At 43.3% G+C, this 42,111-nt stretch carries 34 protein-coding genes and 2 tRNA genes; 21 read left to right on the plus strand and 15 right to left on the minus strand.

Annotated elements, in window-relative coordinates; all coding sequences use genetic code 11:
* Nucleotides 1-21 precede the first annotated feature (21 nt).
* Both DFP75_RS04710 and DFP75_RS04715 read right to left on the minus strand, forming a co-directional pair.
* Nucleotides 22-96, minus strand: a tRNA-Gly gene (locus DFP75_RS04710).
* A gap of 59 nt (nt 97-155) precedes the next feature.
* Nucleotides 156-231, minus strand: a tRNA-Glu gene (locus tag DFP75_RS04715).
* A gap of 131 nt (nt 232-362) precedes the next feature.
* On the opposite strand from DFP75_RS04715, the gene DFP75_RS04720 reads away from it, so the two are divergent.
* The 3 genes from DFP75_RS04720 (at nt 363) to htpX (ending at nt 3,268) form a co-directional block, all read left to right on the plus strand.
* Nucleotides 363-932, plus strand: coding sequence for a YajG family lipoprotein (locus tag DFP75_RS04720; RefSeq protein WP_110572687.1), 570 nt, complete (start codon nt 363-365; stop codon nt 930-932).
* A 172-nt stretch (nt 933-1,104) separates the two neighbouring features.
* The gene (locus tag DFP75_RS04725; RefSeq protein WP_110572690.1) at nt 1,105-2,322 is read left to right on the plus strand and encodes a pyridoxal phosphate-dependent aminotransferase; all 1,218 of its coding nucleotides are present in this window, start codon (nt 1,105-1,107) and stop codon (nt 2,320-2,322) included.
* Nucleotides 2,323-2,386: 64 nt separating this feature from the next.
* Nucleotides 2,387-3,268 carry a protease HtpX gene (gene htpX, locus DFP75_RS04730; RefSeq protein WP_110572692.1) on the plus strand — a complete coding sequence of 294 codons (882 nt, stop codon included), beginning with the start codon at nt 2,387-2,389 and terminating at the stop codon, nt 3,266-3,268.
* A 57-nt stretch (nt 3,269-3,325) separates the two neighbouring features.
* On the opposite strand, the gene DFP75_RS04735 is transcribed toward htpX, so the two are convergent.
* The 4 genes from DFP75_RS04735 to gcvT form a co-directional block, all read right to left on the minus strand.
* Nucleotides 3,326-4,048, minus strand: coding sequence for a flagellar brake protein (locus DFP75_RS04735; RefSeq protein WP_110572694.1), 723 nt, complete (start codon nt 4,046-4,048; stop codon nt 3,326-3,328).
* A gap of 22 nt (nt 4,049-4,070) precedes the next feature.
* A complete protein-coding gene (locus DFP75_RS04740; protein WP_110572696.1) occupies nt 4,071-5,207 on the minus strand; it encodes a 4-phosphoerythronate dehydrogenase in 1,137 nt (378 codons plus the stop codon).
* Nucleotides 5,188-5,727 carry an elongation factor P hydroxylase gene (locus DFP75_RS04745; protein ID WP_110572697.1) on the minus strand — a complete coding sequence of 180 codons (540 nt, stop codon included), beginning with the start codon at nt 5,725-5,727 and terminating at the stop codon, nt 5,188-5,190. Before DFP75_RS04745 ends, DFP75_RS04740 begins: the two co-directional genes overlap by 20 nt.
* A gap of 131 nt (nt 5,728-5,858) precedes the next feature.
* Nucleotides 5,859-6,959 carry a glycine cleavage system aminomethyltransferase GcvT gene (gene gcvT / locus DFP75_RS04750; protein ID WP_110572699.1) on the minus strand — a complete coding sequence of 367 codons (1,101 nt, stop codon included), beginning with the start codon at nt 6,957-6,959 and terminating at the stop codon, nt 5,859-5,861.
* Between the two features lie 371 nt (nt 6,960-7,330).
* Here gcvT and glyA point away from each other — a divergent pair, with 371 nt between their 5' ends.
* The 3 genes from glyA to gcvP all read left to right on the plus strand — a co-directional run bounded on the left by glyA (nt 7,331) and on the right by gcvP (nt 11,989).
* Nucleotides 7,331-8,608: a serine hydroxymethyltransferase gene (gene glyA / locus DFP75_RS04755; RefSeq protein ID WP_110572701.1), complete on the plus strand. Its 1,278-nt coding sequence runs from the start codon at nt 7,331-7,333 to the stop codon at nt 8,606-8,608.
* 57 nt (nt 8,609-8,665) lie between these two features.
* On the plus strand, nt 8,666-9,049 hold the full coding sequence (gcvH, locus tag DFP75_RS04760; protein WP_110572703.1) for a glycine cleavage system protein GcvH: 384 nt from the start codon (nt 8,666-8,668) through the stop codon (nt 9,047-9,049).
* Between the two features lie 75 nt (nt 9,050-9,124).
* Nucleotides 9,125-11,989, plus strand: a complete 2,865-nt coding sequence (gene gcvP, locus DFP75_RS04765; protein ID WP_110572705.1) for an aminomethyl-transferring glycine dehydrogenase — start codon at nt 9,125-9,127, stop codon at nt 11,987-11,989.
* A gap of 141 nt (nt 11,990-12,130) precedes the next feature.
* Here the strand turns inward: gcvP and DFP75_RS04770 are convergent, their stop codons facing one another.
* Nucleotides 12,131-12,886 carry a CLCA_X family protein gene (locus tag DFP75_RS04770; RefSeq protein ID WP_110572707.1) on the minus strand — a complete coding sequence of 252 codons (756 nt, stop codon included), beginning with the start codon at nt 12,884-12,886 and terminating at the stop codon, nt 12,131-12,133.
* Between the two features lie 46 nt (nt 12,887-12,932).
* On the minus strand, nt 12,933-13,400 hold the full coding sequence (locus DFP75_RS04775) for a hypothetical protein (protein WP_110572709.1): 468 nt from the start codon (nt 13,398-13,400) through the stop codon (nt 12,933-12,935).
* A gap of 330 nt (nt 13,401-13,730) precedes the next feature.
* Between DFP75_RS04775 and DFP75_RS04780 the strand changes: the two genes are divergently transcribed.
* A complete protein-coding gene (locus tag DFP75_RS04780; protein ID WP_110572711.1) occupies nt 13,731-15,629 on the plus strand; it encodes a HAMP domain-containing methyl-accepting chemotaxis protein in 1,899 nt (632 codons plus the stop codon).
* A 190-nt stretch (nt 15,630-15,819) separates the two neighbouring features.
* On the opposite strand, the gene rluC is transcribed toward DFP75_RS04780, so the two are convergent.
* Nucleotides 15,820-16,791, minus strand: coding sequence for a 23S rRNA pseudouridine(955/2504/2580) synthase RluC (rluC, locus tag DFP75_RS04785; RefSeq protein WP_110572713.1), 972 nt, complete (start codon nt 16,789-16,791; stop codon nt 15,820-15,822).
* A 471-nt stretch (nt 16,792-17,262) separates the two neighbouring features.
* On the opposite strand from rluC, the gene rne reads away from it, so the two are divergent.
* Both rne and DFP75_RS04795 read left to right on the plus strand, forming a co-directional pair.
* Nucleotides 17,263-20,541, plus strand: a complete 3,279-nt coding sequence (gene rne / locus DFP75_RS04790; protein ID WP_110572715.1) for a ribonuclease E — start codon at nt 17,263-17,265, stop codon at nt 20,539-20,541.
* Between the two features lie 124 nt (nt 20,542-20,665).
* The gene (locus tag DFP75_RS04795; RefSeq protein ID WP_110572717.1) at nt 20,666-22,318 is read left to right on the plus strand and encodes a SulP family inorganic anion transporter; all 1,653 of its coding nucleotides are present in this window, start codon (nt 20,666-20,668) and stop codon (nt 22,316-22,318) included.
* Nucleotides 22,319-22,400: 82 nt separating this feature from the next.
* Here DFP75_RS04795 and aceF read toward each other — a convergent pair whose 3' ends face one another.
* Both aceF and aceE read right to left on the minus strand, forming a co-directional pair.
* Complete coding sequence (gene aceF / locus DFP75_RS04800) at nt 22,401-24,332, minus strand: dihydrolipoyllysine-residue acetyltransferase (RefSeq protein WP_110572719.1); 1,932 nt, start codon at nt 24,330-24,332, stop codon at nt 22,401-22,403.
* A 91-nt stretch (nt 24,333-24,423) separates the two neighbouring features.
* Complete coding sequence (gene aceE / locus DFP75_RS04805) at nt 24,424-27,090, minus strand: pyruvate dehydrogenase (acetyl-transferring), homodimeric type (RefSeq protein ID WP_110572721.1); 2,667 nt, start codon at nt 27,088-27,090, stop codon at nt 24,424-24,426.
* Between the two features lie 927 nt (nt 27,091-28,017).
* Between aceE and nadC the strand changes: the two genes are divergently transcribed.
* The 12 genes from nadC to DFP75_RS04865 all read left to right on the plus strand — a co-directional run bounded on the left by nadC (nt 28,018) and on the right by DFP75_RS04865 (nt 38,767).
* A complete protein-coding gene (gene nadC, locus DFP75_RS04810) occupies nt 28,018-28,872 on the plus strand; it encodes a carboxylating nicotinate-nucleotide diphosphorylase (RefSeq protein WP_110572723.1) in 855 nt (284 codons plus the stop codon).
* Nucleotides 28,869-30,059 carry an acetate/propionate family kinase gene (locus DFP75_RS04815; RefSeq protein WP_110572725.1) on the plus strand — a complete coding sequence of 397 codons (1,191 nt, stop codon included), beginning with the start codon at nt 28,869-28,871 and terminating at the stop codon, nt 30,057-30,059. The genes nadC and DFP75_RS04815 overlap by 4 nt, the downstream gene beginning before the upstream one ends.
* Before the next feature lie 46 nt (nt 30,060-30,105).
* On the plus strand, nt 30,106-32,205 hold the full coding sequence (gene pta / locus DFP75_RS04820; protein WP_110572728.1) for a phosphate acetyltransferase: 2,100 nt from the start codon (nt 30,106-30,108) through the stop codon (nt 32,203-32,205).
* A gap of 125 nt (nt 32,206-32,330) precedes the next feature.
* Nucleotides 32,331-32,696: a hypothetical protein gene (locus DFP75_RS04825; protein WP_110572730.1), complete on the plus strand. Its 366-nt coding sequence runs from the start codon at nt 32,331-32,333 to the stop codon at nt 32,694-32,696.
* Nucleotides 32,697-32,762: 66 nt separating this feature from the next.
* Complete coding sequence (locus tag DFP75_RS04830) at nt 32,763-33,215, plus strand: pilin (protein ID WP_110572732.1); 453 nt, start codon at nt 32,763-32,765, stop codon at nt 33,213-33,215.
* Nucleotides 33,212-34,162: a GspE/PulE family protein gene (locus DFP75_RS04835; RefSeq protein ID WP_110572734.1), complete on the plus strand. Its 951-nt coding sequence runs from the start codon at nt 33,212-33,214 to the stop codon at nt 34,160-34,162. The genes DFP75_RS04830 and DFP75_RS04835 overlap by 4 nt, the downstream gene beginning before the upstream one ends.
* Nucleotides 34,149-35,210 (plus strand): type II secretion system F family protein, encoded by a 1,062-nt coding sequence (locus DFP75_RS04840; protein ID WP_110572736.1) that lies wholly within the window; start codon nt 34,149-34,151, stop codon nt 35,208-35,210. The genes DFP75_RS04835 and DFP75_RS04840 overlap by 14 nt, the downstream gene beginning before the upstream one ends.
* 3 nt (nt 35,211-35,213) lie before the next feature.
* Nucleotides 35,214-36,005 carry a prepilin peptidase gene (locus tag DFP75_RS04845; RefSeq protein WP_110572738.1) on the plus strand — a complete coding sequence of 264 codons (792 nt, stop codon included), beginning with the start codon at nt 35,214-35,216 and terminating at the stop codon, nt 36,003-36,005.
* Complete coding sequence (gene coaE / locus DFP75_RS04850) at nt 36,002-36,607, plus strand: dephospho-CoA kinase (RefSeq protein ID WP_110572740.1); 606 nt, start codon at nt 36,002-36,004, stop codon at nt 36,605-36,607. The genes DFP75_RS04845 and coaE overlap by 4 nt, the downstream gene beginning before the upstream one ends.
* Before the next feature lie 16 nt (nt 36,608-36,623).
* On the plus strand, nt 36,624-36,848 hold the full coding sequence (locus DFP75_RS04855; RefSeq protein ID WP_110572742.1) for a DNA gyrase inhibitor YacG: 225 nt from the start codon (nt 36,624-36,626) through the stop codon (nt 36,846-36,848).
* 26 nt (nt 36,849-36,874) lie between these two features.
* Nucleotides 36,875-38,086: a response regulator gene (locus DFP75_RS04860; protein ID WP_110572744.1), complete on the plus strand. Its 1,212-nt coding sequence runs from the start codon at nt 36,875-36,877 to the stop codon at nt 38,084-38,086.
* A 3-nt stretch (nt 38,087-38,089) separates the two neighbouring features.
* On the plus strand, nt 38,090-38,767 hold the full coding sequence (locus DFP75_RS04865; protein WP_110572746.1) for a sensor histidine kinase: 678 nt from the start codon (nt 38,090-38,092) through the stop codon (nt 38,765-38,767).
* 13 nt (nt 38,768-38,780) lie between these two features.
* Here the strand turns inward: DFP75_RS04865 and DFP75_RS04870 are convergent, their stop codons facing one another.
* From DFP75_RS04870 to DFP75_RS18665, 4 genes are all read right to left on the minus strand, one after another.
* Complete coding sequence (locus tag DFP75_RS04870) at nt 38,781-39,401, minus strand: GntR family transcriptional regulator (RefSeq protein WP_110572748.1); 621 nt, start codon at nt 39,399-39,401, stop codon at nt 38,781-38,783.
* Between the two features lie 9 nt (nt 39,402-39,410).
* Nucleotides 39,411-40,586: a benzoate/H(+) symporter BenE family transporter gene (locus DFP75_RS04875; RefSeq protein ID WP_110572857.1), complete on the minus strand. Its 1,176-nt coding sequence runs from the start codon at nt 40,584-40,586 to the stop codon at nt 39,411-39,413.
* 71 nt (nt 40,587-40,657) lie between these two features.
* A complete protein-coding gene (locus tag DFP75_RS04880) occupies nt 40,658-41,371 on the minus strand; it encodes a ZIP family metal transporter (protein ID WP_110572750.1) in 714 nt (237 codons plus the stop codon).
* Between the two features lie 193 nt (nt 41,372-41,564).
* A complete protein-coding gene (locus DFP75_RS18665; RefSeq protein ID WP_281270045.1) occupies nt 41,565-41,699 on the minus strand; it encodes a hypothetical protein in 135 nt (44 codons plus the stop codon).
* Nucleotides 41,700-42,111 lie beyond the last annotated feature (412 nt).

The following is a 42,111-nucleotide window of genomic DNA, read 5'->3' on the forward strand; positions in this document are numbered from 1 at the left end:
ATTTTCTTCCCTAAAGAAGAATGGAGCGGGAAACGAGGCTCGAACTCGCGACCCCAACCTTGGCAAGGTTGTGCTCTACCACTGAGCTATTCCCGCAAAAAACTCTCGCACAAACCCATTTTCGGGTAGACTATCCGCACATCCTTATGAAAAGATGGCGTCCCATAGGGGGTTCGAACCCCTGTTACCGCCGTGAAAGGGCGGTGTCCTAGGCCTCTAGACGAATGGGACAACGTTATAATCTTGCTGTGTGAGCGGGTGCGTATATTACTGTTACTAAACTTAAAATCAACAGTTTTTTTCATTAATTTAAGCCACTTAGGAAAAAAGTCGCTTTAGAAATCAATCTGATCGGAGTCATTATGCAACATAAACAACTTTTTCTAGCCTTGTCACTTTCCACTCTTCTATTAGCTGGCTGCTCCACAACCCACTATATAAGCGTCACTCCGCAAGCCGAGGTGCAAGCTGCCAACCTAACAAACGAGCGAGTGATCAATGTTTCAACCAGTACTCAACTTAACAGCGCCATCGGCTCTATTAAAACCGGCATTAATGAACGTGCAGATATATTTACAACCAATGACATTAAGTTGAGTGTAAAAGAAAGCGTCCTGAAAGGATTACGAGAACTTGGCTTTACACCTGATCAAGGACTCATGCCTGCAGCTGACCTACAAATTGACATTAGCAAAATGAGTTACACCACTAAAGTCGAAACTTTAAAAACTGTTGCAACTCTAGAGTTTGAACTAAAAGTGACTCTCGCTGCAAAAGGACAGACATATAAAGCTAACTATGGTTCTCAAAAAGTGCGTGAATACGGCACCATGCCATATCAACAAGCAATACAAGACGACATGAACGCTCTGGCTAGCCAAACAGTTAATCGACTATTAAGTGATCCAAACATCCTAACTCTACTTAAATAGCCCCCAAAACCACCAGCCACCCTCTCTTTATATATAGGTGGCTGGTTTTTTCTCACCAATCTCCCCTCACTTCTCTTCTTTTATAAGACTTTTTTCTTGGCATATCTTGATCACTTATAAGTAAGGTGTACAGTTGACGTATCTCCCACACAGATTTAGTAAGGATAATGTGGTGCAAATTCGCAAATCAAACAAACTCGCTAACATATGCTATGAAATTCGCGGCCCAATTCTAAAAGAAGCCGTTCGAATGGAAGAAGAAGGACAGAGAATTCTAAAGCTCAACATCGGCAACCCTGCTCCTTTCGGTTTTGAAGCTCCTGATGAAATTCTAGTCGACGTTATTCGCAACCTACCTACATCGCAAGGCTACTGCGACTCTAAAGGGCTTTTTTCCGCTCGAAAAGCCGTCATGCAAAAATACCAAGCAATGGGCATTAAATCTGCTGACGTTAATCACGTATGGATGGGCAATGGCGTTAGCGAGTTAATTGTTCTCGCGATGCAAGGCCTACTTAATGATGGCGATGAAATTCTTATCCCCGCTCCAGACTATCCACTCTGGACAGCGGCAGCAACGCTATCTGGTGGCTACGTAAAACATTACCTATGTGATGAAGGCTCAGGATGGCAGCCAGACATTAATGACATTCGCTCTAAAATCTCAAACAAAACAAAAGCGATCGTTATTATCAATCCAAACAACCCTACTGGGGCCGTCTACGAAAAAGATGTGCTCGAATCGATTGTTAACATTGCAGAAGAACACAACTTGCTCATCTTTTCCGACGAGATTTATGACAAAATTCTATATGACGAAGCCAAGCACATCCCTACAGCAACCCTGACCGAAGGGCGAGCGCCTTGCATCACCTTTGGCGGACTTTCCAAAGTATACCGCACGGCAGGCTTTCGATCTGGCTGGATGGCTATTACTGGAGACAGGAGTGGCATACAAGATTATATAGAAGGGCTAGACATACTAAGCTCAATGCGCCTGTGTGCCAATGTACCCGCTCAGCACGCTGTTCAGACAGCCCTTGGCGGTTACCAAAGCATCAATGAGTTGATCATTCCCGGAGGGCGCCTGTATGAACAACGTAAAGTAGCGTGGGAAGCACTCGATTCGATACCGGGCGTACACTGTCACAAACCTGAGGGGGCATTATATCTATTCCCTCGTTTAGACCCGAAAGTCTACGACATTAAAAATGACATAGACCTAGTTTTGCAATTTTTACGCGAAGAAAAAGTCCTGATCGTTCAAGGCACAGGATTCAACTGGCCAACCCCCGACCATGTTCGGTTCGTATTTCTTCCACATGTTGAAGAGCTAACCCCCGCCATGGAAAGGTTTGCTGCTTTTTTAGGACGATTAAGAAAGCGTTAATTACGCTCTTGAAATAATCCCATAAAGCCCTACTATGCTCCTTAACAGTTACTTAAGGAGCATAGTGATGCGCATTATCCTGTTTTTATTAACGAACTTAGCAGTCATGGTGGTTGCAGGTATCGTTCTTAGTCTTTTGGGTGTTAATGGTTATATGTCAAGCAATGGCTTGGATTTCACCTCCTTGCTTATTTTCTGTGGTGTATTTGGCTTTGCTGGCAGTCTTGTTTCACTTCTTCTCTCCAAATTCATGGCAAAACGTGGATCTGGAGCTGTCGTTATTACACAGCCAAAAAACCATAAAGAAGTATGGCTACTTGACACAGTAAAAGACCTATCCCAACAAGCGGGAATAAAAATGCCAGAGGTCGCCATATTCCCTGCCCATGAAGCCAACGCATTCGCAACTGGCTGGAACAAGAACGACGCTTTAGTCGCTGTATCAAGCGGTATGCTGGATAGGTTTTCACCTGACGAAATCAAAGCGGTACTTGGGCACGAGATTGGCCACGTAGCAAATGGCGACATGATCACACTGTCTCTTATTCAGGGCGTAGTGAACACTTTCGTGATGTTTTTTGCTCGAATTGCCGCTTACGCTGTCGACCAATTCTTACGCCGAAATGACGACGAAGGCTCTGTAGGCTGGGGTTATTATATCGCCACTTTTGTTTTTGAAATTATCTTCGGTATCTTAGCTTCTATGATTGTCATGTGGTTCTCTCGCTATCGAGAATTCAGAGCAGACGAGGCAGGCGCTCGCTTAGCAGGCAAAGGCGCGATGATTGCCGCACTTGCACGATTACAGCAAGAACACGAAGAAAGCCGCATGCCAGATTCAATGCTTGCTTTCGGGATCAGACGCGGCAGAACGCCTACAATGGGAGAGTTATTTTCTAGCCACCCTCCTATTGAAGACCGAATTAAAGCACTTCAAGCACTTTAATCTCACACAAAAAAACGCCAGCATTTTGCTGGCGTTTTTTTTATGAAAACAGGGTGCTTACCTTGTTTTATTGTGCTGTGTTTCAAAAATAAACGCCATGAGCGGAATACCTACATCCTTTGCAAGATCAACAAATCGCACCCCATAAACGTAAAAATATTCAACACCCATTCTTGCTAGAAAATCATTATCCACCAAACTGGCTTGGACCTGTTCTAACATTTGAATTTCTTGCGACCGAATCTCACAGTCTAGCTTTAAAAGATGATTATACGGGCCAACTTTGACATTACAGTTTAACTTCATTGTCTGATTAACTGAGCCGAAGTCTTCTTTTGAAATTAGCTTAGCGCCACCAAAACTCAAATCGATAATAACCGACGAAGAAGGGGATGAGATAGACAACGGGGAACCATTTGGCTCAACATTGGCAATCAAACGGGTTTCGACACGAACCGCCTGACGCACTTCTGATGTTTCAACATATTCTGGGTAGGCAATATGAAGGTGCGCCGCCGGCTCTAGATAGCTTTTTGCCACCTTGCTTGAAAACGCACAAACATGAGTGCTCAGCATTAGGCGAATATTCACCACCTGCCCATCTCTCACTAAAATATTTTTACCGTTTATTTTCGGTGCAGAAAGTATCAAAGACCTTCCTGGTATATTCCCAAGAACTTTCACCATATAACGACCCGGAGGAGAAATAAATTCCACCTGAACATTTGTACCTATAGGTACATCAAGAGTCCCCAAGTCAACCTGCATAACTCCAGCCATTCTGTTACCTAAGCCTTATTATTTATTTTTTCGAGAAACCAACAGCACACACTAGACTGGATACGTCATTATTAATCGCACCCACTGCACAAGTATTAAATTCATCTCTTTCCACATAATGCTTTCTCAACCAATCAAAAACATTATTTTCTTTATTTTCTCGATATTTAAACCGCAATCTAACATCATCTCGAGCGACATCATAAATTGCTTGCACACTTCGAGCCAGCATTTCTTCTTGGTCACCACTTGCAACAACATCGATAGACGAAAGCCAGCCGGAACTAATAGCATCACTTTTATTAACAGATTGAGAGCTTATCGCTAAATGGCGGCACAAAGCCTGATACACCATCCAAGTCCCCTTTTCGCGCCCTTGTTTACTGTATCCCGCAATATGTGGTGTAGCAATATCAACAATAGAGACCAAATCCTGATTAATCTCTGGCTCCGTATCCCAAACATCAATAACCAAATGAATATCACCATTCAACTGACTATGTCGTTCAAGCAGAGCCTCTTCATCAATTACGCCACCCCGCCCCGCTGAAATGACTGCGGTGCCAGCTGACAGTTGAGCAAGCTCTTTGCTACCAATCATCCCTTTACTTGGAAAAGATCCCGTAGTAGTTAAAGGTGCATGCAGGGAAATTACATCACAAGAAAGGATTTCATCTAATGCAACAAAGTTTGCTGCACCAGCCTCATTATCTTTAAAGGGATCATAGACACACACTTGGCAACCCAAATTAGTAAAACGGTCATAAACCGTTTTTCCAACATTACCATAACCCACCACACCGATTTTCTTATTTAGCCAACTCAGCTTCTTTGTCATATACAAATGACTCAAGCCGCTAAAAACATAATCCGCAACCGCCTCTGCATTGCAACCTGGCGCACTGCTAAATTCAATTCCAGCTTCAGTCAAATAATCCAAATCAATATGATCAACACCTATGGTGGCACTTCCGACAAAACGAACAGAACTACCCTCAAGCAACTCTCGTGTCACCTTAGTAACGGAACGAACCAACAGCACATCGGCGTTTTTTATTTGACTGTTCGTTATTGTTCGGCCGTTTACTAATTCCACATCACCCAAATGCGAAAAAAGAGCTTTCGCATTAGGCATATTCTCATCTGCAATAATCTTCATACTGTTGCTTTAAAAACTCACTAAAAATTAAATCAGGTTGGCGTTGTGCCAATAAATAGGCAGAAAAAATCTCAGCCCTTTTCGGTAAGCCAGAAACAACAAAGCTTCCAACCTGCTTCATTACTGTTCGCTCAAAATGCTTGGCGTCATAATCAGGCATAGACAAATTATCAACACTTACACGAAAAGGTAATCCAGCCGCCCAATGTAAAATACACTCAACCGCCTGGGGTTTAATTTCAACCCGCTCAAATTCTTGTTGTGTTTGTAAGTCTCGCGTATCGGATTCATACCAGTAGCCATAATCTTCCAATAAGCGCCTCTCAGCACCTGCGATACACCAATGACTCACCTCATGCAGAGCACTTGAAGGATAATCTAAACGAAAATATATAGTCGCTGGGGCCTCAGCTGATGCAGGCAAATACAAGGGTTCATCTGCTCCACCAACAAGACGGGTATTAAAACTCGAAAAAAAACAAGCACGGAAGGCTTCAACAAGCTGCGTTACACTTGCCAACGTATAGACTCCAAAAGCTAAGAATTATCACACAGGAAACAAAAATGCGCCACGCAAAGAAGTCGACTTCACGTGACGCATTTGATGCAAGCCCGATTCACACAAGAACGGGCCAGTTAAATAGTCTAGAGCTAACCTCGGTAATATCGAGAAGGCACAAACGGCATAGACGTCTGAGTCAGCGGAATACTCTTTCCTCTGACATTGGCAAACAGCGCCTCACTGGAATCAAGTGATTGGGCAGCCACATAAGCCATCACAATAGGCTTAGCAAGCGTTGGAGAAAAACCACCACTCGTTACCACACCCTTAACCTCTCCGGAAGCATTCACGATCTCAACACCTTCACGAACTGGCGCACGACCATCGACTAGAAAGCCAACACGTTTTCTAGCTGGTTTATCAGCGAATTGCGCCAAAATAATATCAGCGCCAGGAAAACCACCAGCACGATCACCTTCTAGACGACGTACTTTTTGAATCGCCCAATTAAGCGAAGCTTCTACTGGTGTCGTTGTCGTATCGATATCGTGGCCATACAAGCATAAACCAGCTTCAAGACGTAAAGAATCGCGAGCACCAAGACCGATCCACTCTACCTCTTCAAAAGCCAACAAAGCATTTACGAAGTCTTCAGCGTGCTCATTTGGCACAGAAACCTCATAACCGTCTTCACCAGTGTAGCCAGAGCAGCTTACCCATAGCTCAACACCCTGCCATGACATTTTTTCGCTTTGCATAAAAGTCACCGTCGCTGCATCAGGCACCATACGAGCAAACACTTCACGAGCTTTTGGACCCTGAATCGCCAACAAGGATCGATCGTTAACAATCTCAACTTCACAACCGACTAATGTCGACTGCAAATAAGCAAAGTCTTGCTCTTTACAGCCAGCATTAACCACCATAAAAATCTCATCACCCCAATTAGCGAACATCAAGTCATCTGTGATGCCACCCTTATCAGTAGTAAACATACCGTAACGCTGCGTACCTTCAGCCAGCCCAAGTACATCAACCGGCAAAATAGCTTCCAGCGCTGCCTTTACGTTTTCACCACGGAGTATCACCTGACCCATATGCGACACATCAAACAATCCCGCATTTTCGCGAGTCCACAAATGTTCTTTCATCACACCCAGTGGGTATTGAACTGGCATTTCATATCCAGCAAATTCAACCATCCTAGCACCAGAAGCAACGTGTAGATCACATAGAGCAGTACGTTTCATAACGAAAACCTTTAATAAAGTAGTAACAATGTCTGTTTCCAATTGGAAACAGAGTATCTAAATTCAGCCAGACTTGACAAGCCCCAAGCCGCATTTATTCATACAACAATTGACATAATCCCAATATTTTCTAAGCAAAATACTAAACAAACGGTCAAATATATTAATAAACAAACTTAAAAAATCCATGTTGATTGGTGTTTCCAATTGGAAACTTTTTCATTATCATAAGCAAAAATGACGTAAACCGAACAATGACTGACGCTCCTAGAAAGATGATCTTTTTTCATCATCATAGACTGCCTTAGTGTTATTATATGCACCACTCATTGTCTTTTTGGCATACATGTTTATTTAAGAGGAATTTCCCCATGGCGAATACCGAAGCTTTTTTCAGCCAAACTTTAGCTCAGCGAGATCCAGAACTTTTTGCGTCAATCGTTGAAGAACAAGAACGCCAAGAAACTGGCATTGAATTGATCGCTTCTGAAAACATCACTTCAAAAGCTGTTCTAGAAGCTCAAGGCTCAGTTCTTACTAACAAATACGCAGAAGGTTATCCGCATCGTCGTTACTACGGTGGTTGTGAAGCGGTTGACGTAACTGAACAACTAGCTATTGACCGTGCCAAAAAACTTTTCAACTGTGAGTTTGCCAACGTTCAGCCTCATTCCGGCGCTCAAGCAAATGGTGCTGTAATGCTAGCATTGCTTCAGCCTGGCGATACCATCATGGGCATGTCATTGTCTTCTGGCGGTCACTTAACTCACGGTGCTGCACCAGCTCAATCTGGCAAATGGTTTAACGCTGTACAATATGAAGTTAGCCCAGAAACATTATTGATCGATTACGATGCTATCGAAGCGCAAGCCCTAGAGTGCAAGCCAAAAATGATTATCGCGGGTGGTTCTGCTATTCCTCGTCAAATCGACTTCAAACGCTTCCGTGAAATTGCAGATAAAGTTGGCGCCTACCTGTTTGTTGACATGGCTCACATTGCTGGCCTTGTTGCAACTGGTGTACACCCATCTCCACTTCCACATGCGCACATTGTTACAACAACAACGCATAAAACGCTTCGCGGCCCACGTGGCGGTATGATTCTTTCCAATGACCTAGATCTTGGCAAGAAAATCAACTCTGCGGTTTTCCCAGGCTACCAAGGTGGTCCATTGATGCACGTTATTGCTGGTAAAGCTGTTGCTTTCGGTGAGGCGTTGAAACCAGAATTTACAGATTACATCAAACAAGTTGTTGCGAATGCGAAAGCACTGGCAGAAGTAATGGTTGAGCGCGGTTGTGACATCGTTACTGGCGGCACCGATACCCACCTAATGCTGGTTGATCTTCGCCCTAAAGGTTTGAAAGGTAATGCGGCAGACGCAGCTCTTGAGCGCGCCGGCATTACTTGTAACAAAAACGGTATCCCATTTGACACAGAGAAACCAATGGTAACGTCTGGCATCCGTCTAGGCACACCAGCGGCAACCTCTCGTGGATTTGGTATTGAAGAATTCCAAAAAGTGGGTCATCTTATCAGTGATGTACTTGATGGCTTGGTTGCAATGCCAGAAGGAAATCCAGAAGTGGAAGCTCGTGTACTTGCAGAAGTAAAAGAACTTTGTAAACGCTTCCCACTTTACCGCTAAAATCACGTACCCAAGAGCCCTCGCTCTTGGGTACTTTTTTAAAGAGGCATAAATACTATGAGCACTATCCCAGAAAACCTTAAATACGCTGACTCTCACGAGTGGGTCCTAGACAATGGCGATGGCACTGTAACAGTGGGCATTACCGACCATGCACAAGACCTACTAGGCGACGTAGTTTACATTGAATTGCCTGATGTTGGCACTGAAGTAACAGCCACCGAACAATTCTCTTTAGTTGAGTCTGTAAAAGCCGCTTCTGACATTTATGCCCCTGTTAATGGCGAAGTAATTGAAGTTAATGACGCTCTAAACGATTCACCAGAGCTAATCAATGAAGCACCTTTTAAAGATGCGTGGATTGCTAAGATCAAGCTCAGTGACCCAGCTGACCTTGACAAACTACTTGATGCTGCAGGCTATTCAGCCACAATCGAATAGCTTCGACTCCAGGCTCTCGCTTCATCCGTATTGAGAGCCTAACTCCCAGATCTAATCTTAATAGGTAATTAAACCATGACCTCGTGCATTCGCGATTTGTTAAACAGTGATGAATTTATTGCTCGCCACATTGGCCCAGACACATCAGAGCAGGCCAAAATGCTATCTACAATTGGCATCAACAGCCTTCCGGAGCTAATCGAAAAGACAGTACCGGAAGCCATTCGTCAAGCAAATCTAGATCTTTCAGCCAACCCTGTTAGTGAAAACGAAGCACTAGTGCAATTAAAGGCCATCGCCAACCAAAACAAAGTGGCACGCTCTTTTATCGGCATGGGCTACCACGACACACATGTACCATCCCCTATTCTACGTAACCTACTAGAAAACCCAGGCTGGTATACTGCTTACACACCTTACCAACCAGAAATCTCCCAAGGCCGCTTGGAAGCACTATTAAACTTCCAACAAGTAATCATAGATCTAACAGGAATGGAGATTTCCAACGCATCTTTGCTAGACGAAGCGACAGCAGCCGCTGAAGCAATGACACTAATGAAGCGCTCTAACCGCAAGAAGAGTGACACATTATTCGTTGCAAGCCACTGCTTGCCACAGACAATAGATGTCATAAAAACACGTGCCGAACTACTTGAAATTGAAGTCGTTGTTGATGATATCGCGAATTTCGCACAGCACGATGTATTCGGCGCCATTTTTCAATACCCTGGCATTGACGGTACAGTGACGGATTTATCAGCTGTTATTGCACAAGCGCACGAACAAGGCGCACTTGTTAGTATCGCTGTCGACCTACTGTCTCTTGTGCTATTGAAATCACCAGGGGAAATGGGGGCAGACATCGTTTTCGGTTCAGCTCAACGCTTTGGCGTGCCAATGGGCTTTGGTGGCCCACACGCTGCTTTCCTAGCAACCAAAGATGCATTTAAGCGCTCAATGCCAGGCCGTGTTATTGGCGTATCTAAAGACAGCCATGGCAAACCAGCACTCCGCATGGCAATGCAAACACGTGAACAACATATTCGTCGTGAAAAAGCGACATCAAACATTTGTACCGCGCAAGCGCTACTGGCAATGATGGCTGGCTTCTACGCTGTTTATCACGGCCCTGTTGGCCTTAAAAAAATAGCGAATCGTGTTGCAGCGCTTACTAGCTGTTTTGCGAGCGCCGTCCAGGCAAAAGGCTTCACGACAAACTCCAGCTACTTTGACACCGTTATCGTTAACACTGGCGAACAAACTGACAGCATCATGGCAAAAGGTGCAGAGAAGTTAATGAACTTCCACAAGATGTCCGAAAGCCAACTGTCTATCTCTTTAAACGAGACAATTACGCCAAACGATGTGGTCGACTTAGCCGAGTGCTTCGGTGCCGAACTGACACTAGAAGGCATTACAAATACGGAAAGCGCTTATGGCTTTAATGCTTCCCTATTGCGTCAAGACGACATTCTTACCCACCCAGTCTTTAACAGCCATCACAGCGAAACCGAATTGATGCGTTATATGCACCAATTGGAAGTCAAAGACATTGCACTCAATCAAAGCATGATCCCACTTGGTTCTTGTACAATGAAGCTAAACGCTGCTTCTGAAATGATTCCAGTTACTTGGGCTGAATTTGGTCGCATCCATCCATTTGCACCAAGCAATCAAGTGTCTGGCTATCATGCATTATTGCAAGAGCTTATCGACATGCTTTCTAAGGCGACGGGGTATGATACCGTTTCTTTGCAACCAAACTCTGGTGCGCAAGGCGAATACGCAGGCCTGATTGCCATCGACAAATATCACAAATCTCGTGGCGACCATGAACGTGATGTTTGCTTGATCCCAAGCTCAGCACACGGAACAAACCCTGCATCAGCGGCATTGGCAGGTATGAAAGTTGTCATTGTAAAATGTGATGAAGACGGCAATATTGACTTAGTTGATCTTGCTGAAAAAGCAGAAAAGCATGCCGCGCAACTTAGCTGCATCATGGCAACATACCCTTCTACTCATGGTGTATTTGAAGAACACATTCGTGAGGTTTGCGACATCGTTCACAAATTTGGCGGACAAGTTTACATTGACGGCGCCAACCTAAATGCTCTTGTGGGTGTTGCGCCTCCAGGCTCATTCGGCGGCGACGTGTCCCACCTTAACCTTCACAAAACATTCTGTATTCCACATGGTGGCGGTGGTCCTGGCATGGGTCCAATTGGGGTTAAATCTCACCTTGCACCGTTCCTGCCTGGCCACGCTGTTGCGCCAGTGATGGGCATGCTTGAGCAACACGGAGCCGTGTCAGCAGCACCATATGGTAGCGCAAGCATTCTTGTGATCACTTGGATGTACATCAAAATGATGGGCGACAAAGGTTTGCGTGATGCAACCTTCAACGCCATTTTGAATGCTAACTACATCGCTAAACGCTTAGGCGAGCATTACCCTGTTCTTTACACTGGCAAAAACGGCACTGTGGCACACGAATGCATTATCGACATTCGCCCACTAAAAGCAGAATCAGGCATCAGTGAAGAAGACATCGCTAAGCGCTTGATGGACTTTGGTTTCCATGCTCCAACCATGTCCTTCCCTGTTGCAGGCACATTGATGATCGAACCAACAGAGTCTGAAAACCTAGAAGAGCTAGATCGATTCTGCGATTCAATGATTCAGATTCGCAAAGAGATCAGCAAGGTACAAGCCGGTGAATGGCCTCTTGAAGATAACCCACTAGTCAATGCACCACACACCGCTGACAGCCTTTTGGATGTAGAATGGAATCACGCCTATTCACGTAAAGAAGCGGCTTACCCACTTAATTGGATTAAAGCGCGTAAATACTGGCCGCCAGTCGGCCGCATTGACAACGTTTATGGTGACCGTAATCTATTCTGCGAATGCCCACCAATAAACAGCTACGAAGACTAATCTTCTAAGCAAGTAAAAAGCACTAAAAAAAAGGCGAATCAGCAATGATTCGCCTTTTTTGTTTCATTGGGCATGATGAACCACATCAAGTCCATAAAATAATTAAGATATAAATGGTATTTTATTTATTAAATATGCGCATTACACTTTACTTAATGCTCGACCAAGTAAGCTGAAATAATCATGAAAGGCTTGATTAATACGAAGTCGCTGCTCACCTTGAGGATAAAGACCCAATTTGACCTCTTCAGAATGACGACTACCTCTGACTAAAAACGTGCTGGTGGGTTTGGTGTCTTCTACGAAGGCTTCGAATGCTCTCGCTGCCATCTCTTCTGGTTTGGCGTAATAGATGACTTTTAACTTATGATCGGCTGAGCGAGAGGCTTTAAACAGATTACTTGGCTCATCTCCCTGCTCGCTCAACATAATTGCCTTGAAACATTCTGCTAGCAACAAGTTTAAAGGATGAGGCTTTTTGTTGCGGGACAATTGCAGTTGAGCGCTATTCAACCAGCTCGCAGAAGCAAAATGAGAAGACGATACATGCTGGAACATTTTATCGCCCATGTAATGGTCGAAAGCATGAAACCACTCGTGAGCAAGACTGCCTGCGCCCGCGTTTTTCGCTAGAGATAATTGCCGCGTTGCCGGCACATAATGAGCAGCCACACCAGGTCTTCCGCCTTTTCCATATTGAAGACCCAATGTACCTCGCAAAGATATCAGCACTTCAGGCCCTTGCAAGACAGACATAAGATCCTCAAGCGCCCGATGAAAATTCAACGCCGCGCGATCTCTTTCTTCCGGCGTCACCCAGCGCCCCATTTCAATGCCACGAAAATCAAATTGCCGACGAATCATGACGAAATTAAGAGGGCCTTGACTAATGGACATATAAACTCACTGACTGATTACACCAGATTCAAAATCACTCTAGTGTTTAAACTGCACTAAATTGTCGATCGAACTCTGCGATTTTAGCTCGACGCATCGCCTTTAGATCTTGCAACTGGTCTTCTATTCTATTTTTCGTCTTCTCAATTCGCTCATGATCTAAACTGGCAGCAGCATCTTCTATTTCACGCTCATACTGATCCAACAATGCATCATAGTCATCTTGATACGCCTCTTCTACCATAGCCAAAGCTACTTGATGCTGATAGCTAAGCGACTTGTCAGAGTGCTTTTGAACGTAGGCCAACGAATTTTCAAAATACAACTGATTTAATGTATCAGGCTGAGCTTGTGAACTTTTAAGTGAACTTCTTCTATCATCAGCCAACACCCTAGCCTGTAATGGCTCTGCTTCATAGCCAATGCCGCTCGCCTGCACCAAACTAACTGTGGCCGTATTCAACACAAGAATCGCGGTAAGAGACTGCAGTTTTCTCAACAAAACTTTCTTCATGCGTACCTTCTTGCCCAATGCGAATGCAATAAATTGAAAGCTTGATTCTATTGAGATGAAACCCTAAGAACAACAGCCTAATAACGGATGCACATTTTAACCTTATCTTTAGCCTTTTTAATGCAAAAGGCGACACTCAACAACAAAAGCATTGCGTGAAAATCACGACCAACCGCTTAAAACATCTCATTTTATGCACATTTTTACTATTTCTAGAGTTCTACTATAACCGCTATGATAGCCTCCTATAATGCGGCTATATAGACAACAAAGATAAGACTAGAACCCAGCCCTCCCACACTCTTTCAGAATCGCTAAGGAAGCAATCCCATGAAAATTTTTCTCGAAAACAGGCTAATAGGCACTAAACTTGGTTTAGGCTTTGGATCTGTATTATTACTTGCTCTTGTTGTTGGAATGGTCGGTATTTATGGTGTTAACACCCTGCTTAATAGAGCAGATAAAGTCCGACTATCTAATGACTTAAGTAATTCTGTGGCGAATATGCAAATTGCCCGAGCGCGCTTTGCTGATTCAGGATCTACAGAAGATAAAAATCAACTTATTAGTCGAATTGAAACCCTCACCAGCCTCTTAAAAACGAGTGATACTCTGTATGACGGCGCAGACGTTAAAGACCTAATAAATCAAACAAAGCAAAACGTCCTTGAATATCAAAAAGCCCTTACAAACCTTACTAATGCCCTTAAGAAATGGGAAGACATTGATAACGATGCCAACACATTGCTAAGCAATCTATTCAATCAATACGCTCAAACCATTCAAGCGCTTCGTCAGCAAAATGACGTTCAAAACATGAATACAGCTTTGGATGCATCAAATAGCTGGTATGCCCTGACATCAGAGATCAACAGCCACGTTGCCAAAAAAGAAAACATCCCTGTTGAACTGGTAACAACAAGATTTCAAGCTGTTGTCAACAAGACAAAAAATCTACAGCTATCAAGTGACTTGCAAAACAGACAGCAGACCATCTTATCTCTTTTAAGCCAATACGAAGAACTTGGGAAAAAAAATCCCGCTGTTAATAGCGAGCTTGTAAGAGCGCAAGAAAAACTAATGAGTCTGTCGTCTAGCATGAGCGATAAAATCGATTCGATTACCGCTCTGCAAGAGCAAAAAAGCAAAAAAGATGGGGAACGCGTTTCAACCCTATTAATCACAGTCACTGTGATCGCTATTTTGATGGGGATATTTTTTGCCTTACTAATCCGTCACTTGATCGTAAACCCAATGAATGAAGTGAAAGCCGCCGTTGAGAAGATAGCTAATGGCGACTTAACCCAAACTCTAAAAACCGATCGTAAAGACGAATTAGGGCAGCTGTACAACGATATTGGCGCAATGAGCCGCACTTTAAACAAGCTCATTTCGGAAGTGGTTACTGGCGTTCTAAATTTAAGCTCAACAAGTGCGCAATTAGAAACCATTTCAAAACAAGGTCAAGCAATGATGCAGTCTCAAAAGGATGAGACAGATCAAGTAGCAACGGCAATCAATGAAATGTCGTCTACCGTTGCAGAGGTCGCCCGCAATGCGGAAACAGCAGCAGAAGCAACCACTAAAACTGATCACATAGTGAATCAAGGTAATTTAAAAGTATCTGACACAGCAAGATCAATTGAGTCTTTAGCGAGCGACTTAAACATCACCAGTACTGCAATGGAGCAATTAAAAACACGTACCGACAACGTCGGCAATGTATTGGAGGTTATTAAAGCCGTTGCAGAACAAACCAATTTACTAGCACTAAATGCCGCAATAGAAGCAGCTCGAGCAGGAGAAGCTGGACGAGGCTTTGCAGTAGTGGCAGACGAAGTACGCGGACTAGCCAGCAGAACACAAAGCTCCGCTAAAGAGATTGAGGATCTAATCGTAGAACTACAAAATGGCGCCCAAGAATCTCTGGATAAAATGCTAATAAGCCGTGATTTATCTACGAAAAACGCCGAACAAGCTAAAGAAGTATTGGAGCTCTTCGCAAACATTAGTGAACAAGTTGGCTACGTCCAAGATATGAACAATCAAATAGCTACAGCAGCCGAGGAACAATCTCAAGTGTCTGATGAGATCAATCGCAGCGTTGAAAATGTTCGCCAGTTAGCTGACCAAACCGCTGAAGGCTCTATTGAATCAGTCTCCGCTGTTAGCAACTTGAGAGCATTAAGTCATCAACTTAAATCACTGACAGATCGATTCAAAATCTAATCACAGATCTATGCCCCCTGATAAAAACGATCAACAACAGCCATCTCATTCAACATGAATAGATGGCTGTTTTAATTTACAGCTAAATTAGCAAGTACCAACCAATACACACTCAGGCATAGACAAAAAAGACCTGCCGCAGCAAGTCTTTTTATAAACTTAAACATTTAAATCAGTAATGACAAAAAAGTTAAGAAAAAATCCCCGTTAACTTTTCATTCATTAAGGTTTGCCACTCTTTATCCAAAGGAGCTTCGAACAACATACGCTCTCCGTTTAGCATGATATCAAGACGTGTCGCATGCAGACACAGACGTTTGAATCCTAGTGCTTTGGTCTCTTTCAATGACTCAGCCGGTGAATATTTATCATCACCTACTATCGGATAGCCAGCATGCAAAGTATGCACGCGAATCTGATGAGTACGCCCTGTTACTGGCTCGCACTCTACTAAACTGTAACCCTCAAACTGACGAACCAATTTAAAGCGAGTTAAACTCTCTTTACCGTCAGTGTGGACTCTCACGATACGTTCGCCAGATTGCAGCTCATTTTTCAGCAAAGGGGCATTAACTTGCAATTTTCGCTTCGGCCAACTGCCATATACCAGAGCAAGGTAAGTTTTTTGTACACCTTCTTTTTCACGTAATGCAGTATGCAACTCTTTTAGAACCGCACGCTTTTTAGCGATCATAATAAGACCAGACGTATCACGATCAAGACGATGAACAAGCTCAATGAATTTCTCTTGCGGTCGCATTTGACGAATAACTTCGACCAAGCCAAAGCTCAAACCACTACCACCATGGACGGCTAATCCAGAAGGTTTATTGACGACGATCAAGCCTTTGTCTTCATAGACAATGCGTGATTCTATCTCGCTCTTGAGTCGATCAGACAATACAGGCTTATCAGATTCTGGCGCAATAACAATCGGGGCAATACGCACGATGTCGTCATTTTGAAGACGGTAGTCCGGCTTGGTACGTTTCTTATTGACGCGGATCTCTCCCTTCCTCAATAAGTTGTATATCTTTCCTTTCGGAACACCTTTTAAAAAGGTAACCAAAAAATTATCGATTCGTTGACCTGTATTATTGTCGTCAATTGTGACGTAACGAACCGCGGGACGCTCTGCTGAATTAAGTTCTGAGTCCGACATAAGCTAAGATTGGTTTCCTTTATAATTGAAGCACTTAGTTTTTACTGTTATATTCACATTCGCAAAGGGTAAGAGGCAACAAAACACCTCGAAGATAAGATGCAAGAATTGAATGACAATTGCCGAAGCGACACTTTGGCCCCTATCTTACCTCTGTAACAGTTAATCTTAAATAATAAACCGCATGATTCGGAAAATTCCGCTTCAGTGGAAGGAACACTCATTAAATTGCTAGACCGCGCGTTCGCGTTGTTTCGTAAAAGCAAGGAAACGAGACCGGTTAAAGAGACTATTTGGTAATAATAACGGCAGCGACCACATGAAAGCGTTTAAGAAACAATAAACGAATCGCGTATTCCTCTAGCCAGAAAAAAACTGAATGACTTACTCTAATTCTGAGTCAGATTTATTAATGGTTACCCTATCACTGTAGTGACTCTTTCGTTTCAGCCCACAGAGTTCACACATATAATGATTAGAATGCTTATTAATGCAACTCAACAAGAAGAGTTGCGAGTCGCCCTAGTAGACGGACAGCGTCTATATGATCTAGATATCGAATCCGGTTCACGCGAACAAAAGAAATCCAACATATATAAAGGCCGTATCACTCGTATCGAACCGAGTCTAGAAGCTGCCTTTGTTGATTTTGGCGCTGATCGCCACGGTTTCCTTCCCCTAAAAGAAATTTCCAAAACCTATTTCTCCAAAAAGTCCAATCACGAAGGCCGTATCAACATCAAAGATGTGTTGAGCGAAGGTCAAGAAGTGATAGTGCAAGTAGACAAAGAAGAGCGCGGCAATAAAGGTGCTGCATTAACTACTTTTGTTAGCTTAGCTGGACGTTATTTGGTTTTGATGCCAAATAATCCACGTGCTGGTGGCATTTCTCGTCGTATCGATGGTGATGACAGATCTCACCTAAAAGAGGCAATGTCAGGGCTAAATACGCCAGAAAATGGCGGGCTTATTGTCCGTACAGCAGGTGTTGGCCGCTCAACAGAAGAACTTCAGTGGGATTTGGATTACCTTGATACTCTATGGTCTTCCATTACTAAAGCGGCATCTGAAAAGCCAGCTCCGTTCTTAATTTATCAAGAAAGTAACATCGTCATTCGCGCTATTCGCGACTACCTACGTGAAGACATTGGCGAAGTTTTAATTGATGAGAAAAGCGCCTACCAAGACGCAATCAATTTCGTTATGCAAGTAATGCCGCACTTTAAGTCGCGCATTAAGATGTACACAGATTCTACTCCTCTGTTTAACCGCTTCCAGATCGAAACTCAGATCGAAACGGCTTTCCAACGCGAAGTTCGCCTACCTTCTGGCGGCTCGATCGTTATCGACCCGACAGAAGCGCTAGTGTCTATTGATATCAACTCTGCCCGTGCTACGAAAGGCGGAGACATCGAAGAAACAGCACTACAAACGAATTTAGAAGCCGCAGACGAAATTGCTCGTCAATTGCGCCTTCGTGACATTGGTGGCTTGGTTGTTATCGATTTCATCGATATGACACCAGTTCGCAACCAAAAAGAAGTTGAAAACCGCATGAAGAACGCCCTAGAAGCGGATCGTGCTCGCGTTCAACTTGGTCGTATCTCTCGTTTTGGCCTGCTAGAAATGTCTCGCCAGCGCTTGCGCCCTTCTCTTGGCGAAACCAGCGGTATCGTTTGTCCTCGCTGTAATGGCCAAGGCTTTATCCGTGACGTTGAATCTCTAGCTCTTTCTGTACTTCGCCTTATCGAAGAAGAATGTTCTAAAGAACGTACCGCTCAAATACGTGCCGTTTTACCTGTATCGGTTGCAACCTTCTTGCTTAACGAGAAGCGTACAAACATCGCTAAAATCGAAAAACGTAACAACGTTCATATCATCCTTGTGCCAAATCCTCATATGGAAACACCGCACTTCGAAGTTGAACGCATTCGTGATGACAGCACTGTTGTAACGCAGAACGAAAACAGCTACTCACTAGTAGAAACACCAGAGCAGCCTCCTTATGAGCCTCGCAAAGCAAATGAGAACGTTCGACCACAGGCCGCTGTAACAAGCATTGCACCAAAATCGCCAGCACCTGAGCATTCAACACCAGCAAGTACTCCTAAAGCTGCTCAAAAGACATCAAGCAAACCAAGCTTGTTTAAACGTATTATGACTGCGCTATTTGGCGAAACACAAACAAACGAAAAACCAAAGAGCACAAGTAAAGCGCCAGCAAACACCAGCGCTCAGGGAGAAAGAAGCAAGTCCAGCAAAAATACGAGCAATCGCCCTAATAGAAACAACAAGCGCAACGTTAAACACCAGAACTCAGACAAAGATGACAGCAATGCAGAAAAAGCACGCTCCACTCGTCAATCTCGTCGTGAGCAAGCTGAAGCTGGTAGCAAAAATAATAGCCGTCGCAATAACCGCAATAACAAGCAAGAAACTCAAGATACTCGAGTTGAAAAGCAAGAAGCAGCGGTAAAAGCACCACGCCAACAACCAAAGGAAAAAGACATTCCTGAAGTGAAAGAGCGTAAACGCGACCGTAACGACAATCGTCGTCGTAATGGAAAACTGAAGGATGAAGCATTAGAAGCAACCAAACTACAAGAGCAAGAAGATGCGGCTTTAGTAGAGGCGGCTCAAAACGCAGTAACTGAGAAAAATGAGAACGGTGATGAACCACAACGTCGCTCTCGCCGCTCTCGTCGTTCTCGTCGCCCTCAGAAAGAAGAAAACAACGAGCAACAAGAAAACAATGAATCTGCCAGCACTGATAACACCCAAACGGCTGACACAGTAGCAAACGCAGAAACAACAAAATCTACAGCTCAGAAAGACAATAAGGTCGCCGAAGCAACAGAAGACAAAGCGGAAAAAGTTGCATCCAAAGACACGTCTGAAGACGCTCCTAAGGAAGAAACGCAAGCCGTCATCTCTAAAGAGTCTACTGATGAAGCGCCTAAGGGAACTGCAGAAGTAGAAAAAACCAGCGATGAAAAAACAGCTGAAGAAACACCAAAGGAAACTTCAGAAGTTGTTGCTAGCGAAGACCCCCTAAAAGAAACAGCAGAGGCAGCCTCTTCAAAAGATGCGCCTGAAGAAGCTGCTCTTACTAAAGAAAAAACAGAAGCAGTCGTTACTGAAAGCGCGTCCGAAGAAAACCAAAAGGAATCAACTGAAGCAGCACCTGCAAAAAATGATACTGAAGAAGCTGCTCCTAAAGAAACAACCGAAGTTGTAGCCTCTGAAAGCTTGACGGAAAAAACGCCCAAAGCAACAACTGAAACTGAAACAAAACCAGTGAAGCCAAAGATGTCAGTGAAAGCTCAAATGAGAAAAATTGAGCAAGAAAACGCTGATAACGCTATAGTTACCACAGAACAATCAGACAGCACAGAAGCTAAAGCAGAAAGTGTTACTGAATCAACTTCTGCAGAAGTTGAGACCGTAAAGGCAACCACTGAAGAAGAGACAAAAGAAGGGAACCCAGAAAACACTGGCCGCCCAACTCGCACTCCTCGACGTGGGCGTGGCAAGCCTGTAGCAAAAGCAGCGAGCACTGAAGCTAAAGCTCCAGTAGAGCTTCCGGCTGCCATTTTAGCTCAGCAGGAAAAACTTCGCTTGGAACAAGAAGAAAAACGTAACGCAGCAACATCGCGCCGCCGAGCATCTTCTGGTCGCGTAAAAAATGACCCGCGAATTTCACGAGAAGAAACAAGTCCTGAGCCAGCCTCTGAGACTAATGCAGAGTAAAACCTGCATGCATTTTTCATGAAATGACAAAGAGCCCGCCTTATGCGGGCTCTTTTGCAAACAGCATAAAACGGAATACTTCAACGGACTGATTAGCGAACAATAACGGACAGGTAAGAAAACAATGATCATTGACTTTTCCCGCTTTAAAGACTGGGCTCTTGTAGGCGATTTATTTGGCGGCGCCACCACCGCTATCGTATCTCTGCCACTCGCACTCGCTTTCGGCGTCGCTTCAGGCGCTGGTGCTGAAGCTGGACTTTGGGGGGCCATTTTGGTTGGCCTCTTCGCTGCATTATTCGGCGGTTCAACCAGCCTAATTTCCGAGCCAACAGGGCCAATGACGGTTATCATGACCGCCGTTTTAACCAGCATGCTTGCTAGTAGCCCTGAAGGTGGTGTCGCCATGGCATTTACCGTCGTCATGATCGCAGGCCTATTCCAAATTACTTTAGGCTACTTAAAGCTCGGGAAATACATCACTCTTATGCCATACAGCGTAATATCTGGCTTTATGTCTGGCATCGGCATTATCTTAATTATTTTACAAATAGCTCCTTTTTTGGGGCATTCATCGCCATCAGGTGGCGTGATGGGAACACTAAGCGCCCTACCCGAACTTATTGTTAACCTTAAATTTTCTGAATTATTTTTAGGCCTACTCACCTTAGGTGTACTGTTTTATCTTCCTAAACACTGGCGCCGATATGTTCCTCCACAACTCGTCGCTTTAGTCGTCATTACTCTGGTTTCGGTTGTACTCTTTAGCGACACTGGCGTTCGTCGTATCGGCACAATCCCATCTGGCCTACCCTCAATTCATTGGCCTAGTTTCGAACGCTCTGTTTTTATAGAAATGGTGATAAATGGTTTAGTACTTGGCACCTTAGGCTGCATAGACACACTCCTAACCGCCGTCATTGCCGACAGCCTAACACGCAAAGAGCACGATTCTAATCGGGAACTTATAGGACAAGGTACAGCCAACTTCTTTTCCGGGCTATTAGGCGGCTTACCAGGTGCAGGCGCGACCATGGGAACCGTAGTGAACATCCAGTCCGGTGGCAAATCACCACTGGCCGGCATAACAAGAGCCCTCATCCTATTACTGGTTGTGCTTGGCGCTTCTGACCTTATTAGCCCAATTCCAATGGCCGTATTAGCAGGCATCGCATTGTACGTCGGTATAAATATACTTGACTGGAGCTTTTTAAAACGCGCTCATAAAGTCGCCCTATCCCCTACAATCATCATGTATGGCGTGATGGCATTGACTGTCTTTGTCGACTTAATGGTGGCTGTAGGTATTGGTGTTTTCATTGCCAATATCATGACAATAGAAAAGCTTAGCCGCCTCCAATCTGGTAACGTCAAAGCAATAAGCGATGCCGATGATGACATCCCACTATCCGATGAAGAAAAAGCACTATTAGATCAAGCTGACGGGAAAGTTCTGCTTTTCTATTTATCAGGACCTATGATTTTTGGTGCCAGTAAGGCCATAGCAAAGCATCATAACCGCATACATAACTACAAGGCCGTGGTGCTCGATTTAAGCGCCGTTCCTATGATGGACCTCACCATAGGGCTTGCACTTGAAAACGCCATTAAAGACGCAATAGAAGCCGACTGCGCCGTTTATATATACAGTCCAAACGGTCAGACAACTGAGCGGCTTGAAAAACTTGGTGTCTTAAGCCGACTACCTAACAATGCCTTCTGTGATTCTCGCAAATCCGCCTTAGTACAAGCAGTTAATAACCTAACAACTGCATAACCAAATACATATCCCACAAAACGCTAGACAAAAAAAAGCCGCTTATGAAGCGGCTTTTTTATCAGCTTAACTCTCTTCTTAATTAAAGAGACAAGCGACGAACATCACTTAGCAATGAATTCAAGTAGGTCATAAAGCGACCTGCATCACCACCATTGACTGCTCTGTGGTCATAAGACAAGCACAATGGCAACATTGTACGAGGCTCAAACTCTTTACCATTCCAGCGCGGTTCGATGTCTGCTTTAGAAACACCAAGAATACCCACTTCAGGACAGTTAACGATAGGAGTAAACCCTGTACCGCCAATTGCACCCAAACTAGAAATAGTAAAACAGCCACCCTGCATATCTGCAGGTTTCAACTGCTTATCAAGCGCTTTCTTGATCAGTTCGCCAGCTTCTTTTGCAATCTGAACAACTGACTTTTTATCAGCATCACGCAAAACAGGCACAACCAATCCTGCAGGAGAGTCTACCGCAATACCAATGTGCACATAATGCTTCTGAACATAGCTTTGACCATCAGACATTAGAGACACGTTGAAGCTTGGGTTAGCAACCATAGCTTGCGCAACCGCTTTGATCAGGAATGGAAGAGGCGTCAATTTAACCCCTTGTTTTTCCATCTCGCCTTTCAATCCTTTACGGAAAACTTCAAGATCAGAGATATCCGCTTTGTCAAACTGAGTAACCTGAGGCACAACAAGGGCGTTGCGAACCATATTTTCAGCAGTTAGACGTTGGATTTTGCTCATTTTAACAACTTCGACTTCGCCGAACTTACTAAAATCTTGATCTGGCACAGTTGGCAAACCAGAACCCGTTGCTGCAGCCGCAGGAGCAGATTCTGCTTTTTGAACCGCCGCTTTAACATAAGCGTGCAAGTCTTCTTTCGTAATACGACCACGTGGGCCTGTAGGACGAACAAGAGCAAGATCAACGCCTAGCTCGCGAGCAAGCATGCGCACAGCAGGACCTGCATGAACTTTCTTAGAAGGCTCAGACAACACAGCAGATTGATCTGCCTGTGCTGGTGCTGCTTTCGCCGCACTCGCTTTAGGTGCCTCAGCAGCAGGCGCTGGTGACGCTTTTTCAGCAGCAGGAGCCGCTTCAGCTTTAGGTGCAGAACCACCTTCCACTTCAAGCTCAAGCACGAAATCACCTTCAGAAACCTTGTCACCTACTTTTATAGAAACAGATTTTACCGTTCCTGATTTTGGTGCAGGAATTTCCATAGAAGCTTTATCAGTTTCAAGGACGATGATGGAATCGCCTTCACTGACCTTATCGCCAGCCGCCACTGCCACTTCGATAACTTCTACGCCTTCAGCGCCACCAATGTCAGGAACATTGACTTTTTCAACGCCACCTGAAGCCGATTCAGCAGCTGGAGCTGGAGACTCTGATTTAGGTTCTGCCGCTTTCTCTTCTGCAACTGGAGCAGAAGAAGACTCTGTCAACAATAAAAGAACCTTATCGCCCTCAGAAACCGTGTCACCTTCTTTGATATAAAGCTTCGAAACTTTACCGCTGAAAGGCGCAGGAATATCCATGGACGCTTTATCAGTCTCAAGAACGATGATTGAATCGCCCTCTTGAACCTCATCACCTTCAGCAACACAGACTTCTATAACGTCAACACCTGTCGCTCCACCAATATCAGGTACAGAGACAGTTTGTTCAGAAGACGCTGCAGGCTTTTCTTCGGCAGCAGGCGCTGCTTTTGCAGGTGCTTCTTCTTGCGCTTTTGGTTCTTCAGCAGCAGCTTCGCCACCTTCAACTTCTAGCTCAAGAATCTTATGACCTTCTGAAACAGTATCACCTTCTTTAACACTAATAGCGGTCACTTTACCCGCTAGTGGAGAAGGTACGTCCATAGACGCTTTGTCTGTTTCTAATACAATAATCGCTTGGTCAACTTCGATTATGTCGCCAACTTGAACGCTAACTTCGATTACTTCGACGTTATCTGCACCACCAATATCTGGCACTTGAATGATTTCAGTACTCACAGAAATCTCCTTTGTCTTATAGACGCATCAAACTTAAAATCACATCCAGCTTGAAATAGACCTCAAGCTGGATGCCTAGATTGTCAGGCAATTAGCAAGTTACTGGATTCGGCTTTTCAGGGTCCAAGCCAAATTTAGCAATCGCTTCACTAACTACAGATGCATCAATCACACCGTCTTTTGCAAGGGCATTCAAAGCTGAAACAACAACCCAATAGCGGTTCACTTCAAAGAAATGACGCAATTGAGCACGAGTATCACTGCGACCAAAGCCATCTGTACCTAATACGTTATAAGTCGTATTGATAAAAGGACGGATTTGATCTGCGAACAACTTAACATGGTCAGTAGAAGCGATTACTGGACCATTTCCGCTCAAGCAGGACTCGACATAAGACACGCGAGGCTCTTGTTCAGGGTGAAGCATGTTCCAACGGTTTACATCAAGACCTTCACGACGCAACTCATTGAAAGACGTTACACTCCATACATCAGAGTTAATACCGTAATCGTTAAATAGAATCTCAGCAGCCGCTTCTACTTCACGAAGAATCACACCAGAACCAAGTAATTGAACTTGTTTCTTGTTGGCTTTCTTAGCGTGAGATTTAAGTTTATACATCCCTTTGATAATGCCTTCTTCAACACCTTCAGGCATATCTTCATGGGTATAGTTTTCGTTCATTACTGTTAGGTAATAGAAAACACTTTCTTTCTCTTTATACATACGGCGCAAGCCATCTTGCATAATAACCGCAACTTCGTATGAATAAGTTGGATCATAAGACACACAATTTGGGATAGTGCCAGCAAGAATGTGGGAATGACCATCTTCGTGCTGCAAACCTTCACCGTTAAGTGTTGTACGACCCGCTGTTGCACCAATCAAGAAACCACGAGCCTGAGAATCACCTGCCGCCCAAGCCAAGTCACCAACACGTTGGAAACCAAACATTGAGTAATAAATGTACACAGGAATCATTGGCAGATTGCTGTTGCTGTAAGAAGTTGCTAATGCCAACCACGCAGAGAATGCACCTGGTTCATTAATACCTTCTTGCAAAATTTGCCCATCAGCAGATTCTTTGTAATACATAATCTGAGTATGGTCATGCGGTGTATAACGCTGACCTTCAGATGTGTAGATACCTAGCTGACGGAACATACCTTCCATACCAAAGGTACGAGCTTCATCCGCAACAATTGGCACAACACGCTTACCAATTTCTTTGTCTTTAACCATAACATTCAATGCACGCACGAATGCCATCGTTGTAGAGATTTCACGACCGTTTGTACCAGCGATCTGAGACTTGAAGGCTTCCAAAGATGGAACCTCTAGTGCTTCACAATCACGACGACGCACAGGGAAATCACCATGCAATGCTTTACGACGTGAGCGCAAGTATTGCATTTCTGGGCTATCTTCTGCTGGGCGGTAGTAAGGAAGATCTTTCAGTTCTTCATCACTGATAGGAATACCAAACTTGTCACGGAACTGAGCCAAAGACTCCTCATCCAGTTTCTTAGTTTGGTGCGCCGTATTTTGCGCTTCAGCCGCTTTGAACATGCCGTAACCTTTAACGGTTTGCGCCAAGATAACGGTCGGCTGACCCTTGTGAGAAGTTGCCTCAGCGTAAGCTGCGTATACTTTATATGGATCATGTCCACCACGGTTAAGATTCATGATCTCATCATCAGTCATGTCTTTAACCATCTCTAGCAATTCTGGGTATTTGCCAAAGAAGTGTTCACGAGTATATGCGCCACCATTTGCTTTGTAGTTCTGAAGTTCGCCATCGCATACTTCATTCATACGCTTAATTAGCAGGCCTTTGTCATCTTTCTCGAACAAAGGATCCCAATGACGGCCCCAAAGACACTTGATAACGTTCCAGCCAGCGCCACGGAATACACCTTCAAGCTCCTGAACAATTTTGCTGTTACCACGCACAGGTCCGTCTAGACGCTGTAGGTTACAGTTGATCACGAAAATAAGGTTGTCCAGTTTTTCACGGCCAGCAAGCGCAATTGCACCTAAAGACTCTGGCTCATCACACTCACCATCGCCAAGGAAAGCCCATACTTTACGGTCACCTTGATCAATCAAACCACGGCTATGCTGATATTTCATAACGTGTGCTTGATAAATGGCTTGCAAAGGCCCTAGACCCATAGAAACCGTAGGGAACTGCCAGTAGTCAGGCATCAACCAAGGGTGTGGGTAAGAAGAGATACCTTTGCCATCTACTTCACGACGGAAGTTATCAAGCTGCTCATCTGTCAGACGCCCTTCAATGTATGAACGTGCATAAATACCAGGAGAAATATGGCCTTGGAAAAAAACCATATCAGCTTCTTGCTTACCGTCACTACCACGGAAAAAGTGGTTAAAACCGATATCATAAAGCGTTGCGGCTGAAGAAAAACTCGTAATGTGGCCACCAAGTGTTGAGTCAACACGGTTAGCTTTCATTACCATAGCCAATGCATTCCAACGAATTATGGAACGTATACGACGCTCCATAAATACGTCACCGGGCAACGGCTTCTGATTTTCAGGAGCTATCGTATTTCGGTATGGCGTCGTGATAGACGACGGCATTGACGTACCTGCTTTTGAAGCTTCATTCGTCAAATGATTTAAAATGTATTGTGCGCGTTCAGGACCTTCTTCGCGAAGGACAGACTCAAGCGCATCGACCCACTCTTTCGTTTCAATTGGATCGATGTCTTCGAGAATATGCTGCTCAGTCATCGTGTTAATAACTCCCGCTATTAGAACAGATACTTAACCTACCAAGGACATTATGTGTGTTTAAGCCTTGGAGGCTACTTAAACGAACCATCGGAACTCATATGAATAGCCATAAATAAGTTCCAGCCGACTTCGGATAAAACGACACCCTACTTTATTGGTACTTAAAGCGTCGTTTTTATCCGTTTCAATGGCAACTTTTGTTGTTTTATTTTTATTTCCATTGTATCGACCACTAGTTTACCTAGTCGGATCGCTTCCAATTCGGATTTGGTTCATCAAATCCAACATTAAGTTTCTACATGCAACTAGCCTTACTAAATGCATATAAAAATTCAAAACTGTTTACTTAGATAAGTAAGAGAACATGATTTAAGTGCTTTGCACTTAAGATCTTTTACCAAAGTTTTACCTTTCGGAACACTTTCTTCTATCTTAGAAGAGTCTAATTCGGGCGTAAGATTAACACCTAATCAAGAGATCGCCTAGCCACTGACACCAAGATTGAAATATTCAGAGCAATTTTCACCATCTGAACTTTGCAAAAAATCGACAAAAGACAGACAAAAAACACGTTAATCCAAGGAAAACTAGGTCTCTCCACCAAAAATTCAGAGAGAATATGAGGCGTATAACTTGTGTGAATCTTGCCCATTTTTCACATTAGGCTTGTACCGATTTCACAAAAAAGCAAGATTTTACATCTATATAATAGCTATAATGCCATAAAATCCCGTCCCCAACCACGCCCCAGTATAGGATTCAATTGAATCACCCGAGCTAGCCATAAAAATACTGACTCCCACGACGCCCCCTTTTTATAGAAATACTACTCAAATCAATTAATTTCGTCGGATCAGCACTGACGATCTATCAATATAAGGCTACAATAGCGTTTTAACTTCACGCGACGAACTAGGATTGCACATGACTCTTTTGAGCCCCCTTTTAACCAAACACATCCAATCGCAAGTTACTTTTGCATTAGAGGAAGACATCGGCTTAGGAGACATAACCGCTCAACTCATTCCTGACAATCAACAAATCACCGCAACAATAATCAGTCGTGAGCCCGCCATACTATGTGGCCAGGCGTGGGTTAACGAAGTATTTTCCCAATTAGGCAATAATGTCACCCTTACTTGGCATAACAAAGACGGTGATTTATTAACACCTAATACACCATTTATAACGATTCAAGGACATGCAAGAACAATTCTAACTGGTGAACGTACGGCGCTAAACTTTCTACAAACCTTGTCATACACGGCTACGGTTACACACCAATACAGCGAGATTGTCTCTAATACGGCACTGACCATACTGGACACTCGAAAAACATTGCCCGGCATGCGTCAAGCACAAAAGTACGCCGTAACCATTGGTGGTGGAAAAAATCATCGCATTGGTCTGTACGATGCGTTTTTAATAAAAGAAAACCACATAATGGCGGCAGGCTCTATAGCAAATGCCGTTAGCATGGCGAAACAAATTGCACCAGGCAAAACCATTGAAGTGGAAACTGAAAACCTTAACGAAGTAGCAATGGCCGTTGCAGCGGGTGCTGACATTATCATGTTAGATAACTTTTCATATGAAGATATGAGCAAAGCGGTGAGCGACTTTAAAGGGCAAGTTAAATTTGAAGCGTCTGGCAATATGGATAAAGATCAACTTTTAAAAGTGGCTGCCACCGGTGTTGACTTTGTGTCAATTGGCGCTTTAACAAAACATGTTCAAGCAATCGATCTGTCATTGCGCGTATCTCAGGAAACACTATGAAAGATAGTATTTTAGTTATCAATTGCGGAAGTTCATCTCTAAAGTTTGCCATTCTAGCCAATGCCGGACAAGAAACCTTGGTTGAAGGCATTGCGGATAGATTAGGGACAGATGAAAGCAGCATCACGTTTAAATTTAAAGGCCAAAAGAGCGAAGTTAGTTTAGAAGATGGCAGCCATAAAAATGCCGTAAATCAAATCAAAATCTGGCTCAGTAGTCACCCAATTATTGAGCGCTCATTAGCGGGTATTGGCCACAGAGTGGTTCATGGTGGTGAAACCTTCAGTAAATCTGTGCTTATTGATCAAGATGTTATTGCTGGCATCAAACAGTGCTCTCAGTTTGCACCATTACATAACCCCGCCCATGTTAAAGGCATAGAGGTCGCTTTTGAACTCTTCCCAGGCCTTCCCCAGGTCGCCGTATTTGATACAGCTTTTCATCAGACACTTGCGCCCGAGCAGTATTTATACCCGATTCCAATGCACTTCTATCGAGAGCATCATTTTCGCAAATATGGCTTCCACGGCACAAGTTATCGATATATAAGTCAGCGATTAGCGCATATTGCCAAAGGCAGTGATCAACAAGGCGTGCTTGTGGCTCACCTTGGTAACGGTGCAAGCACTTGTGCGATTAATCAAGGCAAATCTTCCGATACTAGTATGGGCATCACGCCATTAGAAGGCCTAATGATGGGAACGCGCTCTGGTAGCCTAGATCCGAGCCTACTGTCATTTATTAGCCAAGCTGAAAACATTTCCTTTGAATCCGCACTTGATATCTTAAATAAACAGAGCGGCCTACTTGGTGTGTCAGAGATTTCCAATGACTGTCGGACCTTAGAAGAAGCTATGGAGTCTGGAGACCAAAGAGCTAAGTTGGCTTTAGACATGTTTGCCGCTAGGACAGCGAAACATTTAGCCAGTGTGGCCACGACTTTAATAAGTATTGATCATTTGGTATTTACAGGTGGCATAGGCGAAAATTCAAGCTATTTACGTCAAGCTATCTGTAATCATTTGAAAGCACTAAATATCCGTATAGACTCAGAAGTAAATGACAATGCCCCTCGTGGCGAAACGTTGAATATTAGCGCGAAAGATAGTCATACCAATGTTTGGATTATTCCAACGAATGAAGAGCTAATGATTGCGCTCGATACAATAAGCTTGATTCAACATTAAACAGCATAACGCACACCAAAATGGACTAATTTAGGATTCATCAGATATGTCAATAAATGTACTTATGACCGTACCCACAGGCCCTGGTGTAGGACTAACATCAGTTTCTGTTGGTCTTGTCCGTGCGCTTGAACAGCAGGGCTTAAAGGCCAGCTTTTTCAAGCCAATCGCCCAGCCACAGCCTGGTGACAAAGGACCTGACAAATCAACAGCCATGGTTGCCCAAGGTTCAACACTGACGCCAGCTGAACCTATTCCGCTTCATGAAGCAGAGCGTTATTTGTATAACGACAATATTGACGAACTGATGGAAGAAATTGTTGGCCGCTTCCAAGCTAGCGTAGAGCCAGACTCAACGGTTATCGTAGAAGGTCTTGCTCAAATTGCAGGTCACCCTTACGCCACACGACTAAACAAAGCGATTGCTCGTACTCTTGATGCGGGTTTGGTATTGGTAACAGCACCAAACAATATGCGAGTAAATGAACTAGAACACCATGTTGAGATTGCGGCAGGTTCTTATGGTGGCATTAAGGCCAACGATGTCATTGGCTGTATTTTGAATAAAACTAGCCCTGGTTCATTAGGTGTTAAATCCTATGGGGATTTATTTGCTCAGCGGGGCATATTTAAACGCAACTTTAGTCTGCTCGGTCAAATACCAAAGGCAGACGAACTCACCTACCCACGAGTAAAAGATGTTGCCGACTTCCTTGGTGCTCGCATCATTAATGCGGGTGAAATCGAATCTCGTCGAGTGCAATCTTATACCCTTTGCGCCCGTGGCGTAGAAAACATGCTTGAAGCACTTCGTCCAGGCGTACTGGTTTTCACTCCAGGGGATCGTACCGACATCATAATGGCGACGGCTATCGCAGCACTTAATGACATCAAGATTGCAGCCTTAGTTGTGACCGGTGGATACCAACCAAGTGAAGCCTTAATGACGCTATGCGGCAAAGCAATGGCCAAAGGCTTACCAGTTCTATCTGTTGAGTCTAACAGCTGGGAAACGGTTATTAACATGCAGTCGTTTAACCAAGAAATTCCGCTTGATGATAAAGAGCGCGTCTTAATGGTAAAAGAGCACATTGCTCGTTGTATAGATCACGATTGGATCAACTCTTTCGCTTTAAACCAAGAAGAAAGAAAGCTATCTCCACCAGCGTTCCGATTCCGCTTGATCGAACTTGCTCGCTCACTCAACAAGCGCATTATCCTACCTGAAGGTGAAGAAATTCGCACAATTCAAGCCGCTTCTATTTGTGCCGAACGTGGCATTGCGCGCTGTACCTTACTCGGTAACGAAACAGAAATACTTAGAATCGCACAGAACAATGGCATTGAATTGAGTCATGGCGTAGAAATACTCGACCCTAGCAGCATTCGCGAACGCTATGTTGCGCCAATGGTCGAGTTAAGAAAAAGTCGTGGACTGACTGATATCGTGGCACGTGAGCAATTGGAAGACAATGTTGTATTAGGCACCATGATGTTACAAGTTGGCGATGTGGATGGACTAGTGTCTGGCGCAGTACATACGACGGCCAACACCATTCGCCCTGCTCTACAGTTAATCAAAACATCCGCTAACGCGAGCCTGGTGTCATCGGTTTTCTTCATGTGCTTACCTGATCAAGTCTTGGTTTATGGCGATTGCGCGATTAACCCAGACCCAACAGCACAACAACTTGCAGAAATCGCCATTCAAAGCGCGGACTCTGCCAGTGCATTTGGCATTACACCGAAAGTCGCCATGATCAGCTACAGCACTGGCGGTTCAGGCACAGGCAACGATGTAGATAAAGTACGAGAAGCGACTGCGATTGCACAAAAACTGAGACCAGACCTATTGATTGACGGACCATTGCAGTACGACGCAGCTATCATGGAGAAAGTTGCTAAGCAAAAAGCGCCAAATAGTAAAGTCGCCGGTAAAGCCACTGTCTTTATCTTCCCTGATCTAAATACAGGTAACACCACTTATAAAGCCGTGCAAAGAAGTGCGGATGTAGTAAGTATTGGCCCAATGCTGCAAGGTATTCGCAAACCTGTTAACGATTTGTCTCGCGGCGCTTTAGTCGATGATATTGTCTATACTATCGCCATAACAGCCATTCAAGCTGGTGATAAAAAAGACGTCTAAACGCGTACCACTTTCTAGGCAGCTCGCAATCATGCAAGCGGCTTTTATAGAGCTACTGTCTAGAAAGTGGACATACTTAAGATTGCCTATTAATATTAATCAATATTTTTCAGCTGGTGGTCGTTATGTCTGGTAGCCTTCCTCACTCAATCGCTCTATCCGCCCAAGTGCCAAATAATACAGTTACGCCTGGTTACACCACTTTTGATGTGCGGTCTGACGAAGACAAGAACCTAGCAGCATTACATGCCCGTAACGCCAAAGCCTCCAGCGACCTAGTTGTAACTATTTCTGAAGAAGGTCAGGCGTTGTCCCAGCACAATAAAAAAACAGCGGATGAAATTGATGCGAAAAAGCAAAATGATATGCTACAGGAGTTAGAAGAAGAATTTGCTGAAGACACAGATCTTGCAACTTCAACTCAATTAGAACCAACAAAAGACTATCAAGAAAACAAAACGACTGGAGACATCTTAGATCAGATTGTTTAATGTGACATCATTAACATAAAATACCATTAGCAGGATGCTAAAATCATAATCTTCAAGGAGTGAAGAATGTTACTTTCTCGTCAATTAGTACGCGGCTTTACGTTATTGGAACTTATGGTCGTGATCGCCATTATTTCCATCTTAGCAAGCCTTTCTGTACCCACTTTTACACGTCAAATAGCAAAAGCGAAATTAATCGAAGCGCAAAACCTTGCCACACAACACCAATCCGTCATCGAAGAATTTATTCTTTTACATGGTTCCTTTCCCAATGAAACAGAATTCAACCTAATAAAAACCTCACTCACGGATAAATCCATCGCGAAGTCCATTACCGTTGACAGTGCCAATAAAACAACAGGCAGCCTAATTCTCACTCTTAATAGCAATACAGGCATCGATGAAAACCAATATCTCAGATTTTCTCGTGATAGCAATAGAAATTGGACATGCCTTTCAGACCTAGACGCTAATCTACTGCCCCTACAATGTGAAAGTACAATAGAAGGTGCGCTATGACATTAGAAGAAATCATCTCTAACGCTATCGGTCGGCACGCTACAGATGTCCATTTAGAGCACACGAAGATAAGCCTACACGTCTATCAACGCGAATATGGCACCCTAAACAAAGTGGTTGATTTGCCCCCTGAAACAAACCTAATCAATCGTATAAAAATGCGCGCAAATCTAGATCTTTCAGAAACAAGAAGAACGCAAGAGGGTCAGTTTTTGTTTGAAGAAAGACACCGCAGTACATTTGTCAGAGTGAGCATCGTATCAACCGTTAAAGGAGAAAAAGTTGCGCTTCGCTTATTACCTGACAAAAACCGCTTGTCTTTGAATGAAATAGGCATACAGGCTAACCTCCATTCCGCTTTGTCTTCCGCTTTGGAACAACCCAGTGGGTTAATTCTAGTATGCGGTGCCACTGGTGCCGGAAAAAGCACCACTCTATATTCATGTCTAGATGTTTTAAATACAGGTGAGAAAACCATTTTCACCATTGAAGACCCTGTGGAATATGAAATCTCAGGGTTATTTCAATGTGAACCCAATCCCGCTATAGGACTGGACTCAGCAGCATTATTGAAATCATTTCTTAGACAAGACCCAGATGTCATCATGGTAGGCGAAGTACGCGATGCCATCACCGCGAATTTAGCCGTTAATGCAGCTCTTACTGGTCACCTTGTTCTGGCTACATTACATACTAACTCGGCACTAGATGCGATACATCGATGCCACGGCTGGCAAGTTGATTTTTTTTCTTTAGCAAGCTCACTAAAGCTCATCATCCATCAATCAATGCTCTATAAAAGCAGCTCACAACATCCTATATTTCATGGAATATCCCCCTTATGGGAGGCATCTTTGCCAAGGAATTACGATGAATTAATTTCCTCTCCCTCTTTATGGAAACCCTACCCTCATTTGCATAGTGAGGCCCAAAATGCCATGGTTTAAAATCAAATATGTCAGTGGAAAAGTAGATTATAGATATGGACACTCAGAAAAAGAGGTGCTTTTTGACTCTGTTAGTAAAGGCCACTGGCAAATCATAGTATCCCAATGGACACCAAAGAAATTCGACTACAAATCACTTCAAACTTTTTATGAAGAAATTCAAAGTGCCTTACAATCGGGATTACAACTTAACCAAGCTATTGCGCACTTCGCCTTATCTTCGTCAAACTCAGGATTGGCTAATATAAGCAAAGCCATATTAGGTGAACTAGAGCGAGGCACAACCTTTAATGAGGCATTAAGCAAGCTAACCAAAAACTCAGCAGCACCCTACACGCAGCTTCTAAATTCTCAGGGTACAAGGGAAGATTGTGAGAAAAGTTTAAGCGTATCAATACATCAACTCAAATCTCTGCTTGAATGGTCTCAGCGATTACTAAAAACCCTTATCTATCCATTCAGCGTCATTCAGATAGCTTTGATCATCCTCATTATCAATCGCTCGTTAGAAGATCAGTCAACCGATGATTATCTGGCACACTTGATACTTAATCTTTCAATTTATGTAATTTGTAGCCTAGTCCAAATTAGCGTTATACGTAGCCTTCACCAAGGTCATGCTTGTTATTGGCTAGAGAAATACAGTCGTAATTTTCGTTTGACGAAATTGTTTTCTTTATTAAGCACCATCAGAAAAACAGGCCTAACATTGCAACAGGCATTAAAAAATATGCCTGACTATTTCCAACACATTCCCACAAAACATGAAATTTACAGTGTCTATTACACCCTTCGTTTAGGCAAGAACTACGAAGAAACCTTTCCGTCACACTGGTTCCCAAACGAATCATCAATTGCCTTACACTCTGCTGGACAGGATGGCGATATCGAAAGAGCACTCGTCTTAGCAGCTAAAGAGCACGAGAAGCGATGGCAAAGAAACATCGCCATTTTAGAGAAACTCATCCCCGCTATCTGCCTCATGATTGCAGGCAGTGTCGTTGCCACAGCACTGGTTACTCTGTATGCACCTTTGATTGAGATTTAATAAATGGATTTAACCGTATTAATGTGGACTTTGTACTGTGTAATGGTACTTTGCATCGGCAGTTTTTCTGCTGCCTACACAACCCGATGGCCAATTAAACAAGATTATTTGTGGACTAAAGAGGCACACCATCTATTATCTATTCCTTTCACCACGTCTTCACCATTAATGTTTAATAGAAGGCGCTCTCACTGCATTCACTGTGAACAACCTCTGACATACAAAGATCTCATCCCAATCTTTAGTTTTATCGCTCTTAAAGGCAAATGCCGCTATTGTAAACAGAGAATATCCTCTCGTTATCTCGTTATTGAAATCACACACTTACTTTGCTGCCTGCCTCTTTTGTGGCTATTTGATGATGTCTACTCGCTGACTCTTATAACCTTGTTAATGAGCGCTTTGATTACCGCAACCGTCATAGACATGGAACACAAGCTTATACCTGATGAATGTAATACTGTGGCGCTAGGTTGCGGATTGCTACTTAACATATCTGCAAATAACCTGCATAACAGCGTGCTGGGTATGATGGCTGGGTTCGTTTTGTTGTACACCCTACGTTGGCTCTATACCTTGTGTAGGGACAAAGAAGGCATTGGACTAGGTGACGCTAAACTACTGGCAGCATTGGGAAGTTGGCTTGGGCTCTCACATCTTCCTACATTGTTATTTTGTGCAAGCATATGTGGAATACTATACACTGTGTTCTCAAAAACAAGCAGCCAAGACTATATAGCTTTCGGCCCCTTTTTAACGATTTCAGCCTTATTAGTATTCTATTTAACTCTATGACAGATCACATAACTCCCATCATAGGTCTTGCTGGCGGTATAGGTTCAGGCAAAAGCACAATAGCAAAATGCTTTAATCAACTCGGCATTCAAAGTGTTGATGCCGACGATGTTGCAAGATTAGTTGTCTTACCGGGTTCATATTGCCTCGATAAAATTGAGCAGCGCTATGGCAGTAAAATATTACTGAACGATGGCACATTAAATCGACGTGCTTTACGCGAAATTATTTTTGACACTCCCAGTGAGCGTTCATGGCTTGAATCATTAACACATCCAGCAATAAGAGAAGAACTTCTATCTCAGCTCCAAGGTGCGACATCACAGTACGTGCTTCTTGTTCACCCGTTATTATTTGAAACAAAGCAAAATTCTATATGCAAATATACTATCGCCATCGACGTCCCAGTAGATGTTCAATTACAAAGAGTCGTGAATCGCGACCAAGTAGATAGAGAAAGTGCACAAAAAATAATCTCTGCGCAATTAAGCAATAGTGAACGCCTCATGAAGGCCGACTTCATCTTGGAAAACGCTGGCAATCTTAATGATATGAATGCTAAAGTCTTAAAATTACACCAAAAAATTCTAGAGTCATTATAAATTTAGAGTCACATTCATGTCAGACAGTATTAAAGCTTCGCTAGTTGCATGTCCAACTTGCCAAAAAAAATCACCGTGGTCGAAAGAGAACCCAGATCGCCCTTTCTGTAGCCCTAGATGTAAGTTAATTGATTTGGGTGCGTGGGCAAGTGAATCCTACTCTATTCCTCAGCAAACATCGGAAGAAGACGAAATTTTTTCAGAGGATCTTGTTATTGATCCAAATAAGTCCTTTTTATAATTGCTAGATATGGAATGTAACTTTTTATGGCCCAACAAGACTTTTCAAAGAAAAAAGCTCTGCTCATAGAAGATATGGCAGAAGCTCGAATCATGCAGCGAAAAATGCTGACAGACTTCGGCTTTACTTCCATAGAAATCGCTATGAAAGCAGAAACAGCCATAGAACTTTTAAAGAATAAAAATTTCGATGTCATTTTATCCGATTATAACCTTGGCAATGGTAAAGACGGACAACAACTGCTTGAAGAAGTTAGACACTCAAAACTGATACCGAACACAGCCACTTACTTAATGGTTACTGCTGAAACATCAATTGAAATGGTCATGGGTGCGATTGAGTACCAACCCGATGGTTACATCACAAAACCATTCTCTCAAGCTGGGTTGCAACGACGCCTTAGTAAATTATTAGAAACAAAAGATAGGCTGTATGACGTCAATGTAGCGTTAGATAAAGGCGAATATGAAAGTGCCATTGCAGCAGCAAAAGTTGTGATGGAGAAATATCCTTCTCTAAGCGGAAAATGTGAACGCATCATCGGCGAAAGCTTTATAGAACTCCAGCAATACGATAAAGCGCTCTCCTTGTTTAGCAAGATACTTAAAAGTCGTAAAATGCCGTGGGCACTATTTGGCAAAGGAAAGTCTTATTTTCTAATGGGTGAGCTTGAGAAAGCAGAACAGAGCTTTCGCCAACTGATGCTTGATAACCGCTTTTTCGTCAGCGCTTATGATTGGCTGGCTAAAATACAGTTTTCTGAAGGCAAACTAGAAGACGCTCAAGCCACTTTGATCGAAGCTATCGCACGATCACCTAAGAATATCTTACGTCAAATGGAACTAGGCAAAATCAGCTTATTACTTAATGACAGTGTAACGGCAGAAATGTCCTTTAGAAGGGCTGTGTTCTTAGCGAAGTACTCTTGCTACAACACAGCAGAAGTATACCTAAATCATCTAGAATCTCTTGCTCGTATTTCTGATGATGGCCCTCTACTCCCTAGGCAGAGGGATAACTTTAACAGTACTCTCAAGAAAATTCATGAGTCTTTCTTTGAGGATCCTGACCACAAAGCAAAAGCGTATAGCTGCGAAATAGATGTATTCTTAGCAGATAAGGATATCTTGACCGCTAAGCAAATTTTCGAAGCTTGGCTAAGTGAAGTAAAAGGCGGAGCGGCGACAGCTCCAACCAAGAAACAAAGTTCAGCCTACGCAGAATCTTTTGGAAGTTAAAAGATGAAAAAAATCGATATCAGCACAATTTTGGCAAGCGCAATCCACGAAAGCAAAAATCAGGTGGGAACCTTGCTCTACCAACTACAAAGCCTGAAAGAGTCGATGGTAAGCAAAGATGCAAACCAAAAAAAAATAGTATCAATTGAAGAGTCTCTAAAGAAACTCAATGATGAGTGGGTTGAATACCTATATTTATATAAGCTAGCTTCTGACGGTTATGATTTGCATGCTGATACCTTTCTACTTGATGAATTCTTGGATGATCAAGTTTTTGCCCTACAACCATCAGCCAATGCAAGAAATTTGGAATTAGGCTATGCTTGCAATGAAAGTTTAACCGGTGTTTTTGACGAAAGACTAATGACAGCGGTTGTGAGCACCGCTGTGTACAATGCATTTCGTTTTGCCAAATCCAAAATCATCATCAATGCCAAACAAGAAAATAACTTCCTCGTCATTTCAGTTGAAGACGATGGACCAGGCTTTAAACAAACAGATGATGAACCAGATGATTTCCTCGAAGGTAATACAGGATTAGGTTTGTATTTTGCCGAATTATCAGCTTCTGCACATCTAGCTGGTAATGCGCGTGGCTATATTAAAAAAGACTCTTCTGCTAGCTTAGGCGGTGCCAGTCTTATCGTGTATTTACCACAACCCGTTCGTGAAGATTGCTAATCATCCTTAAACACTAGCCAGAATTTTTAAGGAATTCCGTTAACAAGCTCCCTGCCTTTTCAATATGCTGCCTTAATAAGATAAGTGCAGCATTTTTATTATTCGATTCAATCAATGAAATCAACTCTTCATGCTGATCTTGGCTTTTTTCATGATACCCCAGTGGCCCAAATTGAAAACCAAGATAGCGCACAGCTTGCATATTCAAACCTTCAACAACACGTTGTAATGTTGGCCTATTGGCAGGCTGATACAAAGCCTCATGAAATTGCCAGTTCAATTCACCACGACTCACCAAGCTAATATTCTCATGATCTAACGCTGACAAATAAGAGCGTGCTTTAGCGACGTCTTTATCATGGATTTGCGCAAATGCCATTTCGAACAAAATACACTCTAATTCAGCTCTCATCAAATACAGATCCTCAGCCTCCTGCCAACGTAAGTCGGGAATCATTACCCCCGCCTTACCATGCGGAACAAGCCAGCCCTCAGCTTTTAACGACAACAAAGCATCGCGAATAGGTATCCGGCTTACCCCATAGAGATCGGAAAGAACTGCCTGCCTCAAAGGTGTGCCTCTTGGAAGCTTATTTTTAAGAATATCTTCTTTGATTCTCTGACTTACATCCATAGCCACTTCTTATTGCTTACGCTTAATATTGGATATCATTAGACAAATAACACCAAATAATATCCCCCAAAAAGCCGATGCAATACCACCAAATGAAACACCTGAGACAGTGACTAAAAAAGTAATCAATGCCGCTTCTCTGTTTGAATCATCCGCCACGGCATTTTTTAAATTCATTCCTATGGTTCCCAATAAGGCAATACCAGCTAATGCAGCAATCATAGTGGAAGGAAAGACAGAAAATAAAGCAACAACTGATGTTCCAGCTAAACCCGCTAGCCAATAAAAAAGCCCGGCAGAAAGCCCTGCAATATAACGGCGTTTAGGGTCTTTATGGCATTCTTCTCCAGAACAAATCGCGGCAGTAATTGCCGCCAAATTAAATGCAAATCCGCCTAAAGGAGCTAGAACGATTGATGTTAATCCAGTCCAGCTAATAAGAGGAGATACTGGAGTTTGATATCCACTACTTCGCATGACAGCAACTCCTGGAATATTCTGAGAGGTCATGGTGACAATATACAAAGGAATACCAACACCTATAAGAGAACTTACATTCCACTCAGGCCACACCCATACAAGTGAGCCCAGAGAGACAGGTATAGTGGAGATAAGTTGCTCTTCAGATCTCGCCAGCACAAAAGCAACACCGGCGACCAAAACAAACAGCACAGCATATCGAGGCACAAGTCGCTTACTTACTAAATAAGTAATTAACATAACTCCAACAAGAAACGTATCACTCATCATGGAATCAAAAATAGACAAACCAAACTTAAATAGCACCCCTGCCAACATCGCGCAGGCAAGAGGTAAAGGCACTAATCTCATTGCTTTATCAAATAGGCCTGATACACCTGTTAACAGGGTTAACACGCCCGCAAAAACAAACACACCAATCGCTTCAGAGTAACTGATTGTTCCTAGGCTCGTTGCCAGTAAGGCTGCCCCAGGCGTTGACCAAGCGGTAATTACAGGTGATCGGTACCATAAAGAAAGGAAAAAGCAAGTTGCCCCCATACCAAAGCCTAGGGCCATAATCCAAGAGACAATGGTACTAGAATCAGCCCCCGCAGCCTGAGCTGCCTGAAAGACAATAGCAACAGAACTTGCAAAACCAATGAGCACTGCAACAAAACCTGCAACCAGCGCACTTAAACTAAAATCATTTAATATCCTGAACACAACCTTATTACCTAAATAATCCATATGAAGGACTAACTATAATTGTAAACAAGTATTTTTGTATACATTTTTTAATGTACTAACATATAACCAACTAAACCAAGTGCAAACCCCATCACTGCCCCCATCGGTGGCGCCCAATGTTTTTCTAAAACAGCTTGAGGTGCAATATCTTGAAATACTGCGTACAAAATCCCACCAGAAGCAAATAACATAATGCCAGAGACTACTGCTGGCCATTCAGCAAGCCAGAATAACGCAATAACTCCAGATATAGGCCCACACAAAGCTAACAAGGCAAACCAGAAAATAATGGTAATGGAGCGATAATGTGATGTGGATTTCAATTCTCTGAAAGCATTAAACCCTTCAGGAAGGTTCTGCATTGCTATAAGTGCTGCAAGTAGCCCTCCATTAACGTTACCTAATGCAAAGGCGGCTCCTAGAGCTAATGATTCAGGGATAAAATCAGCTAACATGGCAACAAGCTGACTTATAGAGGTTTGACTTCTGGATAACCAAATATCCAGTAACATAAACGCTGCCCCGCCTGACAAAAAAAGCAAAGCAGCAAACACAGGAGAAAAATGTAATACACCTTCTGGCACAAGAACTAAGGCAATGGCTGAAAGCAAAGCCCCGCCTCCAAACGCCGTCACAGCATGCATTAATTCTTTTTCTAACCACTCAGGCTTTATTCGCTCAAAGTTACCTATCAACGCCCCCAATGGCATTGCTAGCCCAGCACCAAGGGTTAACAAGATAACACTGTATAAAGGCTCCATTTTTAACACTCGCTTGTAAAAGTCTTTTCAATAATCACGTCAGATACTGTATCTTAATATTGAAAAGGCCAACCAGCACTTAAATAAATAATTAACAGGTTTCCATTTAGCTATTGAACGCCTTATTTGCAGACTCAGACCTTCTTATTACTATGCTTTAGTTAAAAAAATACCAGACAGTGTCTGGTATTTTTTAACGCTTAACCGGCGAATCTAGGTTGACCCAAGCATCCCACCCCTGCCATTCTTCTTGAGCATCCACTTCCATGTTATGCACACGCATCACATCAACAATTGCCTTATAAAAATTACTGATAATTAGTTTCATAATACTAGTCTCTCCATATATTTGCCTGAATGAGAATAGAGATATTTGCTAAAATTACATAATCAATATTTCCTAAAGGCGTCATACATAAAATCTATTCTGCTAAAACGGGCAAATTAATCCTCACCGTTAAACCATAATGACAAGATGACATTTCTACAGACGAAAAAAGCCCTGACAGCTTAGCTATCAGGGCTTCCTTAAATAAATCTTGATAACGACCTACTCTCACATGCTTGTCTGTTATAGAAAGCCCCACACCACCATCAGAGATGTTGACTCCCTATAACGAAAAAACCCTACCCTGCTTAGCAGGATGAAGTGACCCCATAAAGTTGGACACTTTATTAACCGGCTAACAATGCCTGATTTCGGTACTCTACCGGAGTCAGGCCATTTAACCCCATTTTTA

It is taken from the genome of Marinomonas alcarazii (assembly GCF_003208215.1).
GTDB lineage: Bacteria > Pseudomonadota > Gammaproteobacteria > Pseudomonadales > Marinomonadaceae > Marinomonas > Marinomonas alcarazii.

Excerpts from the sequence above, each read along its gene's own strand:
- gcvP (WP_110572705.1), top strand. The coding sequence starts at position 9,125 with ATGACCTCGTGCATTCGCGATTTGTTAAACAGTGATGAATTTATTGCT.
- DFP75_RS04825 (WP_110572730.1), top strand. The coding sequence starts at position 32,331 with ATGTCTGGTAGCCTTCCTCACTCAATCGCTCTATCCGCCCAAGTGCCA.
- glyA (WP_110572701.1), top strand. The coding sequence starts at position 7,331 with ATGGCGAATACCGAAGCTTTTTTCAGCCAAACTTTAGCTCAGCGAGAT.
- DFP75_RS04845 (WP_110572738.1), top strand. The coding sequence starts at position 35,214 with ATGGATTTAACCGTATTAATGTGGACTTTGTACTGTGTAATGGTACTT.
- DFP75_RS04740 (WP_110572696.1), bottom strand. The coding sequence starts at position 5,207 with ATGAAGATTATTGCAGATGAGAATATGCCTAATGCGAAAGCTCTTTTT.
- rluC (WP_110572713.1), bottom strand. The coding sequence starts at position 16,791 with ATGTCGGACTCAGAACTTAATTCAGCAGAGCGTCCCGCGGTTCGTTAC.
- DFP75_RS04720 (WP_110572687.1), top strand. The coding sequence starts at position 363 with ATGCAACATAAACAACTTTTTCTAGCCTTGTCACTTTCCACTCTTCTA.
- DFP75_RS04870 (WP_110572748.1), bottom strand. The coding sequence starts at position 39,401 with ATGGATGTAAGTCAGAGAATCAAAGAAGATATTCTTAAAAATAAGCTT.
- DFP75_RS04840 (WP_110572736.1), top strand. The coding sequence starts at position 34,149 with ATGCCATGGTTTAAAATCAAATATGTCAGTGGAAAAGTAGATTATAGA.
- DFP75_RS04860 (WP_110572744.1), top strand. The coding sequence starts at position 36,875 with ATGGCCCAACAAGACTTTTCAAAGAAAAAAGCTCTGCTCATAGAAGAT.
- DFP75_RS04775 (WP_110572709.1), bottom strand. The coding sequence starts at position 13,400 with ATGAAGAAAGTTTTGTTGAGAAAACTGCAGTCTCTTACCGCGATTCTT.
- DFP75_RS04780 (WP_110572711.1), top strand. The coding sequence starts at position 13,731 with ATGAAAATTTTTCTCGAAAACAGGCTAATAGGCACTAAACTTGGTTTA.
- DFP75_RS04770 (WP_110572707.1), bottom strand. The coding sequence starts at position 12,886 with ATGTCCATTAGTCAAGGCCCTCTTAATTTCGTCATGATTCGTCGGCAA.
- DFP75_RS04735 (WP_110572694.1), bottom strand. The coding sequence starts at position 4,048 with ATGGCTGGAGTTATGCAGGTTGACTTGGGGACTCTTGATGTACCTATA.
- pta (WP_110572728.1), top strand. The coding sequence starts at position 30,106 with ATGTCAATAAATGTACTTATGACCGTACCCACAGGCCCTGGTGTAGGA.
- DFP75_RS04815 (WP_110572725.1), top strand. The coding sequence starts at position 28,869 with ATGAAAGATAGTATTTTAGTTATCAATTGCGGAAGTTCATCTCTAAAG.
- DFP75_RS04855 (WP_110572742.1), top strand. The coding sequence starts at position 36,624 with ATGTCAGACAGTATTAAAGCTTCGCTAGTTGCATGTCCAACTTGCCAA.
- DFP75_RS04865 (WP_110572746.1), top strand. The coding sequence starts at position 38,090 with ATGAAAAAAATCGATATCAGCACAATTTTGGCAAGCGCAATCCACGAA.
- rne (WP_110572715.1), top strand. The coding sequence starts at position 17,263 with ATGATTAGAATGCTTATTAATGCAACTCAACAAGAAGAGTTGCGAGTC.
- gcvT (WP_110572699.1), bottom strand. The coding sequence starts at position 6,959 with ATGAAACGTACTGCTCTATGTGATCTACACGTTGCTTCTGGTGCTAGG.
- DFP75_RS04830 (WP_110572732.1), top strand. The coding sequence starts at position 32,763 with ATGTTACTTTCTCGTCAATTAGTACGCGGCTTTACGTTATTGGAACTT.
- coaE (WP_110572740.1), top strand. The coding sequence starts at position 36,002 with ATGACAGATCACATAACTCCCATCATAGGTCTTGCTGGCGGTATAGGT.
- aceE (WP_110572721.1), bottom strand. The coding sequence starts at position 27,090 with ATGACTGAGCAGCATATTCTCGAAGACATCGATCCAATTGAAACGAAA.
- DFP75_RS18665 (WP_281270045.1), bottom strand. The coding sequence starts at position 41,699 with ATGAAACTAATTATCAGTAATTTTTATAAGGCAATTGTTGATGTGATG.
- gcvH (WP_110572703.1), top strand. The coding sequence starts at position 8,666 with ATGAGCACTATCCCAGAAAACCTTAAATACGCTGACTCTCACGAGTGG.
- DFP75_RS04795 (WP_110572717.1), top strand. The coding sequence starts at position 20,666 with ATGATCATTGACTTTTCCCGCTTTAAAGACTGGGCTCTTGTAGGCGAT.
- DFP75_RS04880 (WP_110572750.1), bottom strand. The coding sequence starts at position 41,371 with ATGGAGCCTTTATACAGTGTTATCTTGTTAACCCTTGGTGCTGGGCTA.
- DFP75_RS04835 (WP_110572734.1), top strand. The coding sequence starts at position 33,212 with ATGACATTAGAAGAAATCATCTCTAACGCTATCGGTCGGCACGCTACA.
- nadC (WP_110572723.1), top strand. The coding sequence starts at position 28,018 with ATGACTCTTTTGAGCCCCCTTTTAACCAAACACATCCAATCGCAAGTT.